Source organism: Streptomyces sp. NPDC001157, assembly GCF_053598255.1.
In genome coordinates this window covers 55011-110700 of record NZ_JBSFJW010000007.1, presented here as the reverse complement: position 1 = coordinate 110700, position 55690 = coordinate 55011, and the positions used below count along the sequence as shown (strand labels likewise).

The 55690-nt window shown below is 70.5% G+C and carries 51 protein-coding genes, 4 tRNA genes and 1 pseudogene (2 of these 56 only partly in view); 27 read left to right on the top strand and 29 right to left on the bottom strand.

Features of this window, described 5'->3' with window-relative positions; genetic code table 11:
• The 5 genes from ACWDAG_RS15305 to ACWDAG_RS15285 form a co-directional block, all read right to left on the bottom strand.
• Positions 1-1691, bottom strand: the 5' portion of a protein-coding gene (locus ACWDAG_RS15305) for a copper resistance CopC/CopD family protein (RefSeq protein ID WP_450696076.1). 463 nt of this gene lie to the left of the window's left edge; the window shows 1691 of its 2154 coding nt (coding positions 1-1691); it begins with the start codon at positions 1689-1691; the stop codon falls past the left edge of the window.
• Positions 1692-1704: 13 nt separating this feature from the next.
• Positions 1705-2154 (bottom strand): copper chaperone PCu(A)C, encoded by a 450-nt coding sequence (locus ACWDAG_RS15300; RefSeq protein WP_450696075.1) that lies wholly within the window; start codon positions 2152-2154, stop codon positions 1705-1707.
• The gene (locus ACWDAG_RS15295; RefSeq protein ID WP_450696074.1) at positions 2151-2804 is read right to left on the bottom strand and encodes an SCO family protein; all 654 of its coding nucleotides are present in this window, start codon (positions 2802-2804) and stop codon (positions 2151-2153) included. The genes ACWDAG_RS15300 and ACWDAG_RS15295 overlap by 4 nt, the downstream gene beginning before the upstream one ends.
• Positions 2805-2885: 81 nt before the next feature.
• A complete protein-coding gene (locus ACWDAG_RS15290) occupies positions 2886-3623 on the bottom strand; it encodes a YcnI family copper-binding membrane protein (RefSeq protein WP_450696073.1) in 738 nt (245 codons plus the stop codon).
• Between the two features lie 145 nt (positions 3624-3768).
• A complete protein-coding gene (locus ACWDAG_RS15285; RefSeq protein ID WP_450696072.1) occupies positions 3769-4602 on the bottom strand; it encodes a hypothetical protein in 834 nt (277 codons plus the stop codon).
• 223 nt (positions 4603-4825) lie between these two features.
• Between ACWDAG_RS15285 and ACWDAG_RS15280 the strand changes: the two genes are divergently transcribed.
• Positions 4826-5272, top strand: a complete 447-nt coding sequence (locus tag ACWDAG_RS15280; RefSeq protein ID WP_450696071.1) for an ATP-binding protein — start codon at positions 4826-4828, stop codon at positions 5270-5272.
• Positions 5273-5558: 286 nt separating this feature from the next.
• Here the strand turns inward: ACWDAG_RS15280 and pdxR are convergent, their stop codons facing one another.
• The 3 genes from pdxR to ACWDAG_RS15265 form a co-directional block, all read right to left on the bottom strand.
• Positions 5559-6926: a MocR-like pyridoxine biosynthesis transcription factor PdxR gene (pdxR, locus tag ACWDAG_RS15275; RefSeq protein ID WP_450696070.1), complete on the bottom strand. Its 1368-nt coding sequence runs from the start codon at positions 6924-6926 to the stop codon at positions 5559-5561.
• A gap of 80 nt (positions 6927-7006) precedes the next feature.
• On the bottom strand, positions 7007-8473 hold the full coding sequence (locus tag ACWDAG_RS15270) for an aminopeptidase P family protein (RefSeq protein ID WP_450696069.1): 1467 nt from the start codon (positions 8471-8473) through the stop codon (positions 7007-7009).
• A 91-nt stretch (positions 8474-8564) separates the two neighbouring features.
• Complete coding sequence (locus ACWDAG_RS15265) at positions 8565-10076, bottom strand: PP2C family protein-serine/threonine phosphatase (protein ID WP_450696323.1); 1512 nt, start codon at positions 10074-10076, stop codon at positions 8565-8567.
• Positions 10077-10570: 494 nt separating this feature from the next.
• Here ACWDAG_RS15265 and ACWDAG_RS15260 point away from each other — a divergent pair, with 494 nt between their 5' ends.
• Together ACWDAG_RS15260 and ACWDAG_RS15255 are read left to right on the top strand one after the other, a co-directional pair.
• Positions 10571-11236: a bifunctional DNA primase/polymerase gene (locus ACWDAG_RS15260; RefSeq protein WP_123966169.1), complete on the top strand. Its 666-nt coding sequence runs from the start codon at positions 10571-10573 to the stop codon at positions 11234-11236.
• Between the two features lie 55 nt (positions 11237-11291).
• On the top strand, positions 11292-11882 hold the full coding sequence (locus tag ACWDAG_RS15255) for a hypothetical protein (protein ID WP_450696068.1): 591 nt from the start codon (positions 11292-11294) through the stop codon (positions 11880-11882).
• 245 nt (positions 11883-12127) lie between these two features.
• On the opposite strand, the gene ACWDAG_RS15250 is transcribed toward ACWDAG_RS15255, so the two are convergent.
• The 3 genes from ACWDAG_RS15250 to ACWDAG_RS15240 all read right to left on the bottom strand — a co-directional run bounded on the left by ACWDAG_RS15250 (position 12128) and on the right by ACWDAG_RS15240 (position 14852).
• The gene (locus tag ACWDAG_RS15250) at positions 12128-13093 is read right to left on the bottom strand and encodes a DUF5926 family protein (RefSeq protein ID WP_450696067.1); all 966 of its coding nucleotides are present in this window, start codon (positions 13091-13093) and stop codon (positions 12128-12130) included.
• Between the two features lie 91 nt (positions 13094-13184).
• Positions 13185-13742 carry an ATP-binding protein gene (locus ACWDAG_RS15245; protein WP_450696066.1) on the bottom strand — a complete coding sequence of 186 codons (558 nt, stop codon included), beginning with the start codon at positions 13740-13742 and terminating at the stop codon, positions 13185-13187.
• 282 nt (positions 13743-14024) lie between these two features.
• Positions 14025-14852 (bottom strand): glycerophosphodiester phosphodiesterase, encoded by an 828-nt coding sequence (locus tag ACWDAG_RS15240; RefSeq protein WP_450696065.1) that lies wholly within the window; start codon positions 14850-14852, stop codon positions 14025-14027.
• Between the two features lie 257 nt (positions 14853-15109).
• Here ACWDAG_RS15240 and ACWDAG_RS15235 point away from each other — a divergent pair, with 257 nt between their 5' ends.
• From ACWDAG_RS15235 to ACWDAG_RS15220, 4 genes are all read left to right on the top strand, one after another.
• Positions 15110-16537, top strand: coding sequence for a S1C family serine protease (locus ACWDAG_RS15235; RefSeq protein ID WP_450696064.1), 1428 nt, complete (start codon positions 15110-15112; stop codon positions 16535-16537).
• 99 nt (positions 16538-16636) lie between these two features.
• Positions 16637-16723, top strand: a tRNA-Ser gene (locus tag ACWDAG_RS15230).
• 57 nt (positions 16724-16780) lie between these two features.
• Complete coding sequence (locus ACWDAG_RS15225; RefSeq protein ID WP_450696063.1) at positions 16781-17062, top strand: hypothetical protein; 282 nt, start codon at positions 16781-16783, stop codon at positions 17060-17062.
• A gap of 2 nt (positions 17063-17064) precedes the next feature.
• Positions 17065-17253, top strand: a complete 189-nt coding sequence (locus ACWDAG_RS15220) for a hypothetical protein (RefSeq protein WP_450696062.1) — start codon at positions 17065-17067, stop codon at positions 17251-17253.
• A gap of 14 nt (positions 17254-17267) precedes the next feature.
• On the opposite strand, the gene ACWDAG_RS15215 is transcribed toward ACWDAG_RS15220, so the two are convergent.
• Positions 17268-17735 carry a hypothetical protein gene (locus ACWDAG_RS15215; protein ID WP_450696061.1) on the bottom strand — a complete coding sequence of 156 codons (468 nt, stop codon included), beginning with the start codon at positions 17733-17735 and terminating at the stop codon, positions 17268-17270.
• Between the two features lie 70 nt (positions 17736-17805).
• Positions 17806-18675: a bifunctional DNA primase/polymerase gene (locus tag ACWDAG_RS15210; protein ID WP_450696060.1), complete on the bottom strand. Its 870-nt coding sequence runs from the start codon at positions 18673-18675 to the stop codon at positions 17806-17808.
• 331 nt (positions 18676-19006) lie between these two features.
• Between ACWDAG_RS15210 and ACWDAG_RS15205 the strand changes: the two genes are divergently transcribed.
• The 6 genes from ACWDAG_RS15205 (at position 19007) to ACWDAG_RS15180 (ending at position 24608) form a co-directional block, all read left to right on the top strand.
• Positions 19007-19318, top strand: coding sequence for a hypothetical protein (locus tag ACWDAG_RS15205; protein WP_450696059.1), 312 nt, complete (start codon positions 19007-19009; stop codon positions 19316-19318).
• A gap of 204 nt (positions 19319-19522) precedes the next feature.
• Positions 19523-20467, top strand: a complete 945-nt coding sequence (locus tag ACWDAG_RS15200; protein WP_450696058.1) for a bifunctional MaoC family dehydratase N-terminal/OB-fold nucleic acid binding domain-containing protein — start codon at positions 19523-19525, stop codon at positions 20465-20467.
• Positions 20464-20880 carry a MaoC family dehydratase gene (locus ACWDAG_RS15195; RefSeq protein WP_450696057.1) on the top strand — a complete coding sequence of 139 codons (417 nt, stop codon included), beginning with the start codon at positions 20464-20466 and terminating at the stop codon, positions 20878-20880. Before ACWDAG_RS15200 ends, ACWDAG_RS15195 begins: the two co-directional genes overlap by 4 nt.
• Entirely contained in the window at positions 20877-22043 is a 1167-nt protein-coding gene (locus tag ACWDAG_RS15190) for a lipid-transfer protein (protein WP_450696056.1), read from the top strand. Before ACWDAG_RS15195 ends, ACWDAG_RS15190 begins: the two co-directional genes overlap by 4 nt.
• A gap of 193 nt (positions 22044-22236) precedes the next feature.
• Positions 22237-22794, top strand: a complete 558-nt coding sequence (locus tag ACWDAG_RS15185) for a SigE family RNA polymerase sigma factor (RefSeq protein WP_450696055.1) — start codon at positions 22237-22239, stop codon at positions 22792-22794.
• 137 nt (positions 22795-22931) lie between these two features.
• A complete protein-coding gene (locus tag ACWDAG_RS15180; RefSeq protein WP_450696054.1) occupies positions 22932-24608 on the top strand; it encodes a long-chain fatty acid--CoA ligase in 1677 nt (558 codons plus the stop codon).
• Positions 24609-24892: 284 nt separating this feature from the next.
• Here ACWDAG_RS15180 and ACWDAG_RS15175 read toward each other — a convergent pair whose 3' ends face one another.
• Complete coding sequence (locus tag ACWDAG_RS15175) at positions 24893-26089, bottom strand: MFS transporter (protein WP_450696053.1); 1197 nt, start codon at positions 26087-26089, stop codon at positions 24893-24895.
• A 182-nt stretch (positions 26090-26271) separates the two neighbouring features.
• Here ACWDAG_RS15175 and ACWDAG_RS15170 point away from each other — a divergent pair, with 182 nt between their 5' ends.
• Positions 26272-26850 (top strand): TetR family transcriptional regulator, encoded by a 579-nt coding sequence (locus ACWDAG_RS15170; protein WP_450696052.1) that lies wholly within the window; start codon positions 26272-26274, stop codon positions 26848-26850.
• 36 nt (positions 26851-26886) lie between these two features.
• Here the strand turns inward: ACWDAG_RS15170 and ACWDAG_RS15165 are convergent, their stop codons facing one another.
• Both ACWDAG_RS15165 and ACWDAG_RS15160 read right to left on the bottom strand, forming a co-directional pair.
• Positions 26887-31011 carry a PAS domain-containing protein gene (locus ACWDAG_RS15165; protein WP_450696051.1) on the bottom strand — a complete coding sequence of 1375 codons (4125 nt, stop codon included), beginning with the start codon at positions 31009-31011 and terminating at the stop codon, positions 26887-26889.
• A gap of 249 nt (positions 31012-31260) precedes the next feature.
• Positions 31261-31722, bottom strand: coding sequence for an SSI family serine proteinase inhibitor (locus tag ACWDAG_RS15160; protein WP_450696050.1), 462 nt, complete (start codon positions 31720-31722; stop codon positions 31261-31263).
• Between the two features lie 174 nt (positions 31723-31896).
• On the opposite strand from ACWDAG_RS15160, the gene ACWDAG_RS15155 reads away from it, so the two are divergent.
• The 3 genes from ACWDAG_RS15155 to ACWDAG_RS15145 all read left to right on the top strand — a co-directional run bounded on the left by ACWDAG_RS15155 (position 31897) and on the right by ACWDAG_RS15145 (position 33501).
• Positions 31897-31987 (top strand) — tRNA-Ser (locus tag ACWDAG_RS15155).
• 199 nt (positions 31988-32186) lie between these two features.
• Positions 32187-32259: transfer RNA gene (locus ACWDAG_RS15150), tRNA-Arg, on the top strand.
• Positions 32260-32772: 513 nt separating this feature from the next.
• Positions 32773-33501: a hypothetical protein gene (locus ACWDAG_RS15145; RefSeq protein ID WP_450696049.1), complete on the top strand. Its 729-nt coding sequence runs from the start codon at positions 32773-32775 to the stop codon at positions 33499-33501.
• Positions 33502-33717: 216 nt separating this feature from the next.
• On the opposite strand, the gene ACWDAG_RS15140 is transcribed toward ACWDAG_RS15145, so the two are convergent.
• Together ACWDAG_RS15140 and ACWDAG_RS15135 are read right to left on the bottom strand one after the other, a co-directional pair.
• The gene (locus ACWDAG_RS15140) at positions 33718-33966 is read right to left on the bottom strand and encodes a hypothetical protein (protein WP_030938646.1); all 249 of its coding nucleotides are present in this window, start codon (positions 33964-33966) and stop codon (positions 33718-33720) included.
• A gap of 515 nt (positions 33967-34481) precedes the next feature.
• Positions 34482-34958 (bottom strand): MarR family winged helix-turn-helix transcriptional regulator, encoded by a 477-nt coding sequence (locus ACWDAG_RS15135; protein WP_450696048.1) that lies wholly within the window; start codon positions 34956-34958, stop codon positions 34482-34484.
• A 125-nt stretch (positions 34959-35083) separates the two neighbouring features.
• Here ACWDAG_RS15135 and ACWDAG_RS15130 point away from each other — a divergent pair, with 125 nt between their 5' ends.
• The 9 genes and pseudogenes from ACWDAG_RS15130 (at position 35084) to ACWDAG_RS15090 (ending at position 46727) form a co-directional block, all read left to right on the top strand.
• Positions 35084-35476, top strand: a complete 393-nt coding sequence (locus tag ACWDAG_RS15130; RefSeq protein WP_450696047.1) for an HGxxPAAW family protein — start codon at positions 35084-35086, stop codon at positions 35474-35476.
• An 81-nt stretch (positions 35477-35557) separates the two neighbouring features.
• Positions 35558-36442 (top strand): DUF2797 domain-containing protein, encoded by an 885-nt coding sequence (locus ACWDAG_RS15125; RefSeq protein ID WP_450696046.1) that lies wholly within the window; start codon positions 35558-35560, stop codon positions 36440-36442.
• A gap of 1251 nt (positions 36443-37693) precedes the next feature.
• Positions 37694-38151, top strand: a pseudogene (locus tag ACWDAG_RS15120) (amidohydrolase family protein); the annotation flags it as partial.
• A gap of 128 nt (positions 38152-38279) precedes the next feature.
• On the top strand, positions 38280-39020 hold the full coding sequence (locus ACWDAG_RS15115; RefSeq protein ID WP_450696045.1) for a response regulator transcription factor: 741 nt from the start codon (positions 38280-38282) through the stop codon (positions 39018-39020).
• A complete protein-coding gene (locus ACWDAG_RS15110) occupies positions 39017-40627 on the top strand; it encodes a HAMP domain-containing sensor histidine kinase (protein WP_450696044.1) in 1611 nt (536 codons plus the stop codon). The genes ACWDAG_RS15115 and ACWDAG_RS15110 overlap by 4 nt, the downstream gene beginning before the upstream one ends.
• Positions 40628-40641: 14 nt before the next feature.
• Entirely contained in the window at positions 40642-42099 is a 1458-nt protein-coding gene (locus ACWDAG_RS15105; RefSeq protein WP_450696043.1) for a glycosyltransferase, read from the top strand.
• 2 nt (positions 42100-42101) lie between these two features.
• The gene (locus ACWDAG_RS15100) at positions 42102-44303 is read left to right on the top strand and encodes a glycosyltransferase family 39 protein (protein WP_450696042.1); all 2202 of its coding nucleotides are present in this window, start codon (positions 42102-42104) and stop codon (positions 44301-44303) included.
• Between the two features lie 64 nt (positions 44304-44367).
• Positions 44368-45825: an MFS transporter gene (locus ACWDAG_RS15095; protein WP_450696041.1), complete on the top strand. Its 1458-nt coding sequence runs from the start codon at positions 44368-44370 to the stop codon at positions 45823-45825.
• A 143-nt stretch (positions 45826-45968) separates the two neighbouring features.
• A complete protein-coding gene (locus ACWDAG_RS15090) occupies positions 45969-46727 on the top strand; it encodes a TetR/AcrR family transcriptional regulator (RefSeq protein ID WP_450696040.1) in 759 nt (252 codons plus the stop codon).
• Between the two features lie 55 nt (positions 46728-46782).
• Here the strand turns inward: ACWDAG_RS15090 and ACWDAG_RS15085 are convergent, their stop codons facing one another.
• The 4 genes from ACWDAG_RS15085 to ACWDAG_RS15070 form a co-directional block, all read right to left on the bottom strand.
• Positions 46783-47253 carry a PPOX class F420-dependent oxidoreductase gene (locus tag ACWDAG_RS15085; protein ID WP_450696039.1) on the bottom strand — a complete coding sequence of 157 codons (471 nt, stop codon included), beginning with the start codon at positions 47251-47253 and terminating at the stop codon, positions 46783-46785.
• A 79-nt stretch (positions 47254-47332) separates the two neighbouring features.
• Positions 47333-48154 carry a YceI family protein gene (locus ACWDAG_RS15080; RefSeq protein WP_450696038.1) on the bottom strand — a complete coding sequence of 274 codons (822 nt, stop codon included), beginning with the start codon at positions 48152-48154 and terminating at the stop codon, positions 47333-47335.
• Positions 48155-48281: 127 nt separating this feature from the next.
• Entirely contained in the window at positions 48282-50819 is a 2538-nt protein-coding gene (locus ACWDAG_RS15075; protein WP_450696037.1) for an MFS transporter, read from the bottom strand.
• 13 nt (positions 50820-50832) lie between these two features.
• Positions 50833-51333 (bottom strand): MarR family winged helix-turn-helix transcriptional regulator, encoded by a 501-nt coding sequence (locus tag ACWDAG_RS15070; protein ID WP_450696036.1) that lies wholly within the window; start codon positions 51331-51333, stop codon positions 50833-50835.
• A 195-nt stretch (positions 51334-51528) separates the two neighbouring features.
• Here ACWDAG_RS15070 and ACWDAG_RS15065 point away from each other — a divergent pair, with 195 nt between their 5' ends.
• Complete coding sequence (locus ACWDAG_RS15065) at positions 51529-51729, top strand: hypothetical protein (RefSeq protein WP_450696035.1); 201 nt, start codon at positions 51529-51531, stop codon at positions 51727-51729.
• 9 nt (positions 51730-51738) lie between these two features.
• Here ACWDAG_RS15065 and ACWDAG_RS15060 read toward each other — a convergent pair whose 3' ends face one another.
• The 7 genes from ACWDAG_RS15060 to tadA form a co-directional block, all read right to left on the bottom strand.
• A complete protein-coding gene (locus tag ACWDAG_RS15060) occupies positions 51739-52458 on the bottom strand; it encodes a hypothetical protein (RefSeq protein WP_450696034.1) in 720 nt (239 codons plus the stop codon).
• Between the two features lie 54 nt (positions 52459-52512).
• Positions 52513-53436, bottom strand: a complete 924-nt coding sequence (locus tag ACWDAG_RS15055) for an RNA polymerase sigma factor SigF (RefSeq protein WP_351477545.1) — start codon at positions 53434-53436, stop codon at positions 52513-52515.
• Positions 53437-53682: 246 nt separating this feature from the next.
• Positions 53683-54522, bottom strand: coding sequence for an RNA polymerase sigma factor SigF (locus ACWDAG_RS15050; protein WP_450696033.1), 840 nt, complete (start codon positions 54520-54522; stop codon positions 53683-53685).
• Positions 54523-54700: 178 nt separating this feature from the next.
• Positions 54701-54994, bottom strand: coding sequence for a Dabb family protein (locus tag ACWDAG_RS15045; protein WP_450696032.1), 294 nt, complete (start codon positions 54992-54994; stop codon positions 54701-54703).
• 26 nt (positions 54995-55020) lie between these two features.
• Positions 55021-55197 (bottom strand): hypothetical protein, encoded by a 177-nt coding sequence (locus ACWDAG_RS15040; protein WP_030938603.1) that lies wholly within the window; start codon positions 55195-55197, stop codon positions 55021-55023.
• Between the two features lie 83 nt (positions 55198-55280).
• Positions 55281-55365: transfer RNA gene (locus ACWDAG_RS15035), tRNA-Ser, on the bottom strand.
• 76 nt (positions 55366-55441) lie between these two features.
• Positions 55442-55690: the 3' portion of a tRNA adenosine(34) deaminase TadA gene (gene tadA, locus ACWDAG_RS15030; protein ID WP_450696031.1), read on the bottom strand. Its footprint extends 177 nt past the window's final position; only the last 249 of its 426 coding nucleotides appear in the window; its start codon lies off the right edge, out of view; it ends in the stop codon at positions 55442-55444.

Below are 55690 nucleotides of genomic sequence, written 5' to 3'. Positions count from 1 at the left end.
GCGACGCCCGCCTCCGCGAGTACGGAGCGCCGTAGGCCGAACCGGTCGGGATCGGCGTCGCGCTGACGCTTCTGCCGTGCGGTGGCCATGGCGGCCTTCTGGCGGGCGAGTTGGGCGGCGCGCTCGGAGTCGGCGGGGGCTTCTGAGCCACCGGAGGCCCGGGTCTCGTCGGCCGTCTCGGACTCGTCGCGCTCCGCGGATTCCTCAGAGTCGGTGGCGGGCGCGGTGCCGCCGTCGGCCGTGGAGCCGTGAGCGGCCCTCGGTCCTGTGCCGGCCGAGGAGTCGGCGGATGCCGTCACCGCCTTCGCCGAGCCTGCTCCCGCCCGGGCGGCCGCCGGCTCCCGCCTGCCCAGGGCGTCGTCCTCCGACGTGTCCTGCTCCACCACTTCCTCGCGCGGCTGCATGACGGCGGTGTCCGACAGCCGTGCCGTCCACCGCCGGGAGATCCATGCGATGCCTACGAGCAGCGCCACGAGCCCGATCTTGACGAGCAGCAGCTGCCCGTACGCCGTGTCGGTGAACGCCGACCAGGAGCCGAGCTGGCGCCAGGACTGGTAGGTGCCGGTCGCGACGAGCGCGAGGACGCTGCCGAAGGCGACCCGGGAGAAGCGGCGTACTGCCCCGGCCTCGATCGGGGTGTCCGACCGGTACAGCGCCACGAGGAGTGCGCACAGGCCGCCCAGCCAGCCGGCCACGGCCAGCAGATGGACGATGTCGACGGGCATCGCGATGCCCGGCTGGAGCCCGGTGGAGGCGTGCTCCGCCATGGCCCAGCTCGCCGCGAGCCCGGCGGCCACCACGGATCCGCCGATCGCGAGCCCGAACGTCAGGTCCCGCTTCTCCTCGTCATCGCTTGAATCGGGCAGTCGGCGCGAAGCGTCGCCGTTCGGGGTGGTGGTGGGAGACGGGCGGGCATAGGCACCGAAGAGCACCGCGATGAACAGGGCCGCCGCGGCGAGCAGCAGCAGCCGGGAGACCAGTGCCGCGCCCGACTTGGTCTGCAGCACCTGCCCGAGCAGGCTCAGGTCGAAGATGGCGCCGACCTTGCCGGAGCTGGTGTAGGAGCCACGCAGGAGCAGCAGCAGGAGGGTGGCCGAGGTGAGTGCGAGCCACCCCGAGACCACGAGCCGCTGCAGCGCCCGTACGCCCGAACCGCGCCGCCAGCAGGCGAGGACGAAGACTGCGCCGCCGACCATGACGATGAAGCCGGCGTACGACACATAACGTCCGAAGCCGTACAGCCAGCCGACGATTCCGCCGCCCACCGCCCGGTCGGTGACCGAGACGGTGGTGGTGGAGGGGGCGCCGATGGAGAAGGTGAAGGCGCCGGCGACCGGATGGCTGTCCGCGGACACGACCTGCCAGGACACCGTGTAGGTGCCGTCCGGCAGCCCGCTGCGCAGCGGCACGGCGTACGACGTGCCGCTCACGTTGGACGGTTTGCCGGTGTCGACGCGCTTGCCCTTGGGGTCGAGGACGCGCAGCGAGTCGTCGGACGTGGCGACCTTCTCGGAGAAGGTGAGCGTGACCTGGCTGGGTGCCTTGTCGACCACCACCCCCTGCGCGGGGTCGCTGCCGGTCAGCGCGGCATGCGCGGAGGCGGGCCCGGCACCGGCGAGGAGCACGCCGAGGACGGCCACGAGCAGCAGCGCCAGGGTCCGCACACGGCGGGGGGTGATGGTCCGGATCACGATGGTCCCTCCCTCAGTGGCCGGTCGCGGGGTTGTACGTGGCCGACTTGACCGGCATCTCAACCTTGATCGGGCCGGACTTGGCGAAGTGCAGTTCGAGGGTCACTTTCTCGCCCTGCTTCGGCTTGCGCTTCAGGTTCTCGAACATCAGGTGGTTGCCGCCGCTCTTGAACACGAGTTGACCGTGTGCGGGGACATCCAGGGACTTGACCTCCTGCATGGACTGCCCGACGGTCTCGTGGACGGTGACACTGCCCGCGGTGTCGCTGGTCACGGAGGTCAGCTCGTCCTTGGTGCCGCCCTTGTTGGCGATGGTGAGGAAGCCCGCGGCCATGTCGGAGACGGGCTGGGGCATGTAGGAGGAGCTGACGGACAGTTCGGCCTTCGCGTCGTCGGAGCCGCCGCAGCCCGCCAGGGCCAGGGCGCCCGCTATCACCGCGGCGGGGGCGACGAGGTGCCTCACGGGTTCTCTCCCTTGATGAGCTTGGGGAGGTCCTTGGTGTAGTCGTCGACGGTGGTGTCCTCGCCGTAGAGGACGTAGCCGCCGTCGGTCTTCGGCGAGAACGCGATGACCTGGGTGCCGTGCACCGAGACCGTCTTGCCCGTCTTCTTGTCCTTGTGGGTCGGCTCGATGGAGATGCCGAGGGTGCGGGCGCCGGCCTGGATGGTGGCGAAGTCGCCGCTCAGACCCACGAACTGGGGGTCGATGCCCTTGAGCCACTTGCCGAGTTCGGCCGGGGTGTCACGCTGGGGGTCGGTGGTGACGAACACGACCCGCAGCTTGTCCTGCTCGGCCTTGGGCAGCTGCTTCTTGGCGACGGCGAGGTTGTTCATCGTCAGCGGGCAGATGTCGGGGCAGTGGGTGTAGCCGAAGTAGATCAGCGTCGGCCGGCCGGCGGTCTCCTTGCGGAAGTCGTACTTCTTGCCGTGCGTGTCGGTGAGGACCAGGTCCGGCTTCTCGAAGGGCTGGTCGAGAACGGTCGCGGCCTTGTGCGAGGTGTCCTCGGAGACCACGGCGACGGGCGAGTTGCTGTCGTCACCGCTGCCGCAGGCGGAGAGGGTCAGGGTGGCGGCGGCGAGCAGCGCGGCCGCGGCGAACGTCTTCTTGCGCATACGAAAATGTCCCAGATGTGAGAGATCCGGTGTGCACCGGGGCTGTACGACCCCCCGGTGCACAACACGGAAGAACGGGCCTCAGGCGTCGCTGCGACGACGTCCGGCGAGCACGCCGTACGCCACGCCCAGCGCGCCGACGACGATCCCCACGACAGCGAGCACGCGCGCGGTGGTGTCGCTGTCGTCGGAGGCGGCGGAGGCGTCGGCGGCGGTGTTCGCGGTGGTCTTGGACTCGTCGGAGGCGTCCTCGGCGGTCGAGCCGTGCGAGTGGCCGTCCTTGGAGGCGGCGGACAGGGCGAGCACGGGGGCCGGGTTCTGGGGCTCCTCCGCGCCGTCCTTCTGCACCTCGATCCAGCGCACGACCTCGTTGTCGGAGTACGTCTGGAGGGCCTTGAAGGTCAGGTCGTCGGCGTCCTCGGGCAGGGCGCCGACGGAGACCGGGAACTTCTCGAAGTAGCCGGGTTCGATGCCCTTGCCGTCGGCGGTCCAGGTGATCTTGGAGACGGCCTCGCTGATCTTCTCGCCGTGCACCTCGAGCGGCTTGGCGAGCTTGGACTTGGTGACCTTGATGTTCCAGCCGTCCATCGGCTCCGGCATGGCGGAGGCCAGCGGGTGGTCGGTCGGGAAGCTCACCTCGAGCTTGGTGGTCGAGGCGTCGTCGCGCTCGTTGGGGACCTTGAAGTCGACGACCGCGTAACCGCCCTTGGCGGCCGTGCCCTCGGGCTGCACGGTGACGTGAGCGAACGCGGGCGCGGACAGAACGACGACGGCACAGGCGGCGAGGGCGCCGGTGGCGGCGAGACGGGAAGCCTTCATGAACGGATGCACTCCACTTCGGGTTTCGAGTGAGTTCCGGTGGTCGGAGAGACACGTGCGCCTGGATGTCGGAAAGGCGGGCACGCGCGTGTGCCGCACGACGGCGGCCCCGACCCCACGGTTGTGGAGTGGTGGTCGCGTCGTGTCAGGCGGCGAGGACGAGGGCCGCGGCCGGCGGGCCGCGCCTGATCACCGTGTGCTGGAGTGCGGTGGTACGGGGCTTCGGCGGTGCGAGCAGCGCGGTGCGCGGCGGTCGCGGGCCCGCCTCGGGTGCGGCCGGGAGCCCGGCACGCAGGGCGCGCACCAGCGCGAGCGCCGCGCGCAGGGACCGTACGAATGCGCCGTCGGCCATGGAGTGGGCCGAGAGTTCCAGGAGCCGCAGCAGCGCCAGGTCACCGCGGCGCAGCAGCCAGCCGGCGGCGATCGCCGCGAGGACGTGGCTGAGCAGCATCGGCAGGGACGGCAGCAGCGAGGCCGGCGAACCGGTGCCGGACAGGGCGTCCGCCGGGTGGTGCATGGAGCTCATGTCCATGCTCATGGCGGTGTCCGGGGAGAGCCGGGCGTCGGCGAGAAGCTTGCGGGCCTGGGCGGGGCTGATCGCCGCGGTCGCCGTCCCGCACACGAGCCGCGCCGCCCGCTCCACCAGTGAGGCGTCGGACGTCGGCGCCATGGAGGACATCGACATCGCGCCCGAGGAGACCGTCTGCTGCCCCAGCCCGAACAGCGTGTGCAGCACGGTCTGTCCGGCTGCGAGCAGGGCCGCGGTCCCGGTCAGCGAGCGCACGCGCCCGGCGAGCGGTGCCGCGACTAGAACGGCCCCCAGGAACCCCGCGCCCAGCGTCCACAGCGGAACCGTGGCGCAGGAGGCGAGGGTGTGACCGCCCGCGGCCAGCACGACGCAGACCGCGGCGAACACCGCGGCCCGCAGTATCCGGAGATCGTTTCCGGAGCGCGCCGTGCGCTGGTGGGGGGCAGTCATGGCGGGCTCATCATCGCACTGGCCCCATGACCGCCATGCGGCAGGTCCACAAGGTTCCCTGCCGACCGGAAGATCACTTTCTGCTACGACCGGCCCGCACATACACCGATTCCGTTTCGGACGCATCGCCCATATGGGCGGCATCACGTCAACTCCGTGCTTACGCACGGGTGCGCGCGGCAATAACAAACGGTATGTCGAGCCGCGGCCTGGAGGCTGGAGCATGAGCATCTGGTGGTCACTCCACTTGCGGCGGGAAGCTGCGAGCGTTCCGCTCGCCCGACGCCTGCTGCTCGGCACGATGGAGACGGCGGGCGTCGACCCCGACATCTCCTACGACCTCTCCGTCGCCCTCACCGAGGCCTGCGCGAACGCCGTCGAGCACGGCGGGGGCACGGTCCACGGAGCCCCCTCGGAGGCGTACCGGGTCACCGCCTACCTCGACGGCGAGAAGTGCCGTATCGAAGTCACCGACTCCGGCCCGGGGTTCGCCTTCTCCTCGACCCCACGCCCCGCCCGCACCGACGCCGAGCACGGCCGGGGCCTCGGGCTGATCCGGGAGCTGGCCGACCACGTCCACATCGGCCACAAGCCGGGGCGTGCGGGCACGGTGGTGAGCTTCGACAAGATCCTCAAGTGGCGGGACGACTCACCGCTGATGGCGGTGTGAGGGGCGGCCCTCAGCATTCGCAGCTGGTCCTTGTCGGCGCCCCACGTCCCTGGGAACTGCTGTACACGGCGGGTCGCCCGGCCTGCGGCATGTGCAGGCGGGCGCCCGCGGAGTCCTGGAGGCGGGCGGTACGGCGGCGGGCCGCGAAGCCCTGTCCGCCCTCGACGCCGATCTGCACGCGCGCGCGTGGAGCTCTCGGGGGAGTGCGGGCCTCCTGGGGGTGCGCTGTTCCTGGACTCGCTGCCCGTCGGCACGCGCGCACGCCCCAGATGGCCCGGAGGCTCCCTCAGGCCCCCTCCAGCACCTTGCCCAGGACTTCCAGCGCCTCGGGATACGCCCGCTCCCGAGGCGTCCCGTACCCGACGACGAGCCCCTGCGGGCGCCCCTCGCCGGGCGTGTGCCAGTGGTCTCCCAGGTGCCCGACGGCCAGGCCTTCCGCCTCGGCCCGCTTCAGTGCCGCTTCCTCGTCGGCGACCTCCACGAGCGCGTGCAGCCCGGCGGCGATCCCGCGCACGTCGTGCTTTCCGCCGAGCCGGTCCAGGAGCTGGTCCCTGCGTCTGCGGTATCTGAGCCGGCACGCGCGCACGTGCCGGTCGTAGGCGTGGCTGTCGATGAGTTCGGCGAGCGCCAACTGGCCGATGGACTCGGTGTGGTGGTCGCTGTGCAGCTTGGCGTCGGCGACCGCGTCGACCAGGTGCGGCGGCAGCACCATCCAGCCGAGCCGCAGCGCGGGCCCGAGCGTCTTGGAGGCCGTACCGAGGTAGACGACCCGCCCCGGCGCCATCCCCTGGAGCGCACCCACGGGCTGCCGGTCGTAGCGGAACTCCCCGTCGTAGTCGTCCTCGACGATCAGCCCGCCACGCGCGCGTGCCCAGTCCGTGAGCGCCCGCCGCCGCTCGGGGTGCAGCGTCACACCGGTCGGGTACTGATGGGCCGGTGTGACGACAACGGCCTTGAGGTCCTCCAACTCCTGTGCGCATACGCCCCGTTCGTCGACCCGCACCGGCACCACGCGTCCCCCGTTGCGCCGGACCACCTCGCGGTGGAACGGCAGCCCCGGGTCCTCCATGGCGATCTCGGCACCGTCCAGCACGCGCGTGAGCAGCGCCAGGCCCTGCACATACCCGGAGGTGATCACGATCCGCTCGGGCGGCGCGATGACCCCCCGGGCCCGCCCGAGATACCCCGACAGCGCGGTCCGCAGCTCGATACGGCCGCGCGGATCCCCGTAGTCGTACGCCAGCAGCGGCGCCGTCGCGATGGCCCGCCGCAGCGCCCGCAGCCAGGCCGCCGCCGGGAACGCCCCGACGTCCGGACTGCCGGGCCGCAGATCAAAACGCGGGGTACGCGCGCGTGCGGCCGCCTCCGGCGCATCCGCGTCCAGGGAGGGCAACGAGGCCACCTGGGTACCGGACCCCTGCCGGGCCGTCAGATACCCCTCGGCGACCAGCTGGTCGTAGGCGGCCTTCGCGGTCCCCCGCGAGACGCCGAGTTCGGTGGCGAGCCGCCGGGTGGCGGGCAGCCGCGTCCCGGGCGCCAGCCGTCCGTCCCGCACGGCGTCCCGAAGAGCCCGCTCGAGCCCGACCCGCCGCCCGTCGCCGGAATCGGGCTCAAGATGCAGGTCGACTCCGACACCGGACCAGAAGTCGTCCACGACGACGCTCCCCCCAGGTTGGTGAATCCAGGCACGTCAATGGCCGGGCACCCCACTGGTACCCGGCCATCCGTCTCGTATCAGCTCTTGAGCGAGGCCATCCAGGCCTCGACCTCGTCGGACCGGCGCGGCAGCCCGTCCGACAGGTTCCGGTTGCCGTCCGCCGTCACCAGGATGTCGTCCTCGATCCGCACCCCGATCCCCCGGTACTCCTCCGGCACCGTCAGGTCGTCGGCCTGGAAGTACAGCCCCGGCTCGACCGTGAGCACCATCCCGGGCTCCAGCGTCCCGTCGACGTACGACTCCACGCGCGCGGCAGCACAGTCGTGCACGTCCATGCCGAGCATGTGCCCGGTGCCGTGCAGCGTCCACCGCCGCTGCAGCCCGAGCTCCAGCACCCGCTCCACGGGCCCCTCCACGAGCCCCCACTCGACGAGCCGCTCGGTGAGCACGCGCTGCGCGGCGTCGTGGAAGTCGCGGTACTTGCCGCCCGGCTTCACCGCCGCGATACCGGCCTCCTGGGCGTCGTACACGGCGTCGTAGATCTTCTTCTGGATCTCGGTGAAGTGCCCGTTGATCGGGAGGGTGCGCGTGACGTCGGCCGTGTAGTACGTGTGCGTCTCGACGCCGGCGTCCAGGAGCAGCAGGTCGCCCGAGCGCACCGGCCCGTCGTTGCGAACCCAGTGCAGCGTGCAGGCGTGCGGCCCGGCGGCGGCGATGGTGCCGTAGCCGACGTCGTTGCCCTCCACGCGCGCGCGGAGGAAGAACGTGCCCTCGATGTAGCGCTCGGAGGTCGCCTCGGCCTTGTCCAGAACGCGTACGACGTCCTCGAAGCCGCGGACCGTCGAGTCGACGGCCTTCTGCAGCTCGCCGATCTCGAACTCGTCCTTGACCAGCCGCGCCTCGGAGAGGAAGACCCGCAGCTCCTCGTCGCGCTCGGCGGTGACCTTGTCGGTCAGCGCGGCCTCGATCCCGGCGTCGTACCCGCGCACGACCCGGACCGGTCCGGTGGCCTCACGCAGCGCGTCGGCCAGTTCACGCACGTCGGAGGCGGGGATGCCGTACAGCTTCGCCGCCTCGGTGAGCGAGTGCCGGCGGCCGACCCACAGCTCGCCCTGGCCGGAGAGCCAGAACTCGCCGTTCTCCCGGTCGGAGCGCGGCAGGAGGTAGATCGTCTCCTGGTGGCCGTCCGCGGTCGGCTCCAGCACCAGGACGCCGTCCTCGGTCTGGTTGCCGGTGAGGTACGCGTACTCGACGGACGCCCGGAAGGCGTACTCCGTGTCGTTCGAACGGGTCTTCAGGTTGCCCGCCGGGATGACCAGACGCTCGCCCGGGAAACGCGCCGACAGCGCGGCGCGCCGCGCGGCGGTCTCCGCGGCCTGGGCGATCGGCTCCAGGTCATGCAGCTCCGTGTCGGCCCAGCCGGACTTCATGCTCTCGGCCAGCTCGTCGGACACGCCCGGGTACAGGCCGTTCTTCCGCTGCTTGATCGGCTCTTCGGACTCAGCTTCCGGGGTCGCCGGCGTGAGCTCGTCTGCCACGGTCATCCTCCTCGATACGGCACTGGACCCCCTCCATCGTACGGTCGTACGGAAGGGGGCCCAGGGCAGGAAGACCTGTTACGGACGTTACGGACGGCTACTCGAAGCGAGCCGCCAGCAGCACCACGTCCTCATCACTCTCCGCCGCGTCCAGCCCGTCCGGCAGCACCGTCCGCAGCACATGGTCGGCGATCGCGTCCGGGTCGTGCCTGAGCGCCCTGGGCACACCGGCCGCCGCCGCGTGCAGGCGCGCGAAGGCACGGTCGGTGGCGTCGCCGGTGCGGTGCAGCAGACCGTCGGTGTAGAGCAGCACCGTCTCGCCGCGCTCCGCCTGGAACTCCATGCTCGGCGCCTCCCAGCAGGCGAGCATGCCGAGCGGCGCGGACACGGACGTCTCCACGAACTCGGTGCGCCGCTCACCGACCAGCAGCGGCGGACAGTGCCCGGCACCGGCCAGCGTGATCTTGCGCAGGGAGGGCTCGCAGTAGGCGAACAGGGCGGTGGCGGAGCGGGCGGGCTCGGTGAGGCGCAGCAGCAGCTCCAGGTCGGACAGGACCGCCACCGGGTCCTCGCCCTCCATCACGGCGTACGCGCGCAGGGACGCCCGCAGCCGCCCCATCGCGGCGACCGCGCTCGGCCCGGAACCGGTGACCGAGCCCACCGCGAGACCCAGCGCGGCGTCGGGCAGCGGCAGCGCGTCGAACCAGTCGCCGCCGCCGCGCGGGCCGGTGCGGTGGCGGGCGGCGAGCTGGACGCCGGCCACCCGGGGGAGCCGGGACGGCAGCAGTTCCTCGGCCATCGTCGTCATGCACGCGCGCGTGCGTTCCACCTCCACCAGCCGGGCCAGGTGCTCGCCGGCGTAACGGGCGTAGAGGCCGACGAGATGGCGCTGCCGTTCGAGCGGTTCGGCGGGCTCGTCGTAGAGCCACACGGCGGCGCCGAGACGGCCCGACCGCTCACCGGCCAGGGGAAGCGCATAGCAGGCGGCATAGCCGAGACGGGCGGCCACCTCGCGATGCCGGGGGTCGAGCCCGTCCTCGGCGAAGAGGTCCGGCTGGGCGATCTCGCCGTCCCCGCCCGGCAGTCCCTCGAGGATGCGGCCGTACGACATGGCACTGCGCGGCACCGTCTCGATGTGCCCGAGGTCGGCGCGGGCGAGGCCGAGACCGATCGTGGTGTCCGGCCCGAGGCCGTCGACCGGTTCCAGTACGACAAGACCGCGCCGGGCGCCGACGAGGGCGGCTCCGGCGCGCAGCAGTTCCGTCAGGGCGTCCGCGAGTGAGTCCGTGCGGTTCAGGCGTTCGGTGAGTTCATGGAGGGTCGTGAGGTCCGAGACCCAGCCGGCCAACCGGTCGGTGAGCAGCGCCCCCGGGGGGTTGGGCGGAGGGACCGGAGAGGTACCCGAGGCTGCGGGCGCGGGCGCGACAGTGTGTGCGGGCGACGGAACCGTTGAATCGATTCCGGCCACTTTCGAAGGGTGCGGGGCGTTCATGGCGTCCGGCTTCCCGACCGGTGCGTATTGCTCAAAAGCATCGCAAACCCCCATGTCATTCTGCGCCGCTAGCAGTGTCTCCACATGTACACGCACTCGTAAGGGGATGTCCAGCATTGTCCTGCCGGGATTCCTGGTGTCCATGGGCACCGAGTGATCCCCTTGCCTAAAAGCAAATTTGGCTTAAAACTGACTCGGGTAACGGGGTATTGCGGTCGACTGGGCTTGCTCGACGGAGCGTCACAGCGGTCGTGATGGGTACGTACTCGGAGAAGGCCAGGGGTGGTGGACCGCCACCCGGAACCTGGTGACCGACTCCGGGCGTCTTAGCCACCGACGACCGAGCCCCATCCTCCCGTGGCGGAGGCGAAGAGAAATACGCGGGACGGCAAAACGCCAGACTTCGCCACCCCCACGCCACGCCCATGCTTCTGATGGACGCAGCATGGACGAGGCTGCCGCGGATGCAGTCAACGTTCGGCCCATAGGGGTTCCCCTTGCCCGGGGCAGGGGTGTGATGCGCCAACAGGTACGCACAGTGAAGTGATCGACACATGGTGTGATGTGGCCCACGGTGTTGCCAGCGGTGCAACGGAAAGGAACGAGCGCTCATGCGCGAGATCCTCGGAAGGCGACGCAGGCTCCTGTCCAAGCGCAGCGACGGAAGGCCTGAGTTGATCAGCGCGGCCCTGACCTTCGCGACGGAATGGCAGTGGCCCGTACTCCCGGGTGTGGCGGCGGACCCGCAGGCGCGTTCCCGCTGCGGCTGCCCCGACGCGGAGTGCACGGTGCCCGGCGCGCATCCCTTCGACCCCGGCCTCCTCGCGGCCACCACCGATGCCCGCATGGTGCGCTGGTGGTGGAGCAACCGCCCGGCCGCGCCCGTCATCCTGGCCACCGGCGGCAAGGCCCCCTGCGCGGTGAGCATGCCGGCCCTCGCCGCCTCGCACGCCCTCACCGCACTCGACCGCATGGGCATGCGCCTCGGCCCGGTCGTCGCCTCGCCGAGCCGCTGGGCGATCCTCGTGAAGCCGTACACCATGGAGCAGTTGGGCGAGCTCCTCTACGCCAAGGACTTCGTCCCCGGCTCCCTCCGCTTCCACGGCGAGGGCGGCTATGTCGCCCTGCCCCCGTCCGAGACCGGCGAGGGCGAGATCCGCTGGGAGCGTGCGCCCCTGCCCGGCTCCGCCTCCCCCTGGGTCCCCGATGTCGAGGCCGTGGTGGACGCCGCCGTCGAGGCCCTCACTCGTACGGGTGTGAGCGCGCCCGAGTTGTAGGGGTGTCCGGCGCGCGCGGGACGGCACGCGCGCGCGTGCTCGTTATCTTCCGCACATGCTGCATGATCCTGGGGGACACCCCCCAGACCCCCGAATCCGTCTGCTCGCCATGGCGGGCGTAGTGGTGTGCGCAGTCGTGCTGCCGCTCGCCGTGGCCTCCGCGGGACCGGCTGGCGACGAGGGGCACACCGTCGTGCGTGCCCCCGCGCGCTCGTCTGTACGTGCCTCCTCGCGTCCCCAGGATGCCAAGGCGCCCTCCGCCGCCCCCGCCCCTTCTCCCCTGCTCGATCTCGGTCTGGACACAGCCGTCCGCTGTGGCCCCGAACTCACCTCCCCCGAAGGCGTCGAGGCACAGACCTGTGTGCTCACGCAGGGCGAGGACACCTGGGCGCGCACCTACTACCGCAATGTGACCGGCAAGGCCCTGGACTCCGCACTGAGTCTCATGGGGCCCGGTGGCCGCACCGTGCAGCTGAGCTGCGCCGTGGGCGCCGAGGACGAGCCGGGGATGTGCGAGACACCCCGGCAGCACACCCGGGGCGCGCTGGACGCCTACACGGCGGTCGCGGAGTTCGCGGGACAGGCCGGGCGCGGTCCGCTGCTGCTGCGCTCCGGGAGCAACTCCGGGAAAAACACCGGCAGTTGACGGGCGACCGCATTCCGTAAAGGAATCGCGCGCATGAAAAAGACCCGGTTGCTGGCGACGGGGGATGCACCAGCAACCGGGCTACTGGAACGGTAACAAGAGATCCGCGGTTCGCAAATTCGATCCGGGCTTTCCAGTCACGTATTTGCTTGTTCCCAACGGGACTTGTGAGCGGAGTCACCGATTCCGGAAGATCGGGTTCGGCTGGCTGGTCGGTCAGTCGAACCCGATCTCGTCGCTCTTCGTCAACTGAGCGTGACCTGCCGGTTGGTGAGGCCGCCGCGTGCGCGGCGCTCGTCGGCCGTCAGCGGTGCGTCCGAGGCGAGAGCCGCCGCGAGGCGCTCGGCGAACTCGGCCGCCGGCTTCTCGATGTCGTCCGCGCCGACCCCGCTCGGCAGGTCCCAGACCGGGACGGTGAGCCCGTGAGCGCGGAAGGAACCCACGAGGCGGGTGCCTTCACCGAGGTTCGACCGGCCCGCCGCGTGCAGCCGCGCGAGGGCGTCCAGAAGCTGCTCCTCCGGGTGCGGCATGACCCAGCGCAGGTGGTTCTTGTCCGGGGTCTCGCACCAGTACGCGGCGTCCACACCGGTGAGCTTCGCGGTCGGGATGGCCGCGGCGTTGGCCCGCTCCAGGGAGGCGGCCACCTCCGGCGTGGCGTTCTCGGAGTCCGGGACCCAGAACTCGAAACCGCTGTGCACAACTGGCTCGAACACGCCTTCGGGGTCGAGCAGATCCTGCAGCCGCGGACCGTCGGCCGGAGCGCGCCGGCCCTCGACCGGTGTGCCGGGCGCCGCGGTCAGCGCGCGCTGGAGGGTGTCGGCGAGGTCGCGGCTGATGTCGCCGGACGCCGTGTCGTTCTGCAGACCCAGCAGCACCGAGCCGTCGTCGCGGCGCAGGGCCGGCCAGGCCATCGGCAGCACCGTCGCCAGCGTGACGGACGGGACGCCCTCGGGCAGGCCGCCCTTCAGGGGCAGCTCCACCGTGGCCGCCGGCACCAGCTCACGCAGCGCCACCCAGTCGCACTCACCCGGAAGTCCCTCGAAGGGACGGTGCACCAGCTCGGTCACGGCGTGTGCGGCGGCCCGTCCGTGACAGGCCTTGTAGCGGCGGCCGCTGCCACACGGGCAGGGCTCGCGGGCGCCTACGACCGGGACCTCCCCGTCCGTGATCTGCGGGCGCTTGGCCTTCGTCTGGGGTCGCTTCTTGGCCATCGTGGGTGTCTCCCGGTTACGGCTCGTCTGGTACGGCGGGAGCCTAGCCGTTCACGCCGTGAGCCACGGGGACCTGTGGACAGCCAGGTGTTCAGTCCAGGTCGTCGAACGCGTCCGCGAAGTGGCCCGGCATCGCCGGGATCCTCGACACCGTCGGTGCGGTGACGCGCGTAGCGAAGTCGTCGCGTCGGAGCCCGGCGTCCGGGTCGTGGACGTCCCCGTGCACGACGACCCATACGGTGACCTCGCCGCGGGCGTCGTCCCGTACGCCCCAGTCGTCGGCCAGCGCGGTGATGATGTTCAGCCCACGGCCGCCGTGTGCGGTGACCGAGGGTGTGGCCGGAGCCGGGCGGGTGGGCCCGCCGCCGTCCGTCACCTCCACTGTGAGCCGACCGCTCAGATCCACCCGCCATGCGGCCCGGACGTCGCCGTCCCCGGCCAGGGCGTCGCCCAGGGGTCGGCCGTGCTTGCACGCGTTGCTCAAGAGTTCGGACAGAATGAGTACGGCATCGTCGATCACGGCGTCCGACACACCGCCCGAGCGCAACTGCTCGCGCATCCGGTGTCGTGCCTCCCCCACGCCCGCAGGGCCATGGGGTACGGCCATGCTCGACGACGTGGGCACCTCCTGTGCCACCACCAACGCCACCCCCGAGACCTCCTTTGCCCCACGCCACGGTGTGGATGCCCCATTGGCCTGTACCGGAAACCGGCCAATCCACGTTCAGTGACGCATTCGCAACGATCGAATACGGAGCGAATGCGCCGGGGCACTCCCTGTAGCCGTGTGGCCGGATTTCGACTGTGGCCGAGTCTGGAGGATGGTGCCCGAGTGGCGGGTGGGTCAAGAGTCCTTCACAGGTCTTTACCGGTGACGAACGGTGACGAAGAGTAGTGACGCACCGTGGTGACGAAGGGTGAGGAGCGTCGCTCAGCGGCCGAGCTGGCGCAGAACCGCACGTGGCCGGTTGGTGATGATGGCGTCGATGCCCAGTTCGACACAGAGATCCACGTCCTCGGGCTCGTTCACCGTCCAGACGTGCACCTGGTGGCCGGCCGCCTTCAGGCGCTCGATGTACGCGGGGTGGTTGCGCACGATCCGGATCGAGGGGCCCGCGATCCGGACACCCGCCGGCAGCCGTCCGTCGCGCAGCCGGGGCGAGACGAACTGCAGCAGATAGACCGTCGGCAGGGTCGGCGAGGCGGCACGCACGCGATGCAGCGAACGCGCCGAGAAGCTCATCACGCGCACCGGCGACTCGTCGGCCGACGCCGGGGCGTCCAGCCCGAACCGTTTCAGCAGCACCAGCAGCCGCTCCTCCACCTGCCCCGCCCACCGCGTCGGGTGCTTGGTCTCGATCGCGAGCTCCACCCGCCGCCCCGCGTCCGCGACCAGCTCCAGCAGCCGCTCCAGGGTCAGTACGGAGGTGTCCTCCCGGTCCTCGGGCCGGAACTCCCAGTCGGGCTCCTCGTCGCGCGTGCGCCACAGCTCCCGCGTCTTGCGCGAGCCGAAGTCCAGGGCGGCGAGCTCCGCGAGCTCCAGCGCCGAGACCGCGCCGCGGCCGTTGGACGTACGGTTGACGCGACGGTCGTGGACGCAGACGAGATGGCCGTCCGCCGTCAGGCGTACATCACACTCGAGGGCGTCCGCACCGTCCTCGATCGCCTTCTTGTATGCGGCGAGGGTGTGCTCGGGGGCCTCTTCGGAGGCTCCGCGGTGGGCGACGACTTGAATCCGGTGCCGGCGTGCGTGGGTCACCGCGTCATGGTGCCACCGCAGGGGGGTAGTCGTGCGATCGGGGGAGCATAGATTGCGCCCCTTTTGCCTGTCATGGCCTATATAAGGAAAGGCCCCGGACCCACAGGCACCGCTTATGGTGCCCTGACGGCTCATGGGAAAAGCTGACGGCATACAAAAGAACATGCACAGCTGCATCGCGCCGGGCCGTCGACCAACGTGAACGAGCGTGACCGAGTGCGACCGAGAACAACAGCCGTGGACCGAGGAGAGAAGCTGTGAGCACCGAGAACGAGGGCACTGCGGTACCCCCGGCCCCGTCCGCACCTCCCGTGCCGGTGGACGCTCCCACTCCTTCGGCACCCGCCGCCCCCGAGGGGAGCGACCGGACGGCCCCGCTTCCGCCCGTGCCTCCGGGCGCCCCCGGCGCGCAGGAGCACACACAGGAGCAGCAGCCCGCGCCCGCGGGCTCGGCCCCGGACGCCTCCTGGCCGCCCCCGGCCATGCCCTCCTACTCCGACGGCGGCGCCGGCGGCGCGGGCTCCGGCTGGGGCTCCTCGTACCAGCAGCAGCCCGCACCGAAGTCCGGCCGCGGCGGTCTCGTGGCCGCGATACTGGTGGCCGCGCTGGTCGCCGGCGGCCTGGGCGGCGGTCTCGGCTACACGCTGGCCAAGAACCACGACGACAACACCGGCTCCACGACGGTCTCCGCCTCCACCAGCGGCGGCGCCGTCAAGCGGGATGCGGGCACGGTCGCGGGCGTGGCCGCCAGGGCGCTGCCGAGCACGGTCACCATCGAGGCCGAGTCCACCAGCGGCGAAGGCGGCACCGGCACGGGCTTCGTCTTCGACACCCAGGGCCACATCGTCACCAACAACCACGTCGTCGCGGAGGCGGTCGACGGCGGCAAGCTGACGGCGACCTTCCCGAGCGGCAAGAAGTACGACGCCGAGGTCGTCGGCCACGCTCAGGGGTACGACGTGGCGGTGATCAAGCTCAAGAACGCCCCGTCGGACCTCAAGCCCCTGCCCCTCGGCGACTCCGACAAGGTGGCCGTGGGCGACTCGACGATCGCCATCGGCGCCCCCTTCGGTCTGTCCAACACGGTCACGACGGGCATCATCAGCGCGAAGAACCGCCCGGTGGCCTCCAGCGACGGCTCCGGCAGCAGCAGTGCGTCGTACATGAGCGCCCTGCAGACGGACGCCTCGATAAACCCGGGCAACTCCGGTGGCCCGCTGCTCGATGCGGCGGGCAACGTCATAGGCATCAACTCCGCGATCCAGTCCACCGGCAGCGGCGGCCTCGGCGGCTCCAGCCAGTCCGGCTCGATCGGCCTGGGCTTCGCCATCCCGATCAACCAGGCCAAGTACGTCGCCCAGCAGCTGATCAAGACCGGCAAGCCGGTCTACGCGAAGATCGGCGCGTCCGTCTCCCTGGAGGACTCCTCGAGCGGCGCGAAGATCACCGAGCAGGGCGCAGGCGGCTCCTCCGCGGTCGAGTCGGGCGGCCCCGCCGACAAGGCGGGCCTCAAGCCCGGCGACGTGATCACCAAGCTCGACGACCACGTCATCGACTCCGGCCCCACCCTGATCGGTGAGATCTGGACGCACAAGCCCGGCGACCAGGTCACGATCACCTATGAACGCGACGGCAAGTCCCACACGGTCCAGCTCACCCTGGGCGCGCGGCAGGGCGACAGCTGACCTCACACATCGGACCCGGTGCGGACCACGGCCCGCACGACACCTGCGGGGCCGGTACGCTGTACCCGCTCCGCCCCTGGTGGGCGGCAGCGGCAGCGGGGTGGGTTGCCCGAGCGGCCTAAGGGAACGGTCTTGAAAACCGTCGTGGCAGCGATGTCACCGTGGGTTCAAATCCCACACCCACCGCGGGTTGTCGAGCCTTGGTGCCGGAACGATTCCGGCACCAAGGCTCTCTTGTTTCACATGGCAACAACACGCTTCCGCATCAGAGCAGGGGGCCTCCTGCCGACGTTCTTCCTTGCCGCGTGCACGTCAGGTCCCGGCGCCGAGCCGGGCCACGCGAACTCGGCCTCCCCGAGCCGGACCACCACGACCGCGGCGCAGCAGGAGAAGAAGTTCGGTGCCGAGGCCCGGTCGGCCCTGCAAGCCACTGCGACCGGCTCGATGGTGGCCTCCGGTCTGGAACGTGTGTCGGGCGGACTGCACACAGATCGGGCCTTGCCGCGGGCACCGCATACCGCCTGACCGTGGTCTGTGCCGGCACCGGAACCGCCGTCATCGAGTTCGCACCGTCAGGCGCGGCGGCGAGGAAGCCGCTCTCCTGCGACGAGACGACGGTCCTGGAACGCTTCACGGCGAAGCGCGAGCAACACCTCGACATCAACGGCGGCCGGGGCTCCACAGGGATGATTGCCTGGCGGATCGAAAGGGCGTGAGCCGGACCGGCCGGCTAGAGCGCGCAGTCCTGCGCCAGCCCCTCCCAGTCCACCCTCCGCAACGAACCCTCCGCATCGCAGCCGCACGGCACCCGAGCGGTCGGCTGGAACCAGATGACCGTAAGGGCCGAGTGGTACAGGACCGGGTCGTGGGCCGGGTCCAGTGCCGAGGAGCGGAAAGAGCCGACGCAGGCGACGGACGGCAGGACCTCGACGGGGCCGAAGGCGCCCGCGTACTGGTCCGGGTGTTCGCGCGGGGGCGGGACGAGGTGGACCGGGGTGGCGGGGGACGTGTGTGCCGCGGTGCTGAGCAGGCTCTTGATCACCATGTCGTTGAGCGGCTTGCAGGGGTACCCCGGGCAGTCCTGCGGCATTCCTCCGTACGTCGACGACAGCCGCAGCTCGGCGAGGTCGACCGAGCGGCCGGAGGAGAGGACCACGCGGGCCAGCGACATGGTCCGCGCTCTCGGGCGGTCGTGCATGGACGTCCTCTGCTCAGGTGCTCACGTACTCAGGTGCTCAAGTGCTCCAGTGCTCATGTCTCGCCTGGCCTCAAGGCCGGTGCCCCGACATCCGTGCCGCCGACGCGATCGTCGCCCGTGCTTCCCTTTCCGACAGACCGGTGTTGAGAGCCGCGTCCAGTAAGGGGGCGACCAGGGCGGGCCCGATGCCGTTCTCGTAGGCGCGGCAGGCGGCCCAGAACAGGCGGGTGTTGCGCTGTCCCTCGTGCGCGGCCAGGACGAACTGGACGAGACCCTGGCCGTGGTCGCCGGCCGACGGGTGCGTCGAGGGGTGGACCGGGCGCGGCGGCGGGAGCAGCAGACGCAGGAGGGCCGGCGGGCAGGCGGCGGGCGCGAGATGGGCTGTGCCGGGCGCTGCCGTGTAGACGCCGTGGTCGGTGCGGGAGCCGGGGCCGACGAGGTAGCCGCCGGCGCCGCGGATGTCGATGCCGGGGGCGAGGCGGCCGGCGGAGTTGGGGACGGCGGCGTCGGGAGGGCCGGTCAGCCAGAGGTGGCGGCCGCCGCTGGGCGTGAGGACGACGACCGTCTCGGGGATGGTGAAGAGGTGGCGCAGGGCCAGTTCGCGCAGAGCTGCCGAGGAGTCCGTACCGGATTTCGTGTCGAGGTCGACGCCGATCAGATGGTGGGGCGGAAGCCCGCAGGCGATGCCGTAGCCGGTCGCCCACGGGGCCGCGGCGAACAGTTCGCGGATGCGGGCCGGGTCGGTCGAGGCGTCGTACACCCCGTGTCCGAGGCGGCCGCACTCGCCGTGGCAGGGCTGGGGGGCGGGGTCGTCGTGGTGGGGGGAGCGCAGGGCCGGGAGTTTCGTCCGGGACAGGGGAATGACGGCCAGTCCGCGCTCGGCGGCTGACAGGGCGTGTGCGAGGGCCAGCGTCGTGGCCTGCCGGTCGGTGGTGGCCATGGCTCTATGTTCGTACACGCGTTCGAAAAAGGGAAGGGGGTCGTGCTCGACGCGCCCGGGTGTGGAGGTTGCACGGAAAAATGTCGGCCTGCTGCACCCCTTGCGGCACTTGGGGTGGAGACGCCCGGACCACCCCGGCCTGGGTGTTAGAAGTCGCGATAGGGGTTTATCGACATGTCGTAGCACTTGAGAAGGAATCGTGCGTTCCGGTGTGGTTCGCCGGGGATTCGGTGGGCAACTCTGATCTTGCGACGTCGTGCACAGCGCCGGGGCGGTCGGCCAACTGCCTTGGTACCAGCCGTACTTCACGTTGGTGTTCTGGAGGAACAACATGGCAAGCATCCGTACCGCCCGCGTCATCGCCGCCGTCTCCGCCCTTCCGCTGGCAGCCGCACTGTTCGCCGGCGTCGCGGCGGCGGACAACGGCGCCATCGCGGACAACGGATCGAACGCGGGTGTCGTCAGCGCCGTCGGCAGCGGTGTCGGGCTCGACAACAACGGCAACTCCTCGACCACACAGCAGAACGCGGTCGGCTCCGGTGCCTCGAACCAGAGCAACACCGCCCAGGTCAAGGGCTCCGCGTTCACGGCCGTCAACCAGGGGAACAAGAACGTGGCCATCAACTTCAGCGAACTGTGGTGAGCCGGCTCGCCTGACTCGAAAGGTCAGGTGTGCTCAGGGGTGCAAGGGCGTCTGCGCGGCGGTACTTCGGTGCCGCCGCGCAGGCGTTTTCGCGTCGGGGCCGCCGACCTTGACAGTGGACTTTATCTGACGGACAGTCAGAAACTCCGGCCGGGAACGCGGGAACCCGCTCGGCGGCTGCGGTGTACCAGAAGTGTCAGTGCGATGGGCGATGCAGGACACGGCGAGGGGGCGACGTTGAGCGAGGACGAGCTGGGGGCGCGGCTGAAGGCCTACGAGGGGCGGCGCGCCGCCGTTTCCGGCAGAGGCAGGGATCCCGTCAACGCGCCCATGATCAGGCACTGGTGCGAGGCGATGGGAGACACCAACCCGGCTTATGCGGGCCCCGACGCCATAGCTCCTCCCACCATGCTCCAGGCGTGGACCATGGGCGGCCTCTCCGGCCACGAGGGACGCACGGGGGACTACGACGAGCTGCTCACCCTGCTGGACGAGGCGGGCTGCACCTCGGTCGTGGCGACCGACTGCGAGCAGGAGTACGTGCGACCCCTGCACCCCGGGGACGAGATCACCTTCGACACGGTGATCGAGTCGGTGTCCGAGCGGAAGACGACGAAGCTGGGCGCGGGGTACTTCGTCACCACGCGGACGGACGTCCGGGCGGGCCACGCCCTCGTGGGCACGCACCGCTTCCGCATCCTCAAGTACGCCCCCGCACGCCGACGGAAGCCGGAGCAGCCCGCCCGGCGCCCGCGACCCGTCGTCAACCGTGACAACGCCGGCTTCTGGGAAGGAGTCGAGCGCCACCGGCTGCTCATCCAGCGCTGCACGGACTGCGCGACCCTGCGCTTCCCCTGGCTGCCGGGCTGCAACAAGTGCGGCGGCCCCGACTGGGACACGGTCGAGGCAAGCGGCGAGGGCACGGTGTACTCGTACGTCGTCATGCACCACCCGCCCTTCCCGGCCTTCTCCCCTCCCTACGCGGTCGCCCTCATCGAACTCGCCGAGGGCGTAAGGATGATCAGCGACGTGGTGGGAGTGCCCTACGACAAAGTGCGCATCGGAATGCCCGTGCGGCTCGAATTCCAGGTGTACGACGAGGAGTTGGTACTGCCGGTGTTCCGTGCCCGGGAGGGGGAGGCCGTATGAGGGCCGGTGAGAAGCTGCCGCCGCTGGAGATCCCGATCACCCGCACCCTGATCGTGGCCGGCGCCATCGCCTCCCGCGACTACCAGGACGTGCACCACGACGCCGAGCTGGCCCGGCAGAAGGGCTCCCCGGACATCTTCATGAACATCCTGACGACGAACGGCCTGATCGGCCGCTACATCACCGACCACTTCGGCCCGACGGCCGTGCTGCGCAAAGTGGCCATACGGCTGGGAGCGCCCAACTACCCGGGCGACACAATGGTGTTGACGGGCACGGTGGAGACAGTCGTGGAGCAGGCCGACGGCGACACGGCGACGGTCCGGGTGGTGGGGGCGAACGGCATCGGCAGCCATGTCACGGGCACGGTGACGGTCACCGTCCCCGCGGAAGGCCCGGGGGGTGCCGGATGAGCGTCCGCAGCCGGGACGGCCTCGGCGGGCGGGCCGCGATCGTCGGCATCGGCGCCACGGAGTTCTCCAAGGACTCGGGGCGCAGCGAGCTGCGGCTGGCCGTGGAGGCGGTGCGGGCCGCGCTGGACGACGCCGGGCTGACACCGGGGGACGTGGACGGGCTGGTCACCTTCACGATGGACACCAGCCCGGAGATCACCGTGGCCCAGGCCTGCGGGATCGGCGAACTGTCCTTCTTCTCCCGCGTCCACTACGGCGGCGGCGCCGCTTGTGCGACCGTCCAGCAGGCGGCGCTCGCGGTGGCGACGGGGATCGCGGAGGTCGTGGTCTGCTACCGCGCGTTCAACGAGAGGTCGGGCCGCCGCTTCGGCTCCGGGGTGCAGCACCGGGAGCCGTCGGCGGAGGGCGCGGCACTCGGCTGGTCGCTGCCGTTCGGGCTGCTGACCCCGGCGTCCTGGGTGGCGATGACCGCGCAGCGGTATCTGCACACATACGGGCTGACCCCCGAGGCGTTCGGGCAGGTGGCGGTCGTCGACCGGAAGTACGCGGCGACGAACCCGGCCGCGTACTTCCACGGCCGCCCGATCACCCTCGCCGATCACGCGGCCTCGCGCTGGATCGTCGAGCCGCTCAGGCTCCTGGACTGCTGCCAGGAGACCGACGGCGGCCAGGCGATCGTCGTCACCTCGGTGGAGCGGGCCCGCGATCTTCCCCATCCGCCCGCCGTCATAGCGGCGGCCGCCCAGGGCGCGGGCCGTGCGCAGGAGCAGATGACGAGCTTCTACCGCGACGACCTGACGGGCCTGCCGGAGATGGGCGTGGTCGCCCGGCAGCTGTGGCGCACCTCCGGGCTGACGCCGGCCGACATGGACGTGGCGATCCTGTACGACCACTTCACACCGTTCGTGCTGATGCAGCTGGAGGAGTTCGCGTTCTGCGGGAAAGGGGAGGCGGCGGACTTCGTGGCCGGGGAGTCGTTGCCGATCAATACGCACGGAGGGCAGCTGGGGGAGGCCTACCTCCACGGGATGAACGGGATGGCGGAGGGGGTGCGACAGCTGCGCGGGACGGCCGTGAACCGAATACCGGGAGCGGGACGGGTCCTGGTCACCGCAGGCACCGGCGTGCCCACATCCGGCCTGGTCCTGACCGCGGACGGCTGAGCGGCGGGGTCCGGGAGCCAGGGTGGGGGCCAGGGTGGCCGGGCGCCCCCCCAGGGGTCATCCCGCAGTACTCCGGGGCTGCTCCTCCACCTACAGGAGGTGCAGCTACCTCCACCCCTACAACCTGAGGCGGACTCGGCTTCGGGACCTGCGGCCGATGAGCCGGAGGTGCCCTCGCTCATAGCGTGGAGCCATGACCACACCCGTCTGCACCAGCGCCTCGACCGCTGCCGAGCCAGCGGCGCTGACCCTCCCGTATCCGTCGTTCGCGTCGTACGTGAGGGCCCGGCAGCCCGTGCTGCTGCGTACCGCCCGGTCGCTGACCGGCAACCCGAGCGACGCGGAGGACCTGCTGCAGACCGCGCTCACCAAGACATATGTCGCCTGGGAGCGGATCGAGGACCACCGTGCGCTCGACGGCTATGTGCGCCGGGCGCTGGTCAACACGCGCACCTCGCAGTGGCGCAAGCGCAGGGTCGACGAGTTCGTGTGCGAGGAGCTGCCCGAGCCGGAGCCCGTGCGGGGCGGGGACGACCCGGCCGAGCAGCAGGCACTGCACGACGCGATGTGGCGGGCGATCATGAAGCTGCCCGCCCGGCAGCGAGCGATGGTCGTCCTCAGGTACTACGAGGACCTCAGCGAGGTCCAGACGGCCGAGGTGCTCGGTGTGTCGGTGGGTACGGTGAAGTCTGCGGTGTCGCGCGCGCTGGGCAAGTTGCGCGAGGATCCTGAGCTGGGGCTTGTGCGGTAATGCGGCTGCCTGGGGCCCGTTGAGGGCCTACCTGGTGGCAATTGGTGGCCGACGTGATGTGATCGATCATCGGCACCTAGTGACATACCGCGCGGTATGTGCGCAGAATCAGCGCAACCCTTGCCGCCGCGTAGGCAATGTCGCCCCGGGAGGACACCGTGCTGAGCACGATGCAGGACGTACCGCTGCTGATCTCGAGGATCCTGACCCACGGGTCGACGGTCCACGGGACATCGCAGGTGACCACCTGGACCGGGGAGGGCGAGCCGCACCGCCGCTCCTTCGCCGAGATCGGAGCCCGCGCCGCCCAGCTCGCGCACGCTCTGCGCGAGGAACTCGGGGTCGTGGACGCCGACCGGGTGGCGACCCTCGCGTGGAACAACGCCGAGCATGTCGAGGCCTACTTCGCGATCCCCTCCATGGGCGCGGTGCTGCACACGCTCAACCTCCGCCTCCCGGCCGAACAGCTGGTGTGGATCGTCAACCACGCGGCCGACAGGGTCGTCATCGTCAACGGCTCGTTGCTCCCGCTGCTCGCCCCGCTGCTGCCGAAGCTGCCCACGATCGAGCACATCGTCGTCACCGGCCCCGGTGACCGCTCCCTCCTCGAGGGCGCCCGCCCCCAGGTGCACGAGTACGAGGACCTGATCGCGGACAGGCCGACCGGCTACGACTGGCCGGAGCTGGACGAACGCCAGGCCGCCGCCATGTGCTACACCTCCGGCACCACGGGCGACCCCAAGGGCGTGGTGTACAGCCACCGTTCGATCTATCTGCACTCCATGCAGGTCAACATGGCCCAGTCGATGGGCCTGACCGACCAGGACACCTCGCTCGTGGTGGTCCCCCAGTTCCACGTCAACGCCTGGGGTCTGCCGCACGCCACCTTCATGACCGGCGTCAACCTGCTGATGCCGGACCGCTTCCTGCAGCCGGCGCCGCTCGCCGAGATGATCGAGTCCGAGCGCCCGACCCATGCGGCGGCCGTCCCCACCATCTGGCAGGGTCTGCTCGCCGAGCTGACCGCCAAGCCGCGCGACGTCTCCGCCCTCACCCAGGTGACCATCGGCGGCTCGGCCTGTCCGCCCTCGCTCATGGAGGCCTTCGACAAGCTGGGCATGCGGGTCTGTCACGCCTGGGGCATGACCGAGACCTCCCCGCTGGGCACGATCGCCCGCCCGCCGGCCCACGCGGTCGGTACGGAGGAGGAGTTCGCGTACCGCCTGACCCAGGGCCGTTTCCCGGCCGGCGTCGAGGCCCGGCTGAGCGGCCCCGGCGGTGAGCGCCTCCCCTGGGACGGCAAGTCCGCCGGTGAGCTGGAGGTCCGCGGCAACTGGATCGCGGGCGCCTACTACAACGGCCCCGACGGCGAACCCCTGCGCCCGGCCGACAAGTTCAGCGAGGACGGCTGGCTGAAGACGGGGGACGTCGGGACGATCTCTGCCGAGGGCTTCCTCACCCTCACCGACCGCGCCAAGGACGTCATCAAGTCCGGCGGCGAGTGGATCTCCTCCGTCGACCTCGAGAACGCCCTGATGTCCCACCCGGACGTCGCCGAGGCAGCCGTGGTCGCCGTCCCCGACGAGAAGTGGGGCGAACGCCCGCTGGCCACGGTCGTGTTGAAGGAGGGCGCCACCGCCGACTTCGAGACCCTGCGCGCCTTCCTCGCCGACGAGGGCCACATCGCCAAGTGGCAGCTCCCGGAGCGCTGGACGATCATCGAGGCGGTGCCGAAGACGAGCGTGGGCAAGTTCGACAAGAAGGTGCTGCGCAGGCAGTACGCGGAGGGGGAACTGGACGTCACCAAGCTCTGAGCGATGACCGTGACCGTCGCGCGGCGGCCCGGACCCGGCGTGCGGTGACCGGACCGCTGGGCGGCGGCCCGGACCCGCCGTACGACGGCGTTCACCGTCGAACCACGGGTCTCCACCGCACACACGGATCCAGCCGTCGGCACCACGGATCCGACCGCCGCACAGGCCCTCACCGGTGTACGGCTGCGCGGCTGTAGGGCGACTCTCACCGCCGACATGCGACTTCGCCCTCGTGCGACGACTCTCACCGCCGACATGCGACTTTCACCGCCGTACGACGAATCTCACCGCCGCACGGCGGTAGCCCCCCACCCCAGCATCAGCCACAGCCCTGCCACCGCGCACACCCCACCCCAGCCCCAGTGGCCGAAGGCGAGGCCGGCCAGGGCCGAGGCGGCGGCGCCGCCGGCGAAGCCTGCGACGACGTAGGCGCTGTTGGCGGTGGCCGGGGTCGAGGTCGTGGTCAGGGCGAGGGTCTGGTTGGCGACGTGGGAGGCGACGAGGGCCGCGTGGACGGCGATCGCGGCGGCGAAGAGGGCGACGATCATGTGCCCGCCCAGCCAGAACAGTGGGACGGACACGGCGGCGAGCAGATACGCGGACCGTACGACCTTGGCGGCGCCGAAGCGGTCGACCAGCCCGCCGGCCAGGGGCGCCACCGCGCTCGCGGTGAGCCCGAAGAGGCCGAACAGACCGGCGGTCGCGGTGGACAGGCCGTAGGACTCGCCGGTCAGCAGCAGGGCGAGCGAGGTCCACAGGGCGCTCCAGGCGCCGTACATCCCCGCCTGGCGCAGGCACGCGCGCCACAGGTCGGGCGAGTGGCGCACGACGGACGGCATGGCGGCGAGGCCAGAGAAGAGCGAACCTTGGCGGCGGGGCGTCTCCGCGGGGAGGGCGAGCGCGGTCACGAGACCCAGCACGGCGGTCAGCGCCGCCGCGCCGAGGAAGGCCGTCCGCCAGCCGAAGGCCTGACCGACCAGCCCGCCGAGCACCCGAGCGGCCACGATGCCGGCGAACAGGCCGGAGATGACGGCGGCGACATGGCGGGCGCGGCGGTCCGCGGGGGCGCGGGCGGCGACCAGGGGGACGAGCAGCTGAGGGACGACCGTTGCCGCGGAGGCGACCAGCACCGCGGCCGCGAGTGCGGTGGTCCCGGCGGCCGTGGCGCCGACGACCAGGGCCGCGGCGGTGACCAGGGACAGGACGGCGACCAGTCGGCGCCGGTTCACGCTGTCGCCGAGCGGGGCGAAGAAGAGCAGCCCGGCCGCGTAGCCGAACTGTGCGACCGAGGCGATCCAGGCGACCGCCGAGGGGGTCGAGCCGAAGTCGTGGGCGATGAGGGGGAGCAGGGGCGCCGCGAGATAGATGTTGGCGGCCGTGACGGCGGTGCACAGGGCGATGAGGGGCAGGAGCAGGCGGGATGCGACTGCCGGCTCCGTGACGGCGGTCCGGACCGGTTGCGCTGCGGTGGTGGACGGCATGAGCGGACGGACTCCTTCGAGTGTTCCTTCGAGTTGCTTCGAGTTGCTTCGAGTTCCTCGGGTTCCTTCGAGCCAGCTCTAACAACTAACTGGTTGGTTGGAAGGACAACACCGTGCACCACCCGCCGATTCCCTGTCAACCAAATAGTTGGTTACCGACCTCGGAGCGGTACCCTGCCCCCATGGCAGTCAGAGACCCCGAGGCCACCAGGGCCCGGATCTTCGAGGCGGCGGTCGCCGAGTTCGCCGCCCACGGCATCGCGGGCGCCCGCATCGACCGCATCGCCGCCGCGGCCAAGGCCAACAAGCAGCTGATCTACGCCTACTTCGGCAACAAGGCGGAGCTGTTCACCAAGGTCCTGGAGAAGGTCATGCTCGACCTGGCGGCGGCCGTCCCCGTCGACCCGGACGACATCGAGGGCTGGATCGACCGCCTGATGGACTACCACGAGACCCACCCCGAGGTACTGCGCCTGCTCTTCTGGGAGGGCATGGAGTACGGCACCACCGACCTGCCGGACGAGGCCGAGCGTCAGGAGCACTACCGCCTGAAGGTGGCGGCGCTGCAGGACGGCCAGGCCCGCGGCGTCATCACCGACGCCATCCCGCCCCGCGACCTGCTCCTTCTGCTGACCGCGCTGGCCAACTGGGCCGTCGTCGTCCCCCAGATGCGCCGCATCCTCGCGGGCACCGACGACACCGACCGCGACCGCCTGCGCACCTCGATCAAGGAGGCGGCACGCAGGCTCGTCGCGAAGTAGCCCCTGGGGAGGGCTGGAAGTAGCCCTTGGGGAGGGCTAGTTGGTCCCGATCCGCGACAGCAGATCGACGATCCGGCTCTGCACCTCGCCGCTCGTGGAACGCTCGGCGAGGAACAGGACGGTCTCGCCGGAGGCCAGCCGCGGCAGGTCGGCCTGGTCGACGGCAGCGGTGTAGACGACCAGCGGGGTGCGGTTGAGCTGGCCGTTCGCCCGCAGCCAGTCGATGATCCCGGCCTGGCGCCGGTGCACCTGCATCAGGTCCATCACCACCAGGTTCGGCCTGAGCTGCCCCGCCAGCGTCACCGCGTCCGCGTCACTCGCGGCCCGCGCCACCTGCATCCCGCGCCGCTCCAGCGTCGCGGTCAGCGCCAGCGCGATCTCCGCATGCTCCTCGATCAGCAGCACCCGCGGCGGATGCTGCTCGCTGTCCCGCGGCGCGAGCGCCTTCAGGAGTACGGCGGGGTCGGCGCCGTACGCCGCCTCGCGCGTCGCCTGTCCGAGCCCCGCGGTCACCATGATCGGCACCTCGGACGCCACCGCAGCCTGCCGCAGCGACTGCAGCGCGGTCCGGGTGATCGGCCCGGTCAGCGGGTCCACGAACAGGGCAGCGGGGAAGGCCGCGATCTGCGCGTCGACCTCCTCGCGCGACTGCACGATCACCGGCCGGTAGCCGCGGTCGCTCAGCGCCTGCTGGGTCGTCACGTCCGGAGCCGGCCAGACCAGCAGCCGCCGCGGGTTGTCGAGCGGCTCCGGCGGCAACTCGTCGTCCAGCGGCACCGGGCGCGGGGTGTCCGCGATCTCCACGGCCCCACCGGGACCGTCCAGCGGCTCCGGCCCCTCGGCGGCGTTCTCGTCCGGCGCCCCTATGGCGTACGACCGCCCGGTGCCCTCGGTCATCTGCGCCAGCCGCGACTGCCCGGCCATCGACGGCTGAGGCTGCGCCGCTACGGGCGTCTGTTCGGCCGCCGGGTGCGGACGGGCCGCCTGCTCCGGTGCCGCGGCGGCGGGCTCGGTCCGCGTCCCCAGCTTGCGACGCCGGCCGGAACCGCTCGGGTTGTGCGGCGCGGGTGTCGAAGACGGCTGCTGCACCTGCGCGGCCTGCCGGGTGAAGGGCACCCCCTGGCCCAAGGTCCGCACGCTGATCGCCTGGCTCTGCGCGGAGTTCGGGTCGACGGGGGCTGCCGGTGCGGCGGGCGCGGCGGCTGCTTCGGCGGGGAGGGGCTGGGCGGGACGTGCCGGTGCCTGGCCCTGCGCCGCGGGGGCCTCCGGGGGGAGCGGGGTGCCGGGGGCCGGGGTGGACTGACCGGCGGGCGCCTCCGCGGGCGCAGCGGGAAGCGGCTGAGCGGCGGCGTCAGGTACGGCCTGGCCGGTGCCGTTCTGCGCGGCGGCGGCCTGTGCGGCAACGGGCGCGGCCTGCTGCACCGGCACCCCCTGCTCTGCCGTCTGTCCGCCGGCCTCCTGCGCCACGGCACGGCGACGGCGGCCCGTCGGCGCGCTCGTGGGGTGCGGCTGCGGCGGAGTGTGGTCGCCGGACTGGTCGTGCGGAACGGCATCGTGACGACCGTCGTCGACCAGCCCGTCACCGGAAGCATCCTGGCCACCGGGCCCGGGAACCTGCGGCGAAACAGGAACCTGTGGCGAAACAGGAACCTGCGGCGGAACAGGAACCTGTGGCGGGACAGAAACCTGCGGCTGAACAGGAACTTGCGGCGGAACAGAAATCGGAACCGGCGACTGCCCCGGAACCTGAGGCTGCCCCTGCACCGGTACGGATGCTTGCCCAGGCACCGGCGCCTGCGCCGGCACACCCGCGGCGGGAACCCGGTCCGCCTCCGCCGGGGGCAGCGCGAACACCGAACGCGGGGCCGCTTCCTGCGCGGCGGCGCGGTCGTTCGCGGCGGCCAGGGCGCGGCGACGGCGCCCGGTCGGCTCGGCGTTCTCGGCGTTCTGTACGTTCTGTGCGATTGCGGCCTGCTCGGCCTGGACCGGCTGTTCGGACGGTGTCCGGCCCGCGGGCAGGGCCGCGGGCAAGGCGCGCTGCTCGCCGCCATCGCGCCGCGCACGCCGACCGCCGGGCGCGGGCACGCCCTGCGGAGGAACGGTCCCACCCAGCCCCGTACCGACGGCCGCGGTCCCGGCGCCGTGCTCGCCGGCCATGACGACGGCACCCTCGGCGACCCCGTCACCGGCCCCCTCCGCCGACCGCCCGCGCCGCCGGCCGGTACCACCGGAGACCTCCAGCGCACCCGCGGCCGAGGCCGCGGCGGCCGCCGACTCCTCGACCGCGCGCCTGCGACGCCGCCCGGTGGGCACTCCGCCCTCCGCGTCACCGGCATCGGCCAGGTCACCGGACTCCCCCGGAGCCTCGCCGTCCAGGAAGGCGTCGACGGACGACCGCCGACCACGCCGCCGCCCGCCACCGGAGGTCTGGTCGGACGGGACACCCTCGTCGGACTCGGCACCCGAAGCCTCGACCGGGCCGTCGGCCGCGACGGCCCCGGCCCCGCCCCCGATGGGCACCTCCAGCACATACGCGCTGCCGCTCATCCCGGGCACTTCATGCGTCTGCAGCACACCGCCATGGGCCCGCACGATCCCGCGCACGATCGGCTCGTGCACCGGGTCTCCCCCGGCATACGGCCCGCGCACCTCGATCCGTACGACCTCACCGCGCTGCGCGGCGGCCACGACGACCGTGTTGTCCATGTAACCGCCCGCCGACACGGGCGCGTTGCCGGTCGCGTCGACACCGGCGACATCCGCGATCAGATGGGCGAGCGCGCTCGCCAGGCGTTGCGGGTCGACCTCGGCCTCGATGGGCGGCGCGTGGACGGCGAACTGCACCCGCCCGGGGCCGATCAGCTCCACGGCCCCGTCGACACCGGCGGCGACCACGGCGTCGAGCATGACCTTCGTACGAGTGATCTGCTCGGTCCCGGCATCGAGCAGCTGGTAGCCGAGGACGTTGTCGATGAGAGTCGTGATCCGCGAGTACCCGGCCGACAGGTGATGCAGCACCTGATTGGCCTCGGGCCACAGCTGCCCGGCGTCGTCGGCGGCGAGGGCGGCGAGCTCCCGCCGCAGCTCGTCCAGCGGTCCGCGAAGCGACCGCCCCAGCAGTGTCAGCAGCTGCTCGTGCCGCCCGGCAAGGGCCTCGTACCGGTCCTTCTCCCGCTCACCGAGCGCGGCATACCGTTCCTCGCCCGCCGCAAGCTCCTCGTCGTGCTGCTCCTGCAGCTCCTCGAGCTCGGTGACGTGCTTCTGGCGCAGGGCGGTGAGCTCGGAGGCCTGCTCCTCCTCGAGCCGCTCGATCTCCTCCGCATGCCGCTTCTCGGCGGCGGCCTTCTCCTCGGCGAGCGCATCGTACGGCCGCCGGTCGGCGAAGGTCATCACGGCACCGACGAGCTGGTCCCCGTCCCGCACCGGCGCGGTGGTCAGATCGACGGAGACCTTCTCCCCGCCCTTGGAGAACAGCACCTGCCCACGCACCCGGTGCTTCCGTCCGGAACGCAGGGTGTCGGCGAGCGCGGACTCCTCGTACGGGAACGGGGAACCGTCGGCTCGCGAGTGCAGCACGAGCCCGTGCAGCTCCTTGCCGCCGAGATCACTCGCCCGATAACCCAGTATCTGAGCGGCGGCCGGATTGACGAGGACGATCCGACCCTCGGTGTCGGTCCCGACCACACCCTCGGACGCGGCCCGCAGGATCATCTCGGTCTGCCGCTGGGAACGCGCCAGCTCGGCCTCGGTGTCCACGGTCCCGGTCAGGTCGCGCACGACGAGCATCAGCAGCTCGTCGCCGCTGTAGCCGTAACCGTCGTAGGCCTGCTGTCCGTTCTCGAGGTTGGCGCTGGTGACCTCGACGGGGAACTCGACCCCGTCGGTCCGTCGAGCGATCATCCGCGTCGGCTTGGTCCGCCCGGCGGGATCCATGTGATCGGGCCGCCGCATGGACCCCGGGATGAGCTTGGAGTCGAACTGCGGCAGCAGATCGAGCAGCCCCCGCCCCACGAGAGCCGTCCCCGGCGCTTCAAAGGCCTCAAGCGCGATGGTGTTCGCGTTGACGACGGTCCCATTGGCGTTGACCAGCACCAACGCATCGGGAAGCGCGTCGAGTATGGCTGCGAGGCGAGCAGCGCCTCGGGATGGCCTGCTGCTCACGAGACGCTTCCTCCCTGTTACCGCACCTTGCCGACCGCTCGGGCCATCTTGCCAACCGGCCCGCGACGTGTCACGCGAGGGAGTCTAAGGGCAGTGGTTGCGCTCGCGACGCCGGATGAGAGGGAGGTCGCACGACGAGTTGAAGTAGAACGTGTGCCCGCATCCTCTGGCCTGCGCAGGCTTTCGCGAGACCTTCGCCGGACTCTCACCGAGCCTTGGGTTTCCCCCGGGAGACCCCTGTGCGAGTCCCTACGGTTGCCCTTGGGGCCGCAGATCGGGCAGCAACGGCACAAGCCGGTCCCAGCGGCCGATCTGACATCCGTCGCTGCGGTCGTACGACGCGTCGACGGGCCGCCCGGCCCACCTCCCGGTGACATGTGCGGTGGCGGGCCCGCCGTACTGCATGGTGCAGACGCTGTCCTCGGGCACGGGCGCGAAGGTGTCCCTGCCCCACCGGGCGACCCGATCGAGCATCTCGCACGCACCGCTGACATCGGGATGGTCGCCGCTTCCGGGATGGCATTGGAGCTCGAACGTCCCGTCCGCACCGTCGCCCGCATGCCGGACGGTGACCGTGAGGTGGTCGCCGGCCCGGTCCTCCTCCTGCACGGGCGGCGGCGCGAGGGCGGGGCGGCCGACATCGGCGTGGGCGACGGCGGGCACGACGGAGGCGGCGGCGGTCGCGGCGACGACGAGAATCCGAGCGAACATGACCTGACTAACGCCCCACCCCCCAGGTCGGCACGGTCAAGAGGCTCGGCACGGCCCGAAAGGACTTTGCCCTGCGGCCTGCCTGCCTAGTACCGTGGGAGCCGATTGGTGACAGCACGCTCGACTGTGTCATCATCTGCACGCACCACTCGCGCTCGCGCGGGCGGCTGTGCGGGAGGCGTCGCCTAGTCCGGTCTATGGCGCCGCACTGCTAATGCGGTTTGGGCCTTAAAGCCCATCGAGGGTTCAAATCCCTCCGCCTCCGCGCAAGATCACCGAAGCCCCGGTCCACGCGACCGGGGCTTCGTCGTTCCCGGTCGTTCCCGCAAGCGCCCGTAGAGGCGTTTCCGCAGGTCACAAGGGGTACGGCAAACGGATTTCACATGGCGGCGGCAGTCATGTAATGTTCTTCCTGTCGCCGCGAGCGGGCCGAAAGGACCAGGACCGGCGGGAAAACAAAACAAGCACTCGTAGCTTAACGGATAGAGCATCTGACTACGGATCAGAAGGTTGCAGGTTCGAATCCTGCCGAGTGCACACAGGTCGAGGGCCCCGGAGAGATCCGGGGCCCTTGGTGTTTTCCGTGGCGTAAGTCGGCGAAGTGCGGGAACGGTTGATCAGGCGGAGGGGGGCGCCTCCTTCCGGTGCCGCTCGGTGTCGTGGCCGCCGTGTCCGTTGTCGGGGTGGAGCGTGACCTCGCCGTCGGTCCAGACCGCGATCATGTCGCTGCCGTCGAAGAAGAAGGTCCCTCCGGTTCTGTGGTCGGCGAAGTGCTCGGGCTCGGTTGTGCCGGACGGCGGTGGCCGGCGGTCCGGTGCCGAGTATGTCCGCGCACAGACCTGGGGCGAGGGCCGGAACCCAGCTCTGTCCGGTCTGTCCGGAACGCAACGACGTGTCATTCCGTCTTGAAGTCAGCCGAACGGCGAGCGATGCCCAACCCTCTTTAATCGCACGCCCGTTCGACATGGAATGCGGTCAGCATACTGACCCCGCGGCGCTGTCCGGCACGACGTCAAAAGACAGGACTGACAAAGGCGATGGACAGATTCCGTGCTGCCGCACGGGTGGCGCTCCCGCTCCCGCTCCTGCTGCCCCTCCTGGCGGCCGGACCGGCTGCGCATGATGGACCCGCTGTTGACCACCACCGTCACCATCGCCTGCGAGGCCGAGCCCGGCACCTATCCGGTCCTGCGGCGTGGCGCTGGAGACGTGGGCCCGGACGAGCACCCGTTCCGCTGGGCGCGGGTGCGCGTCGAGCCGGCCGACGAGGCCGCGCGCCGGGTCTGCCGCGACAAGGTGAAGGAACCGCTCCGGCCCGCCCCGGAGGAGCGCTGGGCTCCGGGCGCCACGTGGCCCCAGTCGGAGTGGGACGTGCGGACCTTGCGGGCCGGCCACCGCATCACGATCACCGACAACGACGACGAGGGAGCGGACGGGGACATCAGCCTCACCTCGCGTGCCTTCACCGACCACCCCGTCCTGCGCGGCGCCAAGGCGGTCCTGTCCGCCACCACCACCCTCAAGTGCGACGCAACTCCCGGCCTCTACGTCGTCTACCGGCACGACGCCCACCTGTCCGGCCCCGACAGGCCGTGGGCCCGGCTGCGCGTCACCGGTCACGCCCGAGGCAAGGCCTGCTCCACGGAGCAGACGGCCGCGCATTCCGCCGCCGCATCGCGCCTCGGCGTGGTGGCTTGGACCGTGGGCGGCATGATCCTCGCCGGCGTGGCGGGGGCACTGCTCCTGAGAGCCAGGTCCCGCCGCGGGAACTCCGCCTGACAGCCGCGCGCGATCGGCGGATGACTGCCGGTCTGCGGACTTCTGCCAAGGGCGGTAGGGGACTTGACACACAGATGAGAGGCCCCGGAGAGATGCGGGGCCTCCTGTATCTGGGGAGTGCGGCGGTCGTGGGTGGAGACAGCGCTCGGCGCCCGGAGCTGTGCTCCGGGCGCCGAGACCCAAGTCGGTCAGCTACGTGACGCGATCAGCGGCCACCTAATCGCAGGTACTGGAGCCGACGTGGTTGTTCTGGCCGCCCGCGTTGCCCTCGCCATTGAGCGCATTGCCCAGAAGGCCGTTGAGCAGTCCCACCTGGCCGAGGATGTCGACATTCAGGTCGTGGGACCTGCACCCGCCGCCTTCATGCATGAGGTTCGCGGGCTGGGCGGTGGCGGTGCCGGTGGCTATGAGGGTGAAGCTGCCGAGGATGGCGGCCGCGACAGCGGCCTTCTGAAGCTTGCGCATTACTCCTCCTTGGGTCGGATGAGCGCACCTCTAAGATCCACTAAGCGCTCATTTGGGAGGCTAATCCGATATGTCTCGCCGCGCTCTTCGGGGCTGGCATACGGGGTCAAAGACGCGCAACCGGGCGAACCGGGTATCGTCGCTCCGGCCTGTGACAGGTCCGAATCCTGTTGGTTTCACGCGTATTTGAGGCCCCGAAGGATTTCGGGGGCCTCGTGGTCGTGGTGATCTGACACCGACACAGATGGACGAGTTCAAGCGGCGGGCCGCGAGGGGGTGGAGGGCCTCGGTGGTGCTCGGGTGGGCGATCTCGTCCAGCACGTGCCGCCACTCGTGGCCGGCGAGGGCCGGGTGGGCCAGATCCCAGGCGGTGGGCAGCGGGGCGAGCTCGCTCTCGTGAGGGTGCTCCGGGTTCAACGGTGCCGCGCCTGGTCGCCGCACCCGTGGGGTGGGCGGCCCGCCCTCGCCGAAGCTGCTCGGCGTGGAGCGGGATACCGGCCCGCAGCAGGTCCGGCTCAGTCCGTTCGGCAGTGCTCTTCCAGGTAACCGGCCGCCAGGGCGCTCGCGCGGGTGAACCAGTCGGTCAGGACGGCGATTTCGTCGGGGGAGTAGTCGGCGAAGAGCTCGTTCAGGCGGGCGTAGTACGGCTCGTAGACCTCGCGGACACGGGCCTCCGCGTCCGGCAGGGCGGCCACGCGGACCCGGCGACGGTCCGTCGGATCGGGGCGGCGGGTGACGTAACCGGCGCGTTCCAGACGGTTGAGGATCCCGGTGACCGCGCCCGTGGTGACGTGGGCGCGGGCTGCCAGGTCACCGGCCGTGAGCAGGTTCTCGCCGGCCTCGATGACGTAGGCGAAGCAGGTCAGGTCCGTGACGTTCAGGCCGATCCGCTGGGCCATCTCCTGCTGGCCGATCAGGCTGGTCGCGATGAGGTGGTCCATCGCCGACAGCGCCTGGGCCGGGGTGGCGGTCGGGCGCGGCTTGGCTTGCATCCGGATTCCTGATTCCCTTAGATCGTGAGAGGTTTATGAGGTAAATTTCTTAGGAGGTGAGGGATCTGGCGGCCGTACTGTCCGGTCGCCGTCCGGATCCCGTTCGTCCTCGGGGAGGCGGGTACATGAGCGCACACCAGTATGACGAGGGGCACACGGTCGCGGGCTGGACCGGTTTCGCGGTCGCGAGTGCGGGGGCTGTGGTGCTGGGGCTCGGGGTGTGTACGGCATCGGTGATAGCGCTGGCCGGAGGGCTCGGCATCGTGGTCGTGAGCGTCCTGGTGACCTGGGCGCTGCACCTTGCGGGGTGGGGCAAGCCGCCGGGGCGGCGGCCCAGGGAGCAGTGGGGATGGCGGGTACGGGATCTGGCGGCGCGGGAGGGGCATCCCGGGTGCGTCGGCTGCCGGCTGGCCGGGCGCGGGCGGGGAGCAGGTCGTACGGCGGAGTCGTACGGCGCGGTGGTCGCGGCCGGCGGCGGAGAGCCGGAGCCTGCTGCAGTCGCTGAGTCAGGGCGCTGAACCGGCTGCACCAGGACGTCGACCTGCTCAAACACCCTCGGCGCGGCCCATTGTCAGTGCCGCCCCCTACTCTCGAAGGCGATGGCACAGGCATGGAAGTGCTCGGGGCTGCGATGGGCGGCAGGCGGTCCCGTGCTGGCATGGGACGGCGGGCGGTGCTCGGCGCTGACCTGGGGGAAAAGGGTGGCCTTCAGGGTCGCGGACGGGGGTGTGCGGACGTGTGTGGGAGCGCGGGGACATGCTTGTCCGGTGCGGGTGGTCGTGCCGGGGCGGAGTACGGGGGCGCGGTGCGAGGAGTGTGCGCGGCTGGACCGGGCGCACTCGGTGGCCGCCGACACGATCGCGGACGACCCGCGGCCGTACCACGTGTATCTGGCGTGGTTCGGGCCCGGCATGGTCAAGGTCGGGATCACGGCCGAGGAGCGGGGCTCCGCTCGGCTGCTTGAGCAGGGTGCGGTGTGCTTCAGCTGGCTGGGGGTGGGGCCGCTGATGGCGGCGCGGCGCACCGAGGAGTTGCTGCGGGCCGCGCTCCAGGTGCCGGACCGGATTCCGTACGCCGAGAAGCGGGCGGTGCGGTCCGGGTTGCCGGTGGCGGAGGCGGAGCGGGCGGCAGAGGTCGAGGAGTTGCACGGGCGGGCGCTCGCACTCGACGGCTGGCCGGAGTCACTGGCCCGTGAGCCCTGCCAACCGGTCGATCACGCCGAGGTGTTCGGGCTCGCCGACCTGCCGTCCGCCGTCGGCGAGGTGACCGAGCTTGTCGCGGGCGGGGCGGTGAGCGGGCGGTTGGTTGCGGCGGCCGGGCCGGATCTGCATCTGGTGGCCGCGCGTGGCGTCGTTGTGCTGGATACGCGGTTGATGCGGGGGTGGGAGTTGCTCCCTGTCGAGGGACCTGTAGGCGAGGGCGAACTCACCCTTCCGATAAAGGAGTTGAAGCGTGGACCCAGCGCGCAGGACGGCTTGTTCTGAGTTGTCGGTCGCACCTGGACGGGCCGGCGTGCGGCGCCTCGACCAGGTGTGCCAGTTGTACGCGCATGACCTCACGGCCGCGGGTCGTCCCAATCGGCGTTGCCGATAGCCGGAGCCCGGGCATGGTCCGGCGTTTGCAAGAAGCCCGGCACGAAGGCGCCTTGCCAGGTAAGGACTGCGCCATGCCAGGTACGCGCGCCTGTCGCGATGTCCTCCGGGGCCACGTACTCCACGAGAGAGCGCAACTCGGGGTACTACTCCACCACCCCTCGGCCTTGCGGCGCTCGCGGTCGGTCTCGGCCAGGCTCAGCAGATCGCACAGAGTCCGAATGTCGTGATCACGGAAGGGCACCCAACCGCGCTCACCACCCAGCTTGCGGAGCGAGGACTGTGGATACGCGGTTGCCGCGCGCGAACTGACCTGCGGTCACATCGGACTGCCTCCCCCCCCGCTCAGCGACACCAGTTGGCGGAAGTGCACCCTGCTGCCTGACCCAGGGCCGCAGGGCGGAGCCACCTCCCCCACCCATTTGGAAGCCGCCCGGGGCACCTGACTGCGCACAAGGAGTCCCGCCAAGCCGGACCGGCCGCGGAGTCGTTGAATCAGGCTATTTCGAAGGCCGCTGGCGACGAGCGGCAACCAACGTTTAAACAACCAAAATTAGCAGTGAATTGGCAAACCCGACTGACCTCTGGGCTACTCCGGCTGTATCAGGCTGACTCCTGGATCTGGGCCTGGATCTGGGCCTATGGCGAGGCCGACATCGACCGCGGTTTATTCGTAGAGTGAGTGTTGCGCGTTAGGAAGGCAGAGGAGGAAATGACAGGCGCAAAGCCCTCCTCCTCTGCCTGCCCCTATCTCACGCGGGGATAGGTGTCATGCACACTGGTTGCCGACGCCGTCACAGTCGCCATCATCACCGCCGTGGTAGGCGATCGTGCTGGACTGGACCGTTGCGGTCTTTGTGGCGGTGTGAAGGACTGACGGCGCGGCCATCGCGGATCCGGCCGTGGCTGCGAGAGCGAAGCCAAGGGCGGCGCCGAACGCGATTATTCGTGACATGGATATCTCCAAGCGTGTTTGGTGTGTTGCTTCTTGTCCCTCACTCTGCAGACTCCTGCGGCAGGTTTCATCTCGGGCGCGGCCAATCGTGTGACTCGCCGCGGAATCGTCCCGCCATGTCTCTGACGAGCGGGAATACCTGCGTTCCTGTTCCCGGTTCACTGGCACCTCTTCCGTGCCTGAGGCGGCCGCTGACCGGTGGCGTCGAATGGCCCATCACATACCGGAAGGAGGAAGCGGAACAGATCGCGCTGATAAGGGAGTTCGGCGTGGGTCGCTTCACCGCCATGCTCTACCCGCACAAGCCGGGGCATGGCGCAGTGGCTCAACAGCTGGGCCGCGGACTTCGCCGGCCGCACTCCGGACTGTCTGCACACATCAACTCCCTTCCCAGAGTCGGATGTTGCGGGTTGCGTCCAGCAGGCCATCGAGGCGGGGGCACGTGTCTTCAAGGTGCATGTGCAGGTGGGGACGTAACCCGGCGGGCGAACTCCTCGACCCTGCATGGGGGTTGTTGGCCGAGGCCGGGGTCCCCGTGGTGATGCACTGCGGCGGGCGCTGCCACGGCTGGGAGCGGCTGGAGCTGGGGGACGAGTGGCTGCGGGCCGTCTGCCATGACAACGGGGCGCGGCTGTTCGGGCTGTGAGAGCCCATGGGCGGGTGCCGCAGGTCAGGAGCTTCCCAGGGGTTCCCTGAGAGGTACCTGTGCGTTTCTCAGGGAAATCACAGGTTGCCGAAAGGGTGCTCTCAGAGGATCCCGACAGTGTGTCCACCATGACCACGACCTCGCCCCAGGGGCGCACCGAACTGCTGAGGCCGGACGGGAGCCCCGTCCGAGTGCTTGTGGTGGACGACGAGATGTCGATCACTGAGCTGCTGTCCATGGCCCTTCGCTATGAGGGATGGCAGATCCGGAGTGCGGGGGATGGCACGGGTGCCATCCAGACCGCGCGGGAGTTCCGGCCCGACGCCGTCGTCCTCGACATGATGCTGCCGGACATGGACGGGCTGGCCGTCCTGGGGCGGCTGCGCCGTGAGCTGCCGGACGTCCCCGTTCTTTTCCTCACCGCCAAGGACGCGGTGGAGGACCGGATCGCCGGTCTCACCGCCGGTGGCGACGACTACGTCACCAAGCCGTTCAGCCTGGAAGAGGTCGTCGCACGGCTGCGGGGGCTGATCCGGCGTTCCGGTGCCGCCGACCGGCGCTCGGACTCCGTGCTCGTGGTCGGTGACCTCACCCTCGACGAGGACAGTCACGAGGTCAGCCGCGCCGGCGAGGGCATCCACCTCACGGCCACCGAGTTCGAGCTGCTGCGCTTCCTGATGCGCAACCCGCGGCGCGTGCTCAGCAAGGCGCAGATACTCGACCGGGTGTGGTCGTACGACTTCGGTGGGCAGGCCAATGTGGTCGAGCTCTACATCTCGTATCTGCGGCGGAAGATCGACGCCGGCCGTGAGCCGATGATCCACACCCGGCGGGGAGCCGGTTATCTGATCAAGCCCGCCGTGTCATGAGCGGGCGGCGACGACCGCGTACGCAGATGCGACGAGCGGGACAGCCGCGCACCCTGCGAGCGCGGCTCGTCGTCGCGTCGGTCGTGTTGATCGCCACCGTGTGTGCGGTGATCGGTACGGTGACGACACTGGCGCTCCGGTCTCATCTCTACGGCCAGTTGGACGGGCAGCTGCATGAGGCCACGTCGCGTGCGTCGGGCGTCTTCCAGCCTCCCGGCCTGGGCAAGGGCGCGCCCGGCCAGGGCAATCAGCACAGTCGGATTCGCAAGACGATCGATCTCAGCGACTTCGTCAAGCACGGCCCCGGCCAGCCCCCCGGCACGATCGCGGCCACGGTCGTCAACGGCTCCGTCACCGACGGCAAGGTCGGCAAGAAGTCGGCCTCCGACTTCGAGATGAGTGCCCATGACCTCACCGACGCGCAGATGACCGCGCTCGGTCAGGTCTCCCAGGATGGCCGCCCGCACACCGTGGACCTTCCGGGACTGGGCACGTACCGGGTTGAGTACATGGGTGGCTACTACGTCGGCTTCCCCACCAAGGAAACCGACAACACCATCAACACCCTCATCCTCGTAGAGGTAAGCGTCACCGCCGCCGGCCTCGGCGCAGCCGTGGTCGCCGGCTATGTCCTCGTAGGCGTCGCCACCCGCCCCCTCCGCCGGGTTGCCGCCACCGCCACCCGGGTCTCCGAACTCCCCCTCCACACCGGCGAGGTGAACCTCTCCGAGCGCGTCCCGGAGTCCGAGACCGATCCGCACACCGAGGTCGGGCAGGTCGGGGCCGCGCTCAACCGGATGCTGGACCATGTCCATGGCGCGCTGCACTCGCGGCAGCAGAGTGAGATGCGGGTACGGCAGTTCGTGGCGGACGCCAGTCATGAGCTGCGGACACCTCTGGCCTCCATCCGGGGGTACGCCGAGCTGACCAGACGCGGCAGAGAGCAGATCGGGCCCGACACCCGGCACGCCCTCGGCCGTATCGAGTCCGAGGCGGGCCGGATGACGCTGCTTGTCGAAGACCTCCTCCTTCTCGCCCGCCTGGACGCCGGACGCCCGCTGCAGTTCGAGCAGACCGACCTCATTCCGCTGGTCGTCGACACGGTCAGCGACTCCCGCGCGGCCGGCACGGACCACAACTGGCGGCTCGATCTTCCGGACGAGCCCGCGCTCGTGTCCGCGGACGCGGCACGCATCCAGCAGGTGCTGGTCAACCTGCTGGGCAACGCCCGCAAGCACACCGCTCCCGGCACGACCATCACCGCACGCGTACAGCGGCGCGGGCCCTGGATGTGCGTGGATGTCGAGGACAGCGGGCAGGGGATCCCGCCGGATCTGCTGCCGCACGTCTTCGAGCGGTTCGCCCGTGGCGACTCGTCCCGTTCCCGTGCCTCCGGTTCGACGGGCCTCGGGCTTGCCATCGTGCAGGCCGTGGCGACCGCGCACGGCGGTGCCGTGACCGTGGACAGTGTTCCGGGGCGCACGGTGTTCACCGTGCATCTGCCCGCGCTTGCCCCGGTGGTGCCGCGCCCGGCGCCCGAAACGAATCGGCAATCGCACTCACAGGCAGACCACAGTGCCACCACATGGGTGCAACAGGGCACTTGACCAGAGTCGTCCGCATGCGAACCGACTCTTCTCCCGGCACCCTGCCGGCGCGGGAGCATCTCCCGGCCGGCGACGCCGGTACGCCTGTCCTGGACGTAGTGATCCCCGTCCACAACGAGGAGAAGGACCTCCAGCCGTGTGTGCTGAGACTGCACGACCACCTCAAGCGCACGTTCCCGTACGCGTTCCGGATCACGATCGCGGACAACGCGTCGACCGACACCACCCCGCTGGCGGCGGCGCGGCTGGAGACGGAGATCCCCGAGGTCTCCAACTTCCGACTGGAGCAGAAGGGCCGCGGTCGCGCCCTGCGGACGGTGTGGTCCGCCTCCGAGGCGCCGATCCTCGCCTACATGGACGTGGACCTGTCCACCGACCTCAACGCGCTGCTCCCCCTGGTGGCGCCGCTGATCTCCGGCCACTCGGACCTGGCGATCGGCTCCCGGCTGGCCCGCTCCTCCCGCGTCGTGCGCGGTCCCAAGCGGGAGTTCATCAGCCGGGCGTACAACCTGATCCTCCGTGGCTCGCTGCAGGCGCGCTTCTCCGACGCACAGTGCGGCTTCAAGGCGATCCGGCGTGATGTCGCGCAGGTGCTGCTGCCGCTGGTCGAGGACACCGGCTGGTTCTTCGACACCGAGATGCTGGTCATCGCCGAGCGCGCGGGGCTCCGTATCCACGAAGTGCCCGTCGACTGGGTCGACGATCCCGACTCCACCGTCCACATAGTGAAGACGGCGACCGAGGACCTCAAGGGGGTGTGGCGCGTGGGCAAGGCCCTGGCCACCGGGTCGCTGCCGCTGGACCGGATCACCCGGCCGTTCGGCGACGACCCGCGCGACCGCGACATCCAGGACGTACCGAAGGGGCTGGCCCGCCAACTCTTCGGGTTCTGTGTCGTCGGCGGACTGTCGACCCTCTTCTACCTCCTTCTCTACAGCCTCTTCCGGCAGTTCGGCGGCTCGCAGGTCGCCAACGCGCTCGCCCTGCTGGTCTCGGCCGTCGCCAATACGGCGGCCAACCGGCGCCTCACCTTCGGGGTGCGCGGCAGCGGCGGCGCCGTCCGGCACCAGGCGCAGGGCCTGGTCGTCTTCGGCATCGGGCTCGCCCTGACCAGCGGTTCGCTCGCCGCCCTGAACGCGGCGACGTCCGACCCCGGGCACTCCACCGAACTGGCGGTCCTCATCGCCGCCAACCTTGCGGCGACCGTGCTGCGCTTCCTGCTCTTCCGCGTATGGGTCTTCCCCGACAAGAGCGACAGCGGGCAGCAGCCGTACGGGCAGCAGCCGTACGAGCAGCAGGCGTACCAGCCGCAGCCCCCGCTGCCGCAGCGCCCCGTTGCGCACCCGGACGTGCCGTACCAGAACCACCACACGACCCGGTTCCGCGCCGGTGAAGTCGCGGACCAGCGCTGGGAGGACGCCACCATGCATCTGCAGCCGGTGCGCCCGACCGACACCGATCCGAGGGACTGACGATGACCACCCACCACGACCAGACGTCCCAGCCGGGTCCCTCCGTGTGGGGGCCGCCGTCGACGGCGACCACGGACGTACAGGAGCCCGTCGTCCGGCCGGCCGCACCGGCTCGCGGGTCCGGTGCACCCGAGCAGCCCTTCGTCCGCAGATTCTGGCGCGGCCGTCCCGAGGACCCCCGCTGGGTGCGCCCGGCCTTCCTCGGTCTGCTGCTCGCCACCGGCCTGCTCTACCTCTACAACCTGAGCGCCTCCGGCTACGCCAACTCCTTCTACTCGGCGGCCGTCCAGGCCGGCAGCAAGAGCTGGAAGGCGTTCTTCTTCGGCTCGCTGGACGCGGGCAACGCCATCACCGTCGACAAGCCCCCGGCCTCGCTGTGGCCGATGGAGCTGTCGGTGCGGATCTTCGGCCTCAACTCGTGGGCGATCCTCGTCCCCGAGGTCCTCATGGGCCTCGCGACGGTCGCCGTCGTCTACGCGTCCGTGCGCCGCCGCTTCAGCCCCGCGGCCGGACTGATCGCGGGCGCGGTGCTCGCCCTCACTCCCGTCGCGGCGCTGATGTTCCGGTTCAACAACCCGGATGCCATGCTGGCGCTGCTGATGTCGGTCGCCTGCTGGTTCGTGGTCCGCGCCATCGAGGACGGCCGTACGAAGTGGCTGGTGTGGGCCGGTGTCGCGATCGGCTTCGCGTTCCTCGGCAAGACCCTGCAGGCCTTCCTGATCCTGCCGGCGCTCGCGATCGTCTACGCGGTCTGCGCGCCGGTGTCCCTGAAGAAGCGCCTCGGCCAACTGGCCGCCGCCACGGTCGCGTTGATCGTGTCCGGCGGCTGGTGGGTCGCGATCGTCGAGCTGTGGCCCCCCTCCTCCCGTCCGTACATCGGCGGCTCGCAGGACAACAGCTTCCTTTCGTTGACCTTCGGCTACAACGGCTTCGGCCGGCTGAGCGGCAACGAGACCGGCAGCGTCGGCGGTGGTGGCGGTGGCGGCGGCACCGGCATGTGGGGCGAGACCGGCTGGGACCGGATGTTCGGCTCCGAGGTCGGCAGCCAGATCTCCTGGCTGCTGCCGGCCGCGCTGATCCTCCTCGTCGCGGGTCTGGTGGCCACGCGCAAGTACCGGCGGACGTCCGTGACCCGCGGTTCGTTCCTGGTCTGGGGCGGGTCGCTGCTCCTGACCATGGTCGTCTTCAGCTACATGGCGGGCATCTTCCACCAGTACTACACGGTGGCCCTCGCCCCCTACCTCGCCGCCGTGGTGGGCATGGGCTGCGCGCTCCTGTGGGAGAGGCGGCGCGAGACCTGGGCGTCCCTCACCCTCGCGGCCGCGGTCGTGGCGAGCGCCGCCTGGGGCTACGTACTCCTCAACCGCACCTCGGACTATCTGCCCTGGCTGAAGTTCCTGGTCCTGGTCGGCGGCCTGGTCGCAGCGCTCGGCCTGATCTTCGCCGGCCGGATCAGCCGGCAGCTGGCCCTGGGGGCGGCGGCCGTGGGCATCCTGGCCTCGCTGGCCGGCCCGACCGCGTACACCCTGTCCACCGTGAACAGTGCGCACACCGGTTCCATCGTCACGGCCGGGCCGGCCGGCGCGAGCGTGATGGGCGGCGGCCGGGGCGGCCCCGGTGGCGGTATGCGAGGCGGCTTCGGCGGCGGCGGCATGCCGGGCCGGCAGAACCAGCAGAACGGCAACGGCAACCCCCAGGGCCAGAACGGCCGGCAGGGCAACGGCTTCCCGGGCGGCGGCATGCCGGGTCAGCAGAACGGCAACGGCAGCACCCGGAACCAGCAGGGCGGTATGCCCGGCGGCCGGATGGGCGGGGGTGGTGGTGTCGGCGGCCTGTTGAACGGCGCGAGCGTGAGCTCCCAGGCCAAGAGGCTGCTGGAGACCGACTCGTCCAAGTACACCTGGGTCGCGGCGGCGATCGGTGCGCAGAACGCGGCGACCTACCAGCTCTCCACCGGCGACCCGGTGATGGCCATCGGCGGCTTCAACGGCACCGACCCGTCCCCGACCCTCGCCCAGTTCAAGCAGTACGTGGCGGACGGCAGGATCCACTACTTCATCTCGTCCGGCACGGGCGGCGGCGGCATGGGCGGCAGCAGCAGCGGTACGTCCTCGCAGATCACGTCGTGGGTCGCGAAGAACTTCAAGAAGGTGACGGTCGGTTCGTCGACCTTCTACGACCTGACACAGAAGGCGAGCAGCTGACGGCGAAGGCGGTTGCCTGAAACTCGTTATACACCGTATGGCACTCAGCTATACGGTGTATGGCATGTCTACGTCCCCCCAGAGCCGGCCCCAGGGCCATCCCCGACGCTGGCTGATCCTCGGTGTCATCTGTCTCGCCCAACTCACCGTGCTGCTCGACAACACCGTCCTGAACGTGGCGATCCCCTCCCTCACCAGGGAGTTGGGCGCGGCCACGTCCGACATCCAGTGGATGATCAACGCGTACTCACTCGTGCAGTCCGGGCTGCTGCTCACCGCGGGCAGCGCGGCGGACCGCTACGGCCGCAAGAAGATGCTGATCGCGGGCCTGGCCCTGTTCGGGGTCGGTTCGCTGACCGCCGGACTGGCGGGCAGCACGGGCCAGTTGATCGCCGCGCGGGCCGGCATGGGCGTCGGCGGCGCATTGCTGTTGACCACCACCCTCGCCGTCGCGATGCAGATCTTCGCGCCCGAGGAGCAGCCGAAGGCCATCGGTATCTGGGCCGCGGTCAACGCGCTCGGGTTCGCGGCGGGGCCGCTGATCGGCGGTTTCATGCTGGACCACTTCTGGTGGGGTGCGATCTTCCTGGTCAACCTGCCGGTGGTGGCGCTGGCGCTGGTGGCCGTCGTGGCCCTGGTCCCCGAGTCGAAGGCTGCATCTTCCCGGGGGACGACCCCCGGACCCCCGGGCCGCGGGGACCGCCCCGATCTCCTCGGCGCTCTGCTCTCCACGGTCGGCATGGCCTCCCTCGTGTACGCGATCATCTCCGGGCCGGAGCACGGGTGGACGTCGGGCCGGATGGTCGGCACGGCCGCGGTCGCCGTCCTGGTTCTGGGCGCCTTCGCGTACTGGGAGACCCGGATCCCGTACCCCATGCTCGACCCGCACTTCTTCCGGGACCGCCGGTTCACGGGGGCGGTCGCCGGTGCGGTGCTGATCACCTTCGGCATGGGCGGGGCGCTGTTCCTGCTCACTCAGCATCTGCAACTCGTGCTCGGTTACGGGCCCTTGGAGGCCGGTCTGCGGACGGCACCGCTCGCGCTGACGGTCGTCGCGCTGAACTTCTCGGGGCTGTCGGCGAAGTGGTCGAGCAGGCTCGGTACGCCGGTGTCCATCGCGCTGGGGATGGTGCTGATGTCGGCCGGGCTCGTCTCGATAGCGCTGCTGGACTCCGGCGGCTATGCCGGGACGCTGGTGGGGCTGTTGCTGATCGGCGGTGGCTGCGCGGTCGCCAATCCGGCGATGGCGCACGCCATCATGAGCGCGATTCCTCCGGAGAAGGCGGGGGTGGGGGCCGGGATCAACGGGACGTTGGCGGAGTTCGGGAACGGGTTGGGGGTTGCCGTGCTCGGTGCGGTGCTCAGCTCTCGGGTGCCGTCGGCCGGGTTGGCCGCGGGGCTGGAGACGGGGCAGTTGGTGGGGGCGGTGGCGGTACTGCTGGGTGGGTTCGTGGCGGCGGCGTTGCTGCGTCGCGCTGAGCGGGCAGACTCGGGGGTGGTGGTCGCCCAGGAGCTCGGGTAGTGCGCAAGTGGGCGACTGCAGGCGGTATGGGGCTTGTCGCGCACACGCGGCGGATGCCGCATACCGGCACAGCCCCGCGCCCCTTGAGGGGGCTGCTGTCTGGCATCGTGATCAGTGAAACGTAGGTCGAGGAAGGTGCGCCAATGGTGAGGGCAGCCGAGCGGGCGGCGCGGACCAGTGTGTGGCTGGGGGGCAAGACGCGGCGGGGCGGCCGTAGTGGTGGACAGCCGTCAGGTCTCGACCGGGACAGGATCACCGAAGTCACCGTCCGGCTCCTGGACGCCGAAGGGCTGGCCAAGTTCTCCATGCGCCGGCTGGCGGCCGAGCTGAACGTCACCGCGATGTCCGTCTACTGGTACGTCGACACCAAGGACGACCTTCTCGAACTGGCCCTGGACGCGGCCTTCGGCGAGATCGGTCTGCCGGACCCGGACGCGGACGAGGACTGGCGCGACCAGCTGCGCGCGCTGGCCAGGGAGTACCGGTCGGTGCTCGTCCGCCATCCCTGGCTGTCGCCGCTGGCCGGCACCTTCCTCAACATCGGTCCGAACAACCTGGCCTTCGCCCGCGTCGTGCAACGCGTGATCCGCCGCACCGGACTGCCCACACACGGCCTGGCGGCGGCCATCTCCTCCGTCTTCCAGTTCGTGTACGGCTTCGGCACGATCGAGGGCCACTTCAACGCCCGCAGCGCCGACTTCGGCATGACCGCGGACGAGTACTTCAAGCACGCCATGAGCGCGGTCACGCAGGACCCGCAGGCGTCCGAGGTCGTCAAGGAGTCCGAGGACATCATGGCGGCCCGCGGCGGCGACACCGTGCACGAGATGTGGGAGCGGGACTTCGACTTCGCCCTGGACCTGCTGGTGGCGGGCATCGAGGCGATGGTGGCCCGGGGCTGAGACGACTCCCTTCCCGCAGAGGGCCCTACTCCCCCGGAGACCATGGTGGTGGTGACTAGTCCCCGGAGGCGAGCCGTGCCGGGAAGCCTCCGGTGGCCACCGGTCCCCACTTCTCGGGGGTGACCCGGATGATCGACTTCCCCTGCTTCACCATCGCCTCCCGGTACTCGTCCCAGTCCGGGTGCTCACCCGCGATGTTCCGGTAGTACTCCACCAGCGGCTCCACGGAGTCAGGCGAGTCGATGACCTCCGCCGTTCCGTCCACCTGCACCCACGGCCCGTTCCAGTCGTCGCTCAGTACGACGAGGCTGACCCGATCGTCCCGCTTGGCGTTGCGGGTCTTGGCGCGGTCCGGGTAGGTGGAGACGACGATCCGCCCGGAGTCGTCGACACCGCAGGTCAGCGGCGAGGCCTGCGGGCTGCCGTCGGCCCTGCGCGTCAGCAGGATCGCGCGGTGGCGGGGGCGTACGAAGTCCAGCAGTTCGTCGAGGGAGACGCGGGTGTTGGTCGCGATGTTCGGTGCCATGGCGTCAGCCTAGGCGCCCGGGCCCCGCTCGGCCTGTCCCTGCCGGGGCTATGTTCACGGCCTGCGTTCACGGCCCGCCTCACGCCTGCGGCAGCGACTCCCCCTGGACCGCCTGGATGTCCAGCTCCACCCTCAGCGTCGTGCCGATCGCGGCGATACCCGCCTGGAGCACCTGGTTGTAGTTCATGGCGAAGTCCTCGCGGCGGAGTTCCGTCGTCGCCCGGAACGCGGCGCGCGTCCCGCCCCACGGGTCCGCGCCCGTGCCCAGGTACGCCAGGTCCAGGTCCACCGGCCGTACGACCCCGTGCAGTGTCAGCTCGCCGTGCACGGTCCAGCGGTCCGACCCCGCGGCCGTGAGGCCCGTCGACCGATACGTGATCTCCGGGTACTTCTCGACGTCCAGGAAGTCCGGCGAGCGCAGATGGTCGTCGCGCATGCCGTTGCCCGTGTCGATCGAAGCAGCGCGGATCACCGCCTCCACCTGTGACTTCTCCACCTCGTCCGGGGCGATCTCGACCCGTCCGGCGAACTCCGTGAACCGCCCGTGCACGCTGGAGATCCCCAGGTGCTGGGCGACCGCGCCCACCGAGGAGTGCGCCGGGTCGATGGTCCACGGCCCGGGCGGCGGCAGCTCGGTGCCGCCCTGCCGGGTCAGCGTCACCGCGCCCAGCTCGGCCCGTCCGCTCGCCGTGACCAGCGCACTGGAGGCCACGGGTGCATACCCGACGGCCGTGACGATGACGGTGTACGCGCCCGGGGCCAGCGCGGTGGCGTCCCGTACGGTCCCCTCGGCGTCCGCCTCGGCGCGCAGCACCTGCGTGCCGGTCATGTCGGTCACCGTGACGACCGCGTGTGACACGGCCCATCCGTCCCGCGTACGGATCTTCGCGGTCAGGCCCATCTTGACTCCCGTTTCTGCCTGCAGTGCAACTGCTCGTAGAGCTGGTCGTAAAGCGACCGGCCCGTGGCGTCGGGCACGCACCTCCGCTCAGAGCGCGCACGCCGTCCGCCACGGGCCGGAGTTCGAACTACTCGCCCGGATGGGCCAGTTCGATGTCGTGGTCGTCGACCCCGCGGCCGTTCACCGTCAGGGCGGTCGCGACCGGCGGGTAGCCCGTCGCGATGACCGTGTAGTCGCCGCCGTTCAGGTCGGTGAAGGCGTAGGCCCCGTCCGTGCCGGTGGTGGCCGTTCCGACCACGTTGCCGGCTGCGTCGACCAGGGTGACCCGGGCGTCGGCCAGCGGGCCGTGCGGGGCGCGGACGACGCCCTGGAGCTGGGCGCCCGAGTCGAGGTCGATCTCGATACGGGTGACTCCGGTGCCGCCCACCTCGACGGGCAGGGCGCGCGGCCGGTACCCGGCGGCGTTCACCGCGACGGTCACGGCCCCGGGCACCAGCTCGGTGAGGGAGAACTCGCCCTGCTCACCGGTGGCGGCGGTGGCCAGCAGCTCCCCGCGGACATCGGTCACGATGACCATCGCGTCCTTGACGGGCAGCGTGGTCTCGGCGGCCCGCACCACACCGCTCAGCCCGCTGGTGCCGCTGAGCAGGATGTCGTACGAGACCGGCTCACCGTTGACCACGACCGTGGACGCCTGCGGCTGGAACCCGTCGGCGGCGGCGATCAGGACGTAGCTGCCCACGCTCGGCGCCTCAAGGGCGTAGGAGCCGTCGGCCTGCGCGACCGACCGGCCCAGCTGCCGTCCCGCCAGCGAGATCAGCGTGACGGCGGCCTGCGGCACGGGCGCGCTCTCGTTGCCGCGGACGAAGCCGCGCACCGGGATCCCGCCGGAGCCGGCCGACTCCTCGGGCCGGGCGATGGTGGCCACGGCGGCAAGCTTCTGCGTGCCGTCGTCGGCGGCCTCGGTCTCGGAGGACACGGCCCAGCTCGGGACGTGCTCGGCAGCCGGAGCAGCAGAGGCCTCGACGGCGGCCGGAGCGGCCGACGACTCGGCCGGCGTCTCGTCCGCGGCAGCGGCCTGCGCCAGCGCGCCCTTGGTCTTCAGCGGGACCTCCTTGATGAACAGGGTGATCAGGAACGCGACGGCCGCGAGGGCGCCGGCGATCAGGAAGACATCGGCGATGCCGTGGCCGAAGGCGCTCTCCATGAGGGTGCGGATCGGGGCCGGCAGCTTGTCCAGGTCCGGGATGCTGTCGGTCGAGGAGCTCGAACCGGCAAGCGCCGCACGGTACTTGGGGTCGAGGGCGGCGATGCCGTCCTTGACGTAGTGCGTGATCCGGTGGGACATGACGGCACCCAGCGCGGAGACGCCGACCGCACCGCCGAGCGAGCGGAAGAAGGTGACCGTGGAGCTGGCGGAGCCGAGGTCGCTCGGGTCGACCTGGTTCTGGGTGCACAGCACCAGGTTCTGCATCATCATGCCGATGCCGAGACCCAGCAGCGCCATGAAGATCGACATCTTCCAGTACGCCGTGTCGTAGCGGATCGTGCCGAGCAGACCGAGGCCCGCCGTCACCAGTACGCCACCGCTGACCAGCCACGCCTTCCAGCGCCCGGTGCGGGTGATGAACTGGCCCGAGACGGTCGAGGAGATGAACAGGCCGCCGATCATCGGGATGGTCATGACGCCCGACATCGTCGGGGACTTGTCGCGGGCCAGCTGGAAGTACTGGCTGAAGAAGACCGTGCCGGTGAACATCGCGACACCGACGAACAGCGACGCGAGCGAGGCGAGCGTGATGGTGCGGTTGCGGAACAGGCGCAGCGGGATGATCGGCTCGCTCGCCTTCGACTCGACGAGCACGAAGACCAGACCGAGGACGATCGAACCGCCGACCATCGTGTACGTCTGCCAGGACAGCCAGTCGTACTTGTCACCGGCGAAGGTGACCCAGACCAACAGCAGCGAGACGGCCGCGGCGATGAAGAACGCGCCGCCCCAGTCGACCTTCACGTCCCGCTTCACGACCGGCAGGTGCAGCGTCTTCTGCAGCACGATCAGCGCGAGGACGGCGAAGGGGACACCGACGTAGAAGCACCAGCGCCAGCCGAGCCACGAGGTGTCGGTGATGACGCCGCCGAGCAGCGGGCCGCCGACGGTGGCGACGGCGAAGGTCGCGCCGAGGTAGCCGGAGTAACGGCCGCGCTCGCGCGGGGAGATCATCGCGGCCATGACGATCTGGGCGAGGGCGGACAGACCGCCGACGCCGATGCCCTGGACGACTCGGCAGGCGATCAGCATGCCGGCGTTCTGCGACAGACCCGCGGCCGCGGAGCCCAGGACGTAGATGACCAGGGCTATCTGGACGAGCGCCTTCTTGCTGTACAGGTCGGCGAGCTTGCCCCACAGGGGGGTGGCCGCGGTCATCGACAGCAGGGCGGCGGTGACGACCCAGGTGTAGGCGGACTGGCCGCCGCCGAGGTCGCTGATGATGTGCGGCAGGGCGTTGGTGACGATCGTGGAGGACAGGATCGCCACGAACATGCCGAGCAGCAGACCGGAGATGGCCTCCATGATCTGCCGGTGCGTCATCGGGGCGTACTCGGCGGAGCCTCCCCCGTGCTTGGCATGAGCCCGCACACCGGCTGGTGTGGTCGTTGCCATGGGCTTCCTTCTCTTAAGTGCTTGCGGGTGTACGGGTGGTCGGTTCGAGTTCGCGTGCGGGGGGCGGGAGCCTGGGCGGCAGGGCGCGGCAGTCGTCGAAGCTGGCCCGCAGGCGTTCCATGAGCCGGCTGAGCTGGGCGACCTCCTCGTCGCTCCAGTCGGCGAGCCGCTCGGCCAGCAGCTGGGTGGTCCGCTCGGACAGCGCCTCCAGCTGGGCCAGGCCCGTGGGTGTGAGGTGCAGGATCCGGGACCGCTTGTCCGCCGGGTCGGGGGACCGGTCGAGCCAGCCGCGCTCGGCGAGGTGGGCGACATGGCGGCTGGTGACCGACATGTCCACGGCCAGCAGCTCGGCGAGCCTGCTCATCCGCATGTCGCCGTAGCGTCCGAGCAGGGTCAGCACCGCGGCGCTGCCGCTGGAGCAGTCGGACGGCATGATCCGCCCCAGCTCCCGCTTCACCGCGCCGAAGGCGCTGAACTGCCTCAGCAGCTCCTCGTACTGCGCCCGCTCGGCCATCACACCTCCCGCATTCGTTGCTTAGGGCAACCATAGAAGTCGTTGGTTGCTGCAGGCAAACAAAATGGCCCGGATGCTGCATAAAAACTTGGCAAAGACAAGTATTGTGAACGTAAATATGCAGGTGAGGGCGGTTGCGGCGGTGAACCGCCCCCCACTTGGGCCACAACCGGTGATTCGCTAGGGTCTCGGGCTATGGCTAACCCCCAGGGCCCCCAGGGCAACCACGACCCCGCAGGCAGCACCCAGATGTTCCGCGCGTTCGTCGACGAGGGCCCGCAGGGCCGCCGTCAGCAGCAGGCGCCCGCGCCGGCCGGACCGCGCATCGGCCTGATCGTCGGCATCGTCGTGGTCGTGGCGGTCGTGGCGGCCGTCGCCTGGCTGGCACTCAAGTAGGGCGTAGCGCTACTTCCACTGGACGGTGACGTCCCGCGTCTCGATGCGCATGCCGAGCGGCACGCGCCAGGCGTCGACGCACACCGTCCAGGCCTTTTCCTTCCGTGCGCCGGCACCGATCGGCGCCGGAAGGCCGACGGTCGACTCGACCGTCCCCCAGTCGATCCCGAGGGCGCCGATGATGTGCGTCCCGAAGGTCACCGTGCCGGAACGCACCGCGGTCCCGCCGGAGTTGACGAAGGCCAGCGTGACGTCTTCGCACCAGCGCTTGTCGGTGGCGCTGCGGACCGGATCGCCCCAGGTGAGCACGGCAGGCCCAGCGGGTGCCGTACGGCCGGGTGTTGCCGTCGGTGACGGCGAAGCCGTTGTCGTACGACCGGACTTGGCGCCGCCACCGGACGGCATCGGAGCGGCCGGGGTCGGTGCGGCCGTCCCCGGTACGGCCACCTCCGGTGTGTCGCTCGAACCGCCGCCCGGCGCGGGGGAGCCGCCCCTCTGCGGGCCGCCGCCGTCCAGCGGCACCAGCGTCACACCGCCGGTCGGGGCCGCTGCCGTACCGGAGGCCTGAGGCGCGCCGCCGACCACCCCGGTCGCCACGTATCCCTCGGCTCTGCCACCGCCTCCGCAGGCGGCCAGTGCGGCGCCCAGACAGACGACGGCCGCCGACGCACCGATCAGGGTGCCTCGACGGCCATGTGTCCATGTCGTCCCAGGAGTCCCACGCAGCATCGCGCCATGGTGGCTGACACTCCGTCAAATGGGAACCCTTTGAATGAGCTTGGCTCAGTCGGAGATGAGCCCCTCCCGCAGCTGCGCCAGCGTCCGGGTCAGCAGCCGGGAGACGTGCATCTGCGAGATGCCGACCTCCTCGCCGATCTGCGACTGGGTCATGTTGGCGAAGAAGCGGAGCATGATGATCTGCCGCTCGCGGGGCGGGAGTTTGGCCAGCAGCGGCTTCAGGGACTCGCGGTACTCGACACCCTCCAGGGCGGTGTCCTCGTAGCCGAGGCGGTCCGCGAGGGAGCCCTCGCCGCCGTCGTCCTCGGGCGCCGGGGAGTCGAGCGAGGAGGCGGTGTACGCGTTGCCGACCGCGAGGCCGTCGACCACGTCCTCCTCGGAGACGCCGAGCACGGCGGCGAGTTCGGGAACGGTCGGGGAGCGGTCCAGCTTCTGGGAGAGCTCGTCGCTGGCCTTGGTGAGGGCCAGGCGCAGCTCCTGCAGCCGGCGCGGGACGCGCACCGACCACGAGGTGTCGCGGAAGAACCGCTTGATCTCACCGACGACCGTCGGCATCGCGAAGGTCGGGAACTCCACGCCCCGTTCGCAGTCGAAGCGGTCGATCGCCTTGATCAGGCCGATGGTGCCGACCTGGACGATGTCCTCCATCGGCTCGTTGCGCGAGCGGAAGCGGGCCGCCGCGTAGCGCACCAGCGGGAGGTTGAGTTCGATGAGGGTGTCCCGGACGTACGCGCGCTCGGGGCTGTTCTCGTCGAGTGCGGCGAGCCGCAGGAAAAGGGAGCGGGACAGGGTGCGGGTGTCGATGGCATCCGAGGCCGGCGGGGCCGGGATGTCAGCGGCCGTAAGGGCCGGGGCCGGTGCGGTGTCGACGGCTGCCATCTCGTCGATGGAGCCGGGCACGGCGTCGGCGGGCGCTGACTCGCTCTTCGTGAGCGTGAGCACCTTCGAGCTGCCCTGGTCTGCGGACATGCCACCCCCTCTGGGTCGCGGGACGGTCGTGGCCGATGCTCCTCTGGCGAGGAGTTCAGCCTTCACCTGAATACCGGAGCCGAAGCCGCGGCAAACGCGCTTGGGGAAGAATGTCACATGTCGGCAACACGCTGTAGTGACATGTCGACATGCAAGAGGCGAATCAGCCCTGGAAAGAGGGGGTCTGAGGCTTTTTCAGCGCAGAACTGTCGGGAACGGCCCTGGTGAGCGATTCGCTCGTGCCGGTTACGCCTCGATCCTGTTTGCGGATCGCAGTCGCTGGAAGCTACGCGCGAGTAGCCGGGAGACATGCATCTGGGACACGCCGAGTTCCGCACTGATCTGCGACTGGGTGAGGTTGCTGTAGTAGCGCAGAAGAAGGATTCTCTGTTCCCGTTCGGGGAGTTGTACGAGGAGATGGCGGACGAGGTCGCGGTGCTCGACGCCGTCCAGGGCCGGGTCCTCGTAGCCGAGCCGGTCGAGGAGCCCCGGCAGTCCGTCGCCCTCCTGGGCGGCCTCCAGGGAGGTCGCGTGGTACGAGCGGCCGGCCTCGATGCAGGAGAGCACCTCCTCCTCGGTGATACGCAGCCGTTCGGCGATCTCGGCGGTCGTGGGGGTGCGCCCGAAGGCGGTCGTCAGGTCCTCGGTGGCGCCGTTGACCTGCACCCACAGCTCGTGCAGCCGGCGCGGGACGTGGACCGTGCGGACGTTGTCGCGGAAGTAGCGCTTGATCTCGCCGACGACGGTCGGCATCGCGAAGGTCGGGAACTGCACGCCCCGGTCCGGGTCGAAGCGGTCGATCGCGTTGATGAGCCCGATGGTGCCGACCTGGATCACGTCCTCCATCGGCTCGTTGCGGGAGCGGAAGCGGGCGGCCGCGTAGCGCACGAGCGGGAGGTTGGCCTCGATGAGCGCCCCGCGCACCCGGTTGTGCTCCGGTGTGCCCGGCCCGAGCCCCTTGAGTTCGCCGAAGAGCACCTGGGTGAGGGCCCGAGTGTCGGCACCGCGGCTGCGCGGCGGTGCGGCGTCCGGTGGGGCCTCGACGGCCTCCAGGGGCGGTGCTTGAGGCGCAGTACTGGCCGGCACGGTCAACTCCACCTCGCAATCGATCAACGTCTTCGGCAAAAGCGGTCATAGCATCACAAGAGATGTGCACTGGTGCAAGCACCGCATAACGCCGTGTTGAGGGCAAGTTGGGGCTCAATACGCATAAGGGCCCTGCGCCTTTATGGCGCAGGGCCCAGCGGGGTCCGGCTCAGTGCTCTCAGTACTCGTAGTCGGCGATCACCCAGGTGGAGAAGTCCTTCCACAGCGTCACGCCCGCCTGGTGCTCCGGGTGCTCCACGTAGCGCCGCAGCGCGGCCGCGTCGTCGAAGCCGGAGTTGATGGCGAAGTCGTACGCGATGGGGCGGTCGCTGATGTTCCAGCCCAGCTCCCAGAAGCGGATCTCGGGGATCTTCCCGTCCAGCGACCGGAAGGCGTCGACGCCCTCCAGGACGCGCGGGTCGTCGCGCTCGACGCCCTCGCCGAGCTTGAACAGGACGAGATGGCGGATCATGTGCGCTCCCAGCCGGGTCTACGGGTCTAGTGGGCGCCGTTGGCGAGCCAGGTGAAGAAGTCGCCTATGGCCTTGGCGGCGTCCGATATGCCCTCGAACCCTATCTGGACGTAGTCGGCCGCCTTGGCCGGGTCCGTGATGATGATGTAGAGCGCGAAGACCACGAGCACATAGACGGCGATCTTCTTGGCATTCACCGCCATTGCGGCCTCCCCAGTCACTGTTGCCCAACGACCGCACATGATCGCACGAAGGGCCCCGTCTCTCGACGGGGCCCTTCCCAAAGCGGTAGCGGAGGGATTTGAACCCTCGGTGACTTGCGCCACACTCGCTTTCGAGGCGAGCTCCTTCGGCCGCTCGGACACGCTACCGAGGGAGACCTTACAGCACGCCGGGCAGTGCTTTGAAATCGGTATTCGGGGTCGGTGTCCAGGGGCCGGTCGGTCTTCAGCGGGAGCGGAAGAATTCGGTGAGTATCCGGGCGCATTCCTCGGCGAGTACGCCCTCGATCACCTCGGGACGGTGGTTGAGCCTCCGGTCGCGTACGACGTCCCAGAGGGAGCCGGCCGCACCGGCCTTCTCGTCGCGGGCGCCGTAGACGACACGGTCCACCCGGGACTGCACGATCGCGCCCGCGCACATCGTGCAGGGTTCGAGGGTGACGACCAGCGTGCAGCCGGACAGCCGCCACTCCCC

Excerpts from the sequence above, each read along its gene's own strand:
- ACWDAG_RS15265 (WP_450696323.1), bottom strand. The coding sequence starts at position 10,076 with ATGCTGGACATCCCCTTACGAGTGCGTGTACATGTGGAGACACTGCTA.
- ACWDAG_RS15255 (WP_450696068.1), top strand. The coding sequence starts at position 11,292 with ATGCTGCATGATCCTGGGGGACACCCCCCAGACCCCCGAATCCGTCTG.
- ACWDAG_RS15075 (WP_450696037.1), bottom strand. The coding sequence starts at position 50,819 with ATGGCAACGACCACACCAGCCGGTGTGCGGGCTCATGCCAAGCACGGG.
- ACWDAG_RS15105 (WP_450696043.1), top strand. The coding sequence starts at position 40,642 with ATGCGAACCGACTCTTCTCCCGGCACCCTGCCGGCGCGGGAGCATCTC.
- ACWDAG_RS15280 (WP_450696071.1), top strand. The coding sequence starts at position 4,826 with ATGAGCATCTGGTGGTCACTCCACTTGCGGCGGGAAGCTGCGAGCGTT.
- ACWDAG_RS15295 (WP_450696074.1), bottom strand. The coding sequence starts at position 2,804 with ATGCGCAAGAAGACGTTCGCCGCGGCCGCGCTGCTCGCCGCCGCCACC.
- ACWDAG_RS15270 (WP_450696069.1), bottom strand. The coding sequence starts at position 8,473 with ATGACCGTGGCAGACGAGCTCACGCCGGCGACCCCGGAAGCTGAGTCC.
- ACWDAG_RS15160 (WP_450696050.1), bottom strand. The coding sequence starts at position 31,722 with ATGTTCGCTCGGATTCTCGTCGTCGCCGCGACCGCCGCCGCCTCCGTC.
- ACWDAG_RS15135 (WP_450696048.1), bottom strand. The coding sequence starts at position 34,958 with ATGCAAGCCAAGCCGCGCCCGACCGCCACCCCGGCCCAGGCGCTGTCG.
- ACWDAG_RS15070 (WP_450696036.1), bottom strand. The coding sequence starts at position 51,333 with ATGGCCGAGCGGGCGCAGTACGAGGAGCTGCTGAGGCAGTTCAGCGCC.
- ACWDAG_RS15100 (WP_450696042.1), top strand. The coding sequence starts at position 42,102 with ATGACCACCCACCACGACCAGACGTCCCAGCCGGGTCCCTCCGTGTGG.
- ACWDAG_RS15065 (WP_450696035.1), top strand. The coding sequence starts at position 51,529 with ATGGCTAACCCCCAGGGCCCCCAGGGCAACCACGACCCCGCAGGCAGC.
- ACWDAG_RS15180 (WP_450696054.1), top strand. The coding sequence starts at position 22,932 with ATGTCGCCCCGGGAGGACACCGTGCTGAGCACGATGCAGGACGTACCG.
- ACWDAG_RS15085 (WP_450696039.1), bottom strand. The coding sequence starts at position 47,253 with ATGGCACCGAACATCGCGACCAACACCCGCGTCTCCCTCGACGAACTG.
- ACWDAG_RS15040 (WP_030938603.1), bottom strand. The coding sequence starts at position 55,197 with ATGGCGGTGAATGCCAAGAAGATCGCCGTCTATGTGCTCGTGGTCTTC.
- ACWDAG_RS15140 (WP_030938646.1), bottom strand. The coding sequence starts at position 33,966 with ATGCGCAAGCTTCAGAAGGCCGCTGTCGCGGCCGCCATCCTCGGCAGC.
- ACWDAG_RS15170 (WP_450696052.1), top strand. The coding sequence starts at position 26,272 with ATGGCAGTCAGAGACCCCGAGGCCACCAGGGCCCGGATCTTCGAGGCG.
- ACWDAG_RS15285 (WP_450696072.1), bottom strand. The coding sequence starts at position 4,602 with ATGACTGCCCCCCACCAGCGCACGGCGCGCTCCGGAAACGATCTCCGG.
- ACWDAG_RS15185 (WP_450696055.1), top strand. The coding sequence starts at position 22,237 with ATGACCACACCCGTCTGCACCAGCGCCTCGACCGCTGCCGAGCCAGCG.
- ACWDAG_RS15260 (WP_123966169.1), top strand. The coding sequence starts at position 10,571 with ATGCGCGAGATCCTCGGAAGGCGACGCAGGCTCCTGTCCAAGCGCAGC.
- ACWDAG_RS15110 (WP_450696044.1), top strand. The coding sequence starts at position 39,017 with ATGAGCGGGCGGCGACGACCGCGTACGCAGATGCGACGAGCGGGACAG.
- ACWDAG_RS15205 (WP_450696059.1), top strand. The coding sequence starts at position 19,007 with ATGGCAAGCATCCGTACCGCCCGCGTCATCGCCGCCGTCTCCGCCCTT.
- ACWDAG_RS15175 (WP_450696053.1), bottom strand. The coding sequence starts at position 26,089 with ATGCCGTCCACCACCGCAGCGCAACCGGTCCGGACCGCCGTCACGGAG.
- ACWDAG_RS15130 (WP_450696047.1), top strand. The coding sequence starts at position 35,084 with ATGAGCGCACACCAGTATGACGAGGGGCACACGGTCGCGGGCTGGACC.
- ACWDAG_RS15115 (WP_450696045.1), top strand. The coding sequence starts at position 38,280 with ATGACCACGACCTCGCCCCAGGGGCGCACCGAACTGCTGAGGCCGGAC.
- ACWDAG_RS15060 (WP_450696034.1), bottom strand. The coding sequence starts at position 52,458 with ATGCTGCGTGGGACTCCTGGGACGACATGGACACATGGCCGTCGAGGC.
- ACWDAG_RS15045 (WP_450696032.1), bottom strand. The coding sequence starts at position 54,994 with ATGATCCGCCATCTCGTCCTGTTCAAGCTCGGCGAGGGCGTCGAGCGC.
- ACWDAG_RS15095 (WP_450696041.1), top strand. The coding sequence starts at position 44,368 with ATGTCTACGTCCCCCCAGAGCCGGCCCCAGGGCCATCCCCGACGCTGG.
- ACWDAG_RS15215 (WP_450696061.1), bottom strand. The coding sequence starts at position 17,735 with ATGCACGACCGCCCGAGAGCGCGGACCATGTCGCTGGCCCGCGTGGTC.
- ACWDAG_RS15210 (WP_450696060.1), bottom strand. The coding sequence starts at position 18,675 with ATGGCCACCACCGACCGGCAGGCCACGACGCTGGCCCTCGCACACGCC.
- ACWDAG_RS15290 (WP_450696073.1), bottom strand. The coding sequence starts at position 3,623 with ATGAAGGCTTCCCGTCTCGCCGCCACCGGCGCCCTCGCCGCCTGTGCC.
- ACWDAG_RS15195 (WP_450696057.1), top strand. The coding sequence starts at position 20,464 with ATGAGGGCCGGTGAGAAGCTGCCGCCGCTGGAGATCCCGATCACCCGC.
- ACWDAG_RS15125 (WP_450696046.1), top strand. The coding sequence starts at position 35,558 with ATGGCACAGGCATGGAAGTGCTCGGGGCTGCGATGGGCGGCAGGCGGT.
- ACWDAG_RS15190 (WP_450696056.1), top strand. The coding sequence starts at position 20,877 with ATGAGCGTCCGCAGCCGGGACGGCCTCGGCGGGCGGGCCGCGATCGTC.
- ACWDAG_RS15090 (WP_450696040.1), top strand. The coding sequence starts at position 45,969 with ATGGTGAGGGCAGCCGAGCGGGCGGCGCGGACCAGTGTGTGGCTGGGG.
- ACWDAG_RS15080 (WP_450696038.1), bottom strand. The coding sequence starts at position 48,154 with ATGGGCCTGACCGCGAAGATCCGTACGCGGGACGGATGGGCCGTGTCA.
- ACWDAG_RS15200 (WP_450696058.1), top strand. The coding sequence starts at position 19,523 with ATGGGCGATGCAGGACACGGCGAGGGGGCGACGTTGAGCGAGGACGAG.
- ACWDAG_RS15250 (WP_450696067.1), bottom strand. The coding sequence starts at position 13,093 with ATGGCCAAGAAGCGACCCCAGACGAAGGCCAAGCGCCCGCAGATCACG.
- ACWDAG_RS15225 (WP_450696063.1), top strand. The coding sequence starts at position 16,781 with ATGGCAACAACACGCTTCCGCATCAGAGCAGGGGGCCTCCTGCCGACG.
- ACWDAG_RS15055 (WP_351477545.1), bottom strand. The coding sequence starts at position 53,436 with ATGTCCGCAGACCAGGGCAGCTCGAAGGTGCTCACGCTCACGAAGAGC.